Origin of the sequence: Mycolicibacterium agri, from assembly GCF_002553505.1 — a bacterium.
Taxonomy (GTDB): Bacteria; Actinomycetota; Actinomycetes; order Mycobacteriales; family Mycobacteriaceae; genus Mycobacterium; species Mycobacterium agri.
Genome location: NZ_PDCP01000008.1, coordinates 1 through 57,671, shown reverse-complemented (window position 1 = coordinate 57,671; position 57,671 = coordinate 1). Strand labels below are relative to the sequence as shown.

At 65.6% G+C, this 57,671-nt stretch carries 40 protein-coding genes; 25 read left to right on the top strand and 15 right to left on the bottom strand.

The window, feature by feature from the left end:
* The first annotated feature begins 107 nt into the window (after positions 1-107).
* Genes recC through CQY20_RS06355 form a run of 5 tightly spaced genes read left to right on the top strand, consistent with a single transcriptional unit; the run spans position 108 to position 11,901 of the window.
* On the top strand, positions 108-3,449 hold the full coding sequence (gene recC / locus CQY20_RS06375; RefSeq protein WP_097939132.1) for an exodeoxyribonuclease V subunit gamma: 3,342 nt from the start codon (positions 108-110) through the stop codon (positions 3,447-3,449).
* The gene (gene recB, locus CQY20_RS06370) at positions 3,449-6,736 is read left to right on the top strand and encodes an exodeoxyribonuclease V subunit beta (protein WP_097939253.1); all 3,288 of its coding nucleotides are present in this window, start codon (positions 3,449-3,451) and stop codon (positions 6,734-6,736) included. Before recC ends, recB begins: the two co-directional genes overlap by 1 nt.
* A complete protein-coding gene (gene recD / locus CQY20_RS06365; protein WP_097939130.1) occupies positions 6,733-8,430 on the top strand; it encodes an exodeoxyribonuclease V subunit alpha in 1,698 nt (565 codons plus the stop codon). Before recB ends, recD begins: the two co-directional genes overlap by 4 nt.
* Positions 8,431-8,484: 54 nt before the next feature.
* Positions 8,485-9,495, top strand: a complete 1,011-nt coding sequence (locus CQY20_RS06360; protein WP_234816125.1) for an FUSC family protein — start codon at positions 8,485-8,487, stop codon at positions 9,493-9,495.
* A 60-nt stretch (positions 9,496-9,555) separates the two neighbouring features.
* A complete protein-coding gene (locus CQY20_RS06355; RefSeq protein WP_097939249.1) occupies positions 9,556-11,901 on the top strand; it encodes an AAA family ATPase in 2,346 nt (781 codons plus the stop codon).
* Positions 11,902-12,216: 315 nt separating this feature from the next.
* Here the strand turns inward: CQY20_RS06355 and CQY20_RS06350 are convergent, their stop codons facing one another.
* Complete coding sequence (locus CQY20_RS06350) at positions 12,217-13,143, bottom strand: LysR family transcriptional regulator (protein WP_097939128.1); 927 nt, start codon at positions 13,141-13,143, stop codon at positions 12,217-12,219.
* Positions 13,144-13,195: 52 nt separating this feature from the next.
* On the bottom strand, positions 13,196-14,746 hold the full coding sequence (locus CQY20_RS06345; RefSeq protein WP_097939126.1) for an APC family permease: 1,551 nt from the start codon (positions 14,744-14,746) through the stop codon (positions 13,196-13,198).
* Positions 14,747-15,017: 271 nt separating this feature from the next.
* Between CQY20_RS06345 and CQY20_RS06340 the strand changes: the two genes are divergently transcribed.
* Entirely contained in the window at positions 15,018-17,138 is a 2,121-nt protein-coding gene (locus CQY20_RS06340; RefSeq protein WP_097939247.1) for an oxidoreductase, read from the top strand.
* A gap of 30 nt (positions 17,139-17,168) precedes the next feature.
* The gene (locus CQY20_RS06335) at positions 17,169-18,662 is read left to right on the top strand and encodes an aldehyde dehydrogenase (protein WP_097939124.1); all 1,494 of its coding nucleotides are present in this window, start codon (positions 17,169-17,171) and stop codon (positions 18,660-18,662) included.
* Positions 18,663-18,666: 4 nt separating this feature from the next.
* On the opposite strand, the gene CQY20_RS06330 is transcribed toward CQY20_RS06335, so the two are convergent.
* From CQY20_RS06330 to CQY20_RS06305, 6 genes are all read right to left on the bottom strand, one after another.
* Positions 18,667-20,058, bottom strand: coding sequence for an aspartate ammonia-lyase (locus CQY20_RS06330; protein WP_097939245.1), 1,392 nt, complete (start codon positions 20,056-20,058; stop codon positions 18,667-18,669).
* 20 nt (positions 20,059-20,078) lie between these two features.
* A complete protein-coding gene (locus CQY20_RS06325) occupies positions 20,079-21,233 on the bottom strand; it encodes a M20 family metallopeptidase (protein ID WP_097939122.1) in 1,155 nt (384 codons plus the stop codon).
* Positions 21,230-21,904 (bottom strand): DUF1028 domain-containing protein, encoded by a 675-nt coding sequence (locus CQY20_RS06320; protein WP_097939120.1) that lies wholly within the window; start codon positions 21,902-21,904, stop codon positions 21,230-21,232. Before CQY20_RS06320 ends, CQY20_RS06325 begins: the two co-directional genes overlap by 4 nt.
* The gene (locus tag CQY20_RS06315; protein WP_097939118.1) at positions 21,901-22,329 is read right to left on the bottom strand and encodes a RidA family protein; all 429 of its coding nucleotides are present in this window, start codon (positions 22,327-22,329) and stop codon (positions 21,901-21,903) included. Before CQY20_RS06315 ends, CQY20_RS06320 begins: the two co-directional genes overlap by 4 nt.
* A 6-nt stretch (positions 22,330-22,335) precedes the next feature.
* The gene (locus CQY20_RS06310) at positions 22,336-23,601 is read right to left on the bottom strand and encodes a flavin-containing monooxygenase (RefSeq protein WP_097939116.1); all 1,266 of its coding nucleotides are present in this window, start codon (positions 23,599-23,601) and stop codon (positions 22,336-22,338) included.
* 195 nt (positions 23,602-23,796) lie between these two features.
* Positions 23,797-25,053, bottom strand: a complete 1,257-nt coding sequence (locus tag CQY20_RS06305; RefSeq protein ID WP_097939243.1) for a L,D-transpeptidase — start codon at positions 25,051-25,053, stop codon at positions 23,797-23,799.
* 192 nt (positions 25,054-25,245) lie between these two features.
* Here CQY20_RS06305 and CQY20_RS06300 point away from each other — a divergent pair, with 192 nt between their 5' ends.
* Entirely contained in the window at positions 25,246-25,698 is a 453-nt protein-coding gene (locus CQY20_RS06300) for an MOSC domain-containing protein (RefSeq protein WP_097939114.1), read from the top strand.
* Between the two features lie 78 nt (positions 25,699-25,776).
* Here the strand turns inward: CQY20_RS06300 and CQY20_RS06295 are convergent, their stop codons facing one another.
* Positions 25,777-26,430 carry a DUF1942 domain-containing protein gene (locus tag CQY20_RS06295; RefSeq protein ID WP_097939112.1) on the bottom strand — a complete coding sequence of 218 codons (654 nt, stop codon included), beginning with the start codon at positions 26,428-26,430 and terminating at the stop codon, positions 25,777-25,779.
* A 94-nt stretch (positions 26,431-26,524) separates the two neighbouring features.
* On the opposite strand from CQY20_RS06295, the gene CQY20_RS06290 reads away from it, so the two are divergent.
* The 5 genes from CQY20_RS06290 to CQY20_RS06270 all read left to right on the top strand — a co-directional run bounded on the left by CQY20_RS06290 (position 26,525) and on the right by CQY20_RS06270 (position 33,537).
* Positions 26,525-27,538, top strand: coding sequence for a TIGR03617 family F420-dependent LLM class oxidoreductase (locus CQY20_RS06290; RefSeq protein WP_097939110.1), 1,014 nt, complete (start codon positions 26,525-26,527; stop codon positions 27,536-27,538).
* 15 nt (positions 27,539-27,553) lie between these two features.
* On the top strand, positions 27,554-29,062 hold the full coding sequence (locus CQY20_RS06285; RefSeq protein ID WP_097939108.1) for a serine hydrolase domain-containing protein: 1,509 nt from the start codon (positions 27,554-27,556) through the stop codon (positions 29,060-29,062).
* A 267-nt stretch (positions 29,063-29,329) separates the two neighbouring features.
* The gene (locus CQY20_RS06280; RefSeq protein ID WP_174814683.1) at positions 29,330-29,776 is read left to right on the top strand and encodes an MmpS family transport accessory protein; all 447 of its coding nucleotides are present in this window, start codon (positions 29,330-29,332) and stop codon (positions 29,774-29,776) included.
* Complete coding sequence (locus tag CQY20_RS06275) at positions 29,773-32,646, top strand: MMPL/RND family transporter (protein WP_097939106.1); 2,874 nt, start codon at positions 29,773-29,775, stop codon at positions 32,644-32,646. The genes CQY20_RS06280 and CQY20_RS06275 overlap by 4 nt, the downstream gene beginning before the upstream one ends.
* 204 nt (positions 32,647-32,850) lie before the next feature.
* Positions 32,851-33,537, top strand: a complete 687-nt coding sequence (locus CQY20_RS06270; protein WP_097939104.1) for a sensor domain-containing protein — start codon at positions 32,851-32,853, stop codon at positions 33,535-33,537.
* Between the two features lie 193 nt (positions 33,538-33,730).
* Here CQY20_RS06270 and CQY20_RS35400 read toward each other — a convergent pair whose 3' ends face one another.
* A complete protein-coding gene (locus tag CQY20_RS35400; protein ID WP_165789241.1) occupies positions 33,731-34,720 on the bottom strand; it encodes a hypothetical protein in 990 nt (329 codons plus the stop codon).
* Between the two features lie 134 nt (positions 34,721-34,854).
* On the opposite strand from CQY20_RS35400, the gene CQY20_RS06260 reads away from it, so the two are divergent.
* The 4 genes from CQY20_RS06260 to CQY20_RS06245 all read left to right on the top strand — a co-directional run bounded on the left by CQY20_RS06260 (position 34,855) and on the right by CQY20_RS06245 (position 37,654).
* Complete coding sequence (locus CQY20_RS06260) at positions 34,855-35,172, top strand: hypothetical protein (RefSeq protein ID WP_097939102.1); 318 nt, start codon at positions 34,855-34,857, stop codon at positions 35,170-35,172.
* Complete coding sequence (locus CQY20_RS06255) at positions 35,153-35,476, top strand: hypothetical protein (protein ID WP_133119029.1); 324 nt, start codon at positions 35,153-35,155, stop codon at positions 35,474-35,476. The genes CQY20_RS06260 and CQY20_RS06255 overlap by 20 nt, the downstream gene beginning before the upstream one ends.
* Positions 35,477-35,586: 110 nt before the next feature.
* On the top strand, positions 35,587-37,191 hold the full coding sequence (locus CQY20_RS06250; protein WP_097939237.1) for an MFS transporter: 1,605 nt from the start codon (positions 35,587-35,589) through the stop codon (positions 37,189-37,191).
* A gap of 64 nt (positions 37,192-37,255) precedes the next feature.
* Complete coding sequence (locus tag CQY20_RS06245) at positions 37,256-37,654, top strand: hypothetical protein (protein WP_097939098.1); 399 nt, start codon at positions 37,256-37,258, stop codon at positions 37,652-37,654.
* Positions 37,655-37,685: 31 nt separating this feature from the next.
* On the opposite strand, the gene CQY20_RS34435 is transcribed toward CQY20_RS06245, so the two are convergent.
* The gene (locus CQY20_RS34435; protein ID WP_133119028.1) at positions 37,686-39,020 is read right to left on the bottom strand and encodes a hypothetical protein; all 1,335 of its coding nucleotides are present in this window, start codon (positions 39,018-39,020) and stop codon (positions 37,686-37,688) included.
* A gap of 261 nt (positions 39,021-39,281) precedes the next feature.
* On the opposite strand from CQY20_RS34435, the gene CQY20_RS06240 reads away from it, so the two are divergent.
* Positions 39,282-39,542, top strand: a complete 261-nt coding sequence (locus CQY20_RS06240) for a hypothetical protein (protein ID WP_234816124.1) — start codon at positions 39,282-39,284, stop codon at positions 39,540-39,542.
* A gap of 34 nt (positions 39,543-39,576) precedes the next feature.
* On the opposite strand, the gene CQY20_RS34430 is transcribed toward CQY20_RS06240, so the two are convergent.
* The 3 genes from CQY20_RS34430 to CQY20_RS06225 all read right to left on the bottom strand — a co-directional run bounded on the left by CQY20_RS34430 (position 39,577) and on the right by CQY20_RS06225 (position 43,848).
* Positions 39,577-40,707 carry a hypothetical protein gene (locus CQY20_RS34430; RefSeq protein WP_133119027.1) on the bottom strand — a complete coding sequence of 377 codons (1,131 nt, stop codon included), beginning with the start codon at positions 40,705-40,707 and terminating at the stop codon, positions 39,577-39,579.
* Between the two features lie 146 nt (positions 40,708-40,853).
* On the bottom strand, positions 40,854-42,077 hold the full coding sequence (locus tag CQY20_RS06230; RefSeq protein WP_097939094.1) for an oxygenase MpaB family protein: 1,224 nt from the start codon (positions 42,075-42,077) through the stop codon (positions 40,854-40,856).
* A gap of 112 nt (positions 42,078-42,189) precedes the next feature.
* A complete protein-coding gene (locus tag CQY20_RS06225) occupies positions 42,190-43,848 on the bottom strand; it encodes a nuclease-related domain-containing DEAD/DEAH box helicase (RefSeq protein WP_097939235.1) in 1,659 nt (552 codons plus the stop codon).
* A gap of 170 nt (positions 43,849-44,018) precedes the next feature.
* Here CQY20_RS06225 and CQY20_RS06220 point away from each other — a divergent pair, with 170 nt between their 5' ends.
* From CQY20_RS06220 to CQY20_RS06205, 4 genes are all read left to right on the top strand, one after another.
* Complete coding sequence (locus CQY20_RS06220; RefSeq protein WP_097939092.1) at positions 44,019-44,360, top strand: DUF732 domain-containing protein; 342 nt, start codon at positions 44,019-44,021, stop codon at positions 44,358-44,360.
* A 13-nt stretch (positions 44,361-44,373) separates the two neighbouring features.
* A complete protein-coding gene (locus CQY20_RS06215; RefSeq protein ID WP_097939090.1) occupies positions 44,374-44,661 on the top strand; it encodes a hypothetical protein in 288 nt (95 codons plus the stop codon).
* 117 nt (positions 44,662-44,778) lie between these two features.
* On the top strand, positions 44,779-46,692 hold the full coding sequence (gene asnB, locus CQY20_RS06210; RefSeq protein WP_097939088.1) for an asparagine synthase (glutamine-hydrolyzing): 1,914 nt from the start codon (positions 44,779-44,781) through the stop codon (positions 46,690-46,692).
* Between the two features lie 100 nt (positions 46,693-46,792).
* Positions 46,793-47,308: a DUF6328 family protein gene (locus CQY20_RS06205; RefSeq protein WP_097939086.1), complete on the top strand. Its 516-nt coding sequence runs from the start codon at positions 46,793-46,795 to the stop codon at positions 47,306-47,308.
* Positions 47,309-47,500: 192 nt separating this feature from the next.
* Here CQY20_RS06205 and CQY20_RS06200 read toward each other — a convergent pair whose 3' ends face one another.
* A complete protein-coding gene (locus tag CQY20_RS06200) occupies positions 47,501-48,046 on the bottom strand; it encodes a TetR/AcrR family transcriptional regulator (protein ID WP_097939084.1) in 546 nt (181 codons plus the stop codon).
* A gap of 113 nt (positions 48,047-48,159) precedes the next feature.
* Here CQY20_RS06200 and CQY20_RS06195 point away from each other — a divergent pair, with 113 nt between their 5' ends.
* The 3 genes from CQY20_RS06195 (at position 48,160) to CQY20_RS06185 (ending at position 57,370) form a co-directional block, all read left to right on the top strand.
* Entirely contained in the window at positions 48,160-48,537 is a 378-nt protein-coding gene (locus CQY20_RS06195; RefSeq protein ID WP_234816123.1) for a hypothetical protein, read from the top strand.
* A gap of 285 nt (positions 48,538-48,822) precedes the next feature.
* Positions 48,823-50,931, top strand: coding sequence for a hypothetical protein (locus tag CQY20_RS06190; protein ID WP_097939080.1), 2,109 nt, complete (start codon positions 48,823-48,825; stop codon positions 50,929-50,931).
* A 961-nt stretch (positions 50,932-51,892) separates the two neighbouring features.
* On the top strand, positions 51,893-57,370 hold the full coding sequence (locus CQY20_RS06185; protein ID WP_097939078.1) for a DEAD/DEAH box helicase: 5,478 nt from the start codon (positions 51,893-51,895) through the stop codon (positions 57,368-57,370).
* Positions 57,371-57,671 lie beyond the last annotated feature (301 nt).

Sequence of the window (57,671 nt, the reverse complement as noted above, 5' to 3'; positions counted from 1 at the left end):
GGGTATTCGCCGGCCGGCCAGGTCCGGGGGCCGGCCGAACGACGCGCCCGAGCAAACTTCCCCCGATCGCCTCACCGTGTCAGAGCGAGGCCGTAGTCTGGCCCGCGATGGCGCTTCATCTCCACCGTGCCGAACGCACTGACCTCCTCGCTGACGGCCTCGGCGCTCTGCTCTCGAATCCGCTGGACGATCCGTTCGCCGAAGAGCTCGTCATCGTCCCGGCCAAGGGCGTCGAGCGCTGGTTGAGCCAGCGGCTGTCCCACATCCTCGGCCGCGGGACGGGGCAGGACGGCATCTGCGCGGGCATCGCGTTCCGCAACCCGCGCTCGCTCATCGCCGAGATCACCGGCACCGCCGGCTCAGGCTCCATTGGCGGCTCGGCCGGCTCAGGCTCCATTGGCGGCTCGGCCAGCTCAGGCTCCATTGGCGGCTCGGCCGGCTCAGGCTCCATTGGCGGCTCGGCCGCCGGTGACCCCTGGCATCCCGACACGCTCGTCTGGCCGCTGCTCGACGTCATCGACGCCAGCTGCGACGACGACTGGTGCAAACCCTTGGCCACCCATCTCGGGCACTTCGAATCCGGCGAGGAGCGCGAGCTGCGGATGGGCAGGCGCTACGCCGTGGCGCGGCGGCTCGCCGGCCTGTTCGCGTCCTACGCGCGGCAGCGGCCGCAGCTGCTCATCGACTGGGAGAACGGCGACGACGCCGGCATCGACGCCGACCTCTCCTGGCAGCCGCACCTGTGGCGCGCGCTGCTCGATCGCGTGGATGCCGACCCGCCCCACATCCAGCACGCGAAAACACTTGCCACCCTGCAGGAATCGCCCACCGACCTTCCTGAGCGCCTGTCGCTGTTCGGCTACACCCGGCTGCCCTGCACCGAGATCGAACTGCTGCACGCGCTGTCCACCCATCACGACCTTCACCTGTGGCTGCCGCATCCCAGCGACATCCTGTGGCGGCAGCTCAACGGCGTGCACGGCCAGATTCCCCGTCGCGAGGACACCAGCCACCGCGAGGTCGGTCACCCGCTGCTGGCCACCCTGGGCCGCGACCTGCGCGAACTGCAGCGCGGCCTGCCGCCCGACCCGCAGACCGACGAATACCTCGGCGGCAACGACCGGCCCGACACACTCCTCGGCTGGCTGCAGTCCGACATCACCGCCAACGCCGTGCGGCCCGAAGGCCGCACGCTGCGCTCCGACGACCGCTCGGTGCAGGTGCATAGCTGCCACGGCCCGGCCCGCCAAATCGACGTGCTGCGTGAGGTTCTGCTCGGCCTGCTCGCCGACGACGAGACGCTCGAACCCCGCGACATCCTCGTCATGTGCCCCGACATCGAGACCTACGCGCCGCTGATCGTCGCCGGCTTCGGCCTCGGCGACATGATCAACGGTGTGCACCCGGCGCACAAGCTGCGGGTGCGGCTGGCCGACCGGTCGCTGGTGCAGACCAATCCGCTGCTGCGGGTCGCATCGCAGCTGCTGTCCCTCGCCGGCGGCCGCGCGACCTCCAGCGAAGTGCTCGACCTCGCGCACGCCGGGCCGGTGCGGGCCTGCTTCGGTTTCACCGACGACAGCCTCGAAGACATCACCCGCTGGGTGCGCCAGGCCAACATCCGCTGGGGCTTCGACCGCGAGCACCGCAAACCCTACGGCGTCGACTTCGTGCAGAACACATGGTGTTTCGGCATCGACCGCGTGCTCGCGGGTGTGGCGATGTCCGACGACTCGCACGCCTGGATCCAAACCACCCTGCCGCTCGACGACGTCAGCAGCAACCGCGTCGAGCTCGCCGGCCAACTCGCCGAATTCGTGTACCGCCTTCACCACGTCGTCGGATCACTCACCGGCGCAAAGCCGTTGCGCGAATGGCTCACCGCTCTGGAGAACGGCGTCAACCTGCTGGCCCGGGTCGACGACGATGACGCCTGGCAGATCAGCCAGTTGCAGCGCGAGTTCGGCGACGTGCTCGCCGACGCGGGCCCGCGTGCCGAAACACTGATGCGGCTGCCCGACATTCGCGCGCTGCTCGACCGGCATCTGGCCGGACGGCCCACCCGCGCCAACTTCCGCACCGGAACGCTGACGGTGTGCACCATGGTGCCGATGCGTTCGGTGCCGCATCGGGTGGTGTGCCTCGTCGGCCTCGACGACGGCGTCTTCCCCCGCCTCGGTGTGGTCGACGGCGACGATGTGCTGGCACGCAACCCGATGACCGGCGAACGCGACATCCGTTCCGAGGACCGGCAATTGCTGCTCGACGCGATCGGCGCCGCGACCGAGAAGCTGATCATCACCTACACCGGCGCCAACGAATACTCCGGCCAGGAACGCCCGCCCGCCGTGCCGCTGGCCGAGCTTCTCGACGCGCTCGACCGCACCACGGAACACAGGGTGCGCGACCGCATCGTCGTCAAACATCCGTTGCAGCCCTTTGACACTCGCAACGTCATACCCGGCGAGCTGGTCCCCGGCACCGCGTTCACGTTCGACTCGACGGTGCTCAACGCCGCCGAGGCCCGCTGCGGTGACCGCGCCGAGCGGCCACCGTTCATCTCCGGTCCGCTGCCCGCGCCACCACCCGACGACGTGGTGCTCGCCGACCTCGCCTCGTTCTTCCGCGACCCCGTGAAGGGCTTCTTCCGGGCGCTCGAGTACACGCTGCCGTGGGAGGTCGACGGCGTCGAGGACGCGATGCCCGTCGACATCAACGCGCTCGAGGAGTGGACGGTCGGCGACCGGATGCTCGACGACATGCTCCGCGGCATGGCGCCCGATCAGGCGCGCGAGGCCGAATGGCGCCGTGGCACACTGCCGCCGGGCCGGCTGGGCTGGCGTCGCGCCACCGAAATCCGCGACCAGTCAACGCTGCTGGCCGAAGCGGCCCGGGCCTACCGCACCGTCGACCCCGGCGCCGTCGACGTCGACATCGACCTGGACGGGCGCCGAGTGTCGGGGACGGTCTCGCCGGTGTTCGGCCAGCGGCTGGTCTCGGTGACATACTCCAAGCTCGACGGCCGCCACATGCTGCAGTCGTGGATTTTTTTGCTGGCGTTGGCCGCCCACGATCCGTCTCGGGACTGGGCCGCGGTGTGCATCGGCCGCGCCAAGCGGGGCACCATGCCCGCCAAGGAGACACTGCGCGCCCCTTCACATGCAAAGGACCTGCTGGCCGATTTGGTCGCGCTGTATGACGAGGGCCGCCGCCAACCGCTGCCCCTGCCCGTCAAGACCTCGTATGCGTGGGCGTACGCCCGCCACACCCACGGTGACCCGGAACGGTCGGCGCTTTACAAGTGGAAGTCGGACCGCTATCCCGGTGAGGACGCCGAGCCCGCGCACGAGCGGGCGTGGGGCAGGGGCGCATGGCTGAGCGTCCTGATCGACGCCGGACTCGACGAGTACGCGGCCCGGCTGTGGCTGCCGATGCTGAGGGCGATGGACTGATGGACGAGTTCGATCTGCTGGGTCCGCTGCCCGCGCCGCGGTCGACGATCGTGCTGGAGGCCAGCGCGGGCACCGGTAAGACGTTCAATCTCGCGGGGCTGGTGACGCGCTACATCGCCGAGACCGACGCGACGCTGGACCAGATGCTGCTCATCACGTTCGGGCGGGCGGCCACCCAGGAACTGCGCGACCGGGTGCGCCGCCAAATCGTCGAAGCCGTCGCCGCGTTCAGCGATCCGGACTCCGCAGGCGACAACCAGGTGATCCGGCATCTGCTCGACGGCAGCGAGGAGCAGCGCCGGGAACGCGAACGCCGGCTGCGTGACGCGTTGGCGTCGTTCGACGCCGCGACCATCGCCACCACGCACCAGTTCTGCCAGATGGTGCTCAAGTCGCTCGGGGTGGCAGGTGACACCGACTCCGGTGTGACGCTGGTGGAAAGCCTCGACGAGCTGGTCGCCGAGATCGTCGACGACCTGTACCTGCGGCACTTCGGCAACGAGCGCGACGACCCCCTGCTCAGCCACGCCGACGCGCTGCGGCTGGCCCGCGAAGTCGTCAACCACCCGGCGACCGAACTGCGACCGAAGGAACCCGAGCCGGACTCCCGCGCCGCGGTATGTGTCAGGTTCGCCAAAAACGTTCTGGATGAGCTGGAAACGCGCAAGCGGCGCCGCTGCATCCTCGGCTACGACGACCTGCTGACCCGGCTGGCCGACGCGCTCAAGGCCGACGATTCGCCTGCGCAACTGCGGATGCATCGGCGGTGGCCGATCGTGATGGTCGACGAGTTCCAAGACACCGACCCCGTGCAGTGGCAGGTCATCAACCGAGCGTTCAACGGCCGCTCGACGCTGATCCTCATCGGCGATCCCAAGCAGGCCATCTACGCGTTCCGCGGCGGCGACATCGTCACCTATCTCAAGGCCGCCGAAACCGCAGGCGTGCGAATGACTCTCGGCAAGAATTGGCGCAGCGACGGCGCGCTGGTGCAGCGGCTGCAGACGGTGCTCGGCGGCGCGCAGCTCGGCGACAAGCGCATCATCGTGCACCCCGTCGAAGCGCAACATCCCGGTTCACGCTTGAAAGGCGCCCCGTGCGATGAGCCGTTCCGGCTGCGGGTGGTGCGTCGACAAACGTTGGGCCGCAGCGGAACCAAGGTGGTGCCGATCTCCGATCTGCGGAGTCACATCCCGCGGGATCTGGCCACCGACATCGGTGAACTGCTCACCAGCGACGCCACGTTCGACGGCAAGCCGGTGGAGGCCGGCCATATCGGGGTGATCGTCGAGAGCCACAAGGATGCCCGCGCCTGTTATGACGCGTTGTGCGAGGCCGGGATCCCCGCGGTGTACACCGGCGACTCCGACATCTTCAACTCCGACGCCGCCGAGGACTGGCTGTGCCTGCTCGAGGCGTTCGACCAGCCGCACCGGCCCGGCATGGTGCGCGCGGCGGCGGCCACGATGTTCTTCGGCAAGACCGCCGAGGATCTGCTGGCCGGCGGCGACAAGCTGACCGACGACATCGCCGAGACGCTGCGCGAGTGGGCGGGCCATGCCCGCGAACGCGGTGTTGCCGCGATCTTCGAGGCCGCGCAGCTGGCCGGGATGGGCGACCGGGTGTTGTCGTGGCAGGGCGGCGAGCGGCAGATGACCGACCTCGCTCACATGACGCAGCTGCTGCAGGAGGCCGCCCACCGCGAGCACTTCAGCCTGCCCGCCCTGCGCGACTGGTTGCGCGCGCAACGCGAAGAGCGAAGCGGCGCAACGGAACGCTCGCGGCGGCTCGACCACGACGCGGCCGCCGTGCAGATCATGACGGTGTGGGTGGCCAAGGGGTTGCAGTTCCCGGTGGTGTATCTGCCGTTCGCGTTCAACCGCAATGTGCAGACCCGCGACCTGGTGTTGTTTCACGACGGCGACCAGCGCTGCCTGCACGTCGGCGGAGACGACAGCCCCGACTTCCGCGAGGTCGCCCGGCAGGGTCGCGCCGAGGACGCCAGCGACGACAGCAGGCTGACGTATGTCGCGATGACGCGCGCGCAGTCGCAGGTGGTCGCGTGGTGGGCGCCGTCGTATGACGAGCCCAACGGCGGGCTGTCTCGGCTCCTGCGGGGACGGCGGCCGGGCGAGACGGAGGTGCCGCCGCGCTGCTCGCCCGACAAGATCTCCGACGACGACGCGATGGCGCGGTTCCGCGAGTGGGAGGCCGCGGGCGGTCTCGTCGTCGAGGAGTCTGTGCCGCGGCAGGTGCCGAAGCTGCCCGCCGAAGCGCCGCGGACCGGTCTGGCCGCACGCCACTTCCACCGGACGATCGACACGGCGTGGCGGCGCACCTCCTACAGCGGACTGCTCCGCGCCGCGGAGACGACGCCGGTCAGCAGCGAGCCCGAAGTCGTCGAACTCGACGACGAAGCGGTCGAAATCCCCGTGACCGCAACGGCCGTCGGCGCCGACGTGCCGTCCCCGATGGCCGACCTGCCCACCGGCGCGAAGTTCGGCTCGCTGGTGCATGCGGTGCTGGAGACGGCCGACCCGTTCGCGCCCGACCTCTCAACGGAGTTGGAGGCCGCCGTCCGCGAGCACGCGGTGTGGTGGCCCGTCGACGTGCCCGCCGCCGAACTGGCCGCGGCGATGGTGCCGATGCACGACACGCCGCTCGGCCCGCTGGCCGACGGCCTCACACTGCGACAGATCGGCCTCAAGGACCGCGTTCGGGAGATGGACTTCGAATTCCCGTTGGCCGGAGGCGATCTGCGCGCCGCCGCCCCGGAGATCCGCCTTTCGCACGTCGGCGAACTGCTGCGCAGCCATCTGCCCGCCGATGACGCGCTGGCCGGTTACGCCGACCGGTTGACCGGCGCGGCGCTGGGCCCGCAGCCGCTAAAGGGCTATCTGTCCGGATCGGTGGACGTGGTCCTGCGCATCGGTGACCGCTACGTCGTCGTCGACTACAAAACCAACTGGCTCGGCGACCCGGCACAGCCGCTCACGGCGGCCGACTACGCCAAGCCGCGGCTGGTCGAGGCGATGCTGCACTCGGACTATCCCTTGCAGGCCCTGCTGTACAGCGTCGTGCTGCACCGCTTCCTGCGGTGGCGGCTGCGCGGCTATCAACCCGATGAGCATCTCGGTGGCGTGATGTACCTCTTCCTACGCGGCATGTGTGGACCGCAGACACCGGTCATCGACGGGCATCCGGCCGGGGTGTTCAGCTGGCAGCCGCCGGCATCGCTGATCACCGCGCTATCGGACCTGCTCGACGTGGGGCGGGCAGCGGCATGACCACACTGGACTGGCGCCACCCGCTCGGCGTGACCGGACTGTTGCAGGAGTTCACCGACGCCGAGGTGCTCGAGTCGTCGGATGTCCGTGTTGCGCAACGCCTTACCGCGCTTTCCGGTGACTCCGACGAACGTGTGGCGCTGGCGGTGGCGGTGGCCGTTCGGGCGCTGCGCAACGGGTCGGTGTGTGTGGATCTGCGATCGGTCGAACAACAGGTCGGTGTCGAGGGCCTGCCGTGGCCGGACGTCGACGACTGGCTGGCCGCGGTGAACGCGAGCCCGTTGGCGTCGACACCGCCCGCGCTGCACACCGACGGCGACCTGGTGTATCTCGACCGGTACTGGCTTGAAGAGCAGCAGGTCTGCGACGACGTGCGGCGCATGGTGGCGACCGCGCCCGAGCAAGTGTCACCGGACATCGATCGGCTGTTCCCGGCGGGATTCGAGGAGCAGCGCGCCGCCGCGAAAGTGGCCCTGTCGCAGGGGTTGACGGTGCTGACGGGCGGCCCCGGCACCGGAAAGACGACGACGGTGGCGCGGCTGCTGGCGTTGCTCGCGGGCGGCACTCGGCTGCGGATCGCGCTAGCGGCGCCGACGGGCAAGGCGGCGGCACGGCTGCAGGAGGCCGTGCACGCCGAGATCGCCAAGCTCGACGAGGCGGATCAACGCGCGCTGGCCGAACTGCACGCGATGACGCTGCACCGGCTGCTCGGAAGCCGACCCGACACGTCGGCGCGCTTCCGGCACAACCGCGGCAACCGGCTGCCGCACGACGTCATCGTCGTCGACGAGACGTCGATGGTGTCGTTGACGATGATGGCGCGGCTGCTGGAGGCGGTGCGCCCGGACGCGCGGCTGATCCTGGTCGGCGACCCCGACCAGCTGGCGTCGGTGGAAGCCGGTGCGGTGCTGGCCGACCTCGTCGACGGGCTCGACGAGTCGAAGCTCGTGGCCCTGAAGACGCCGCACCGCTTCGGCGAGTCGATCGGCGCGCTGGCGGCAGCCATCCGGGAGGGCGACCCCGACCGCACCATCGAGGTGCTGCGCGCAGGCGGCGAGCACATCGAGTGGATCGACACCGACGCACCGCAAGAGTATCTGCGCAAACTCGTTGTGCCACAAGCACGCCGGCTTCGTGATGCGGCGATCCTCGGCGACGCCGACGAGGCCCTGCGCACGCTGGACGAGCACCGGCTGCTGTGCGCGCACCGCCGCGGCCCCTACGGCGTGCGGTTCTGGAATCACCAGGTCGAGCGGTGGCTGGCGGAGGACACGGGCGAGCCGACGTGGTCGGCGTGGTATCCCGGCAGGCCGGTGCTGGTCACCGCGAACGACTACGGGCTCGGCCTCTACAACGGCGACACCGGCGTCACCGTCCGCCGCGATGGCGTGCTGCGCACGGTGATCGCGGGGTCGGAGCGCCAGGAGTTCGCGACCAGCAGGCTGACCGACGTCGACACCATGCATGCGATGACGATCCACAAGAGCCAGGGCAGCCAGGCCGACGAGGTGACGGTGCTGCTGCCGCAGGAGGACTCGCGGTTGCTGTCGCGAGAACTGCTCTACACCGGCGTCACTCGCGCCAAGACCCGCATCCGGGTGATCGGCCCGGAGGCGTCGGTGCGCTCGGCCGTACAGAAGCGGGTGGTGCGCGCGAGCGGCCTGGCGCGCCGTTTGCGGCCCGCAGCAGGCTGAAAATGCGGTAACGTCGCATCGACCACTACCCGCACCGGAGATCTCAACGAAGCCGTGAGCACCGACCGCGTCGACGCAGCTGTGGAGTCGTCGACGCTGAAACAAGTGCTTGGCATTCTGCTGGTCGTCATTCCGCTGTTCGTGCCCGAGGTGGTCGTCGACGCCACACCGCTGCGGCCCGCCGCGGCGATGGTGATCGCGGGCGTGCTTCCGGTGATCACCGCGTGGATGTTCGCCCCGCAGTTCGCGCTGGCCGCAATACCGTTGGCGGGCTTGACAAATGGGATTTCGGTGCTGGTATTCGGTCACACCGCGCTTGCGACGGTGTTCGCCGTCGTCGTCGCGGGTCTGCTCGGGCTGTCCGCGCGGTGGGGACTGCACACCGCGGGGATCTTCCTTGCGGTGCAACCCATGATCACCATCATCGCGGGCCATCCCATCCTGACGTTCGGCACCGAAACCCCGGGCCGCGCCGCCCACGCGCTCATCTGTGCGGCGCTGGCGATGGGCGGCGGGCTGTGGACGGTGGCGATCGGCGCGGTGCTGCTGCGCAACGAATCCACCGGGCTGCCGGATCAGGTGCCGTGGCCGATCGTCGGGTTCTACGCCACCGCGCTGATGGCCATGCTCGGCGCAGGAACGCTGATCGCGTCGACGTGGTTATTGGGCAGCGCCGCCGGCTTGGTGCTGGCCACGATCGTCATCGTCACGCGGCCGACGTACGACGAGTCGCGGACGATGATCGCCGAGCGCACGATCGGGACGCTGATCGGCGGCTTCGTCGCGGCGGCGGTGGCCGCGATCGTCGTCAACGTCTCGGCGCTGGTCCTGATCGGCACTGCGGCCATGGTCGTGGCGGCGGTGCTGCAGCTGATGCATGCCCGCTATGCGTGGTTCGTCACGTTCGTGACCGCCGCGATCGTCCTGTTCAACGCCCCGCACGGGAACGTCTTCCACGTCGACGTGGAGCGGGTGGTGTGGACCGTCGTCGGCGTCGTCACGGTCGCCGCGGTGATCGCGATCGCCGAGAGCGTCTTCGGCCGCTACTCCGACCGCGAGGCGTAGCCCTGTGGATGGCCGCCGGCCGCGCGCGCGGCGGCAGTAACGTGGGTTGGCGTGGTGCAGGTGACCGACGGGCTGGTCCTCACCGACGAGTTCCGCCACGCGCTCGAGCTGCTGGACGCCGGCAGGAATGTGTTCCTGACCGGCAAGGCGGGCACGGGCAAGTCGACGCTGATCAGGCTGTTCATGGCCGACACCGACCGCCGGGTGGTGGTCGCAGCGCCGACGGGCATCGCGGCGCTCAACGTCGACGGCTACACCATTCACCGGCTGTTCGGGTTCCGGCCGACGACCACGCTCGCCGATGTCCGCGGCGGCCAGTACCGCCCGGGCCGCTTCGCCAAGACGCTGGCGTCGCTGGAGACGTTGATCATCGACGAGGCATCGATGGTGCGCGCCGACGTGTTCGACATGGTGGCCGCGGCGCTGACGCGGTTCGGGCCGCAGCCCGGCGAGCCGTTCGGCGGTGTGCAGATCGTCCTGGTGGGCGACCTCTACCAGCTGCCGCCAGTCGTCAGCGAGGGCGAGGCTGACTTCTTCTCGACGACGTATGAGACGCCGTACTTCTTCTCCGCGCACAGTTTCCGCCGCGAGGACTTCCCCACCGTCGCGTTGACGACGGTTTTCCGTCAGCTCGGCGATGATCGAATGACCGCGATTCTCAACGAGATTCGCGAGGGCGTGCTGTTGGGCCACGCTCAGGAGCAGTTGAACGCCCGCGCCGACAAGGAATTCGTGCCGCCCGACGACGAGTTCTGGCTGACGCTGGCGCCGACCAACCGGCTGGTGACGGCGCGCAACCGCCAGCAGCTCGAGCGGTTGCCCGGCGACGAGCTGGTGCACAACGCGCGCGTCTACGGCGACCTGTCGCTGTTCGACCCGCCCGTCGAGGAAATGCTGCGGTTCAAGATCGGCGCGCAGGTGATGATGCTGAACAACGACCAGGGCAACCGCTGGGTCAACGGCACGCTGGGCCGCGTCATCGGCGTCGACTACGACCGCTACGGCGCCGTCGTCGAAGTCGAATTCGCCGACGGTTCCTGCGCCGACGTCACGCCCTACACCTGGGAAGCGACGCGGCCGGTCGTCAGCGGCGGGTCGTTGACGCGTGAAGTGATCGGCTCCTACACGCAGCTGCCGTTCAAGCTGGCGTGGGCCATCACCATCCACAAGGCGCAGGGGCAGACGCTGGATCGGCTGGTGGTCGACCTGACCGGCGGCATGTTCTCGACGGGCCAGCTGTATGTGGCGTTGAGCCGCTGTACCTCGCTGTCCGGTCTGGTGCTGAAAAGGCCTGTGCTGCCGAAGGATTTGAAGACCGACAGGCGCATCGCGCGGTTTCTGCGGACGTCGACCGGCGATACGGGCGCGCGTCGCTACTGCGCGATCGGGATGCTGACCGTCGGCGACGAGGGCCGGATGTCGCGGCCACGGCCCATCGAACTGGCCGTCGCGTTCGACGACGGCACCGCGGTGTCGACGCTGATCAACCCGCAGCGAGATCTGGCCGATGCGCGAAATGCGTTCGGCATCAGCGTGTCCGACGTGTTGTTGGCGCCGACGCTGCGCGAGGCGTGGGCGGTGATCGCGCCGATGCTGGCTGGCTGCACACCTGTGGGTGTCGGGGTGGACGAGACGTTGGGGCTGATCGACTTCGAGCTCAAACGGCTCGGCTATGTGACGGCGATGCCGCTGGGCGTCGAACTGCGCGGAAAGCGGGTGTCGGGCCGCACGGCGCTGGAGCGGGCGCAGTCGGCACTGGCCACACACCGCGGCGCCGACTCCGAGGAGGGATCGTCGGCCTTCGAGGAACCCGAACCGGCGGAATCGCTTTCGGGTCTGCTGGTCAGCCGCGACCACTCGGTGCCGACACCCAAAGCCGATCATTTGCCCGGGCTTTCGGCGCTGCTGCGGATCAGCCGCGACGTCGGTGCGGTGGTGCTGGGGCGCGCGGCGTCATCGATCGAAAGCGCTTCGGATACGCCGTGGGACGCCGCGGCGCGCCAGTCGGTGGCCGATCAACTGCGGGCGGCCGCGTCGCGGGCCCAACTGCCCGCGGAGGTGGTGGCGCGACTGCAGGAGGCGTCGAAACTGCTGGGTGTCGAGATCGCGCCCGAATCGGTGTATGCGGAGCGCGACGACATCGCCGACGTCCTGGTGCCCGGTGCGCGAATCTGTTTCACCGGCACCGCGCAGGACAGCGCGGGCCGCGTCATCGAACGCTGGGAGATGGAAAACCTCGCGGCCTCGATGGGCCTCAAGCCTGTCGCGTCGGTGACCAAGACGCGCTGTGAAGTGCTGGTCACCGCCGAGGCAGGCAGCCAGTCGGGCAAGGCCCGCAAGGCGCTGGAGTACGGCAAGGCGGTGTTCACCGCCGACGAGTTCCTCGCCTGGGCGGCAAGCCGGTAGATCCCCGCTGATACCTCGCCCGACGTGGCTGACTACCCCTCGCCCAACGTGGCTGACTACCCCTCGCCCAACGTGACTGATTTCCCCTCGCCCAACGTGAAACCTCTGCGAAAATCCGGCCGGATTTTCGCAAAATCTGCACGCTCGGCCGCTACTCGGGCGGGGTGTACCGCGGCTACTCGGGCGGGGTGTGCCGCGGCTACTCGGGCGGGGTGTGCGGCGGCTAATCGCCCAACGTGAAACCTCTGCGAAAATCCGGCCGGATTTTCGCGAAATCTGCACGTTCGGCGGTTACTCGGGCGGGTTGTGCCGCGGCTACTCGGGCGGGGTGTGCATCGAGGCGAAGATCGCTCGGGCCGCAAGCGTGACGGCACGCGCGCGGGCGGTCATCCGCACCGCTGCCGAGCGCGCCAGCACGATCGGCAGGCCGGGCGCATCACCCTTGATAGGAACCACGGCCACCTTTCCACCGTCGTAAGTGCCGTCGGAGGCCGGCCGCTGGTTGAGGATCGAATACCCGTGCCCGCGTGCGACCAGCCCGCGCACGGTCTCGTAACTGGCCGAGCGATAGCGGATCTTCGGCGTCACTCCCGCGGCCAGCAGCATGTTCTCGAAGTAGTCGCGGCTCTCCGGCAGGTCCAGCAGCACCATCGGCTCGTCGGCCAACTGCGTCAGCTCCACGCCGCCGGAGTCGGCCAGCGGGTGGTCGCGGGCCAGCGCCACGTACGGCGGTGCGACAGCGAGCATTTCGGTTTCGATGCCGCCACCAAGGCCGAGATCGTAGGTCAGCGCCACCTCCGCGGAGCCGTTGCGCAAAGCGGCCCGCATGGCATGCGCCTCGGTTTCGATGACGTCGACCTGCAAGTCGGGGTGTTGCTTGCCGAGTTCGGCGATGAGCCGCGGCAGCACGAACGGGCCGAGGGTGACGAAGCAGGCCAGCCGCACCCGCCCGCGAATCCGGTCGACATGACCGCTGGCCACGTCGAGCACCTCGTCGAGGTGATCGAGCAGCCTGCGGGTGTCTCGCAGCATCTCTTCGCCCGCCGCAGTGAGCGCGAGCCCGCGGGCCCGGTGCCGGATGAACAACTGCGTGCCGATCTGATGCTCGAGCTGCGACACCGCCGCCGAGACCGCCGACTGAGCGATGTGTAGCTCCTCGGCGGCCTTCGTCATGCTCAAATGCGTAGCGGCGGTGACGAAGTAGCGCAGTTGGATCAGCGTGACGTCGGGCTGTCGTGGCATCGTGTCGCTCCTCGACCGTCAGCCGCGACAAGCCCGCACGTCACCACGGCACTCACACCGCGGGTTCGGTGGGTTTCTCAGCGGCGCTGAACAACTCCGGGCCCGCGCCGACGCGTTCGAGGCGTAGAGCCTTGCCACGGAGGTACCCGACGCCACCGAGCACGCCCAGTACCGCCAATGTGCCAAGGGTGAACACTTCGAACACCGTCTGACTGACTCCCCATATCTCGTCGAAGTCGTACTCCAAACCCAGCAGGCGTTCAAGCGTACCCGGGAAGATCGCGACCCAACTGCCCAGCAGGATCCACGCGAAGCACAGCACGCCGAGGATGCGATATCCGTTATCGCTCACCGGGACTCGGAACGGGCGCGCCACATCGGGGTACTTGGTGCGCAGCCGGACCGCCGCAGGGATCGCGATCAAGTAGCTCAGCAGGAATGTCGAGATGCAGATGCTGAGCACCACGCCGAACACGGCGCTGGCCGACCCGCTGACCTGCATCGCGGCCAGCATGAACACCGTGCCCACCACACCGGACAGCAGGTTGACCCGCACCGGCGTACCCAGCTGCGGGTGGAAGCGCCCGAAGAACCCGCCGTAGAAGGCGCCGTCGGCGGCGGCCATGGCCTGCATCCGGTCGCTGATGATCATCCACGCCGAGCCCTGCGTCATGAGGACGACGACGAACACGATGCCGGTCAGCACGAGCATCGCCGGCGCCGCCTGGCCGTAGACGGTGAACACCTCGGCCACCGCTTCCATCAGCCCGCTGATGCCGCTGATCTCATCGGCCGGGATGACCACCAGGATGGCGGCGATCGGCAGCAGGTAGGCGCTGACGGCGATGGCCGCTGAGCGGGCGATGGCGATCGGGACGTCACGGGCGGGATGCTTCATCTCGCCTGCCGCGCTGTTGCTTGACTCGAAGCCCAGATACGAGAACAGCAGCAGCGGGGTGACGCCGAGCAGACCCGCCACCGTCGGCGAGAAGTCGCCCGCGGTCAGGCCCGCGAAACCGTGCTGGGCCGCGTAGATCCCTGTGGTGACCAGGAAAATCGCCAGGAACGCGATCTTGATGATGGCGCCGAGGTTCGGAATCCACTTGCCGTGCCGGAGGCTGATGATCGCCGCGATCACGGTCAGCCAGATGAACACCAACTTAAACGCGTAGTCGGCGAAGCTCCCGTGCTCGAACGGCGTCACGTAGGTGCTCCATGTCTCGGCGGCGATGAAGGCCATCGAGCCGCCGACCCACACCGGCTGCGTCACCCACGTCAGGAGCGCCGCGATGGCCGCGACCGGGCGACCGAAGGCGCGTCGCACCCATACGTAGACGCCGCCCTCTCCGGTGAAGGTGCTGCCGACCTCGGCGAAGATCAGCGCGTAGGGCACCAGGAAGAACACCGCGAGCACTAGCGCCCAAGTGAAGGTCTCCCCGCCGAAGCTCGAGACCTGGCCGAGCACCTCGACCGACACGACCGCGGCGACGATCAGGAAGATGATGTCGAAGCGGCCGAGCGTCTTCTTCAGGTGCTGCGTCTCGCGGGCGGCCTGCGCGGTCTGCTCTTCGTCGGTTACTGCGAAGGGTTTGTCGGTATTCACGATCCTGACTCCCGAGATGTGGATGTAGCACTGCGTTTCGCGGCCGGGAGCGGTGCTCGGCGAGCAAAATCCAAGCCGTGTGCCATATCACATTGGCCGACCGCCTGGAATCTGTAAAGCATGCTTTTCTGTCGATTGACATCAGAAAATCAGATGCAGCTTGCATCAGAATCCCTGATCCAAATCAACGGAAACATCTAGTTGACTGTGGTTAGTGGCGGCGCGAACGATACGAGTGCGGTTGCGTGCACTGAAGAACGAGGGGAGCCCCATGCGAGACCCGCGATACGACATCTTGTTCGAGCCGGTCAAGATCGGCCCGGTCACCGCTCGCAACCGGTTCTTCCAGGTTCCGCACTGCAACGGCATGGGCTATCGCGACCCCTCCAGCCAGGCCTACATGCGCCAGGTCAAGGCCGAGGGCGGCTGGGCGGTGGTGTGCACGGAACAGGTGGAGATCCACCCGACGTCCGACATCGGCCCGTTCATCGAACTGCGGCTGTGGGACGACCAGGACATGCCCGCCCTGGCGAAGATCGCCGAGAAGATCCACGAGGGCGGCGCGCTGGCCGGTATCGAGCTGGCCCACAACGGGCTGAACAGCCCGAACCTGATCAGCCGCGAAACCCCTTTGGCGCCACAGCATTTGCCGGTCGTGTCGTGGCATCTCGATCCGGTGCAGGCGCGTGCGATGACCAAATCCGACATCGCCGATCTGCGGCACTGGCATCTGGAGGCGGTGCGCCGCTCGCTGGCGACGGGCTACGACATCGTCTACGTGTACGCCGGGCACTGCCTCGGCGGCCTGCACCACTTCCTGTCGCGGCGCTACAACAACCGCACCGACGAGTACGGCGGCACCCTGGAGAACCGCGCGCGGCTGCTGCGCGAAATCCTCGAGGACACCGTCGAAGCCGTCGACGGAAGGGCGGCCGTCGCCTGCCGCATCACAATCGACGAGCTTCTCGGCGACGAGGGCATCAACCGCGCCGAGATCGAGGATGTCATCGGCATGCTCGGCGAGATCCCCGACCTGTGGGACTTCGTCCTTGGCAGCTGGGAGGACGACTCGGTCACGTCGCGCTTCGGCCCGGAGGCCGGTCAGGAACCGTACGCCCGCGGCCTCAAGCAGCTGACCACCAAACCCGTTGTCGGCGTCGGCCGTTTCACGTCGCCGGACATGATGGTGCATCAGATCAAGAGCGGTGTCCTCGACCTGATCGGAGCGGCCCGTCCGTCGATCGCCGACCCGTTCCTGCCGAAGAAGATCGAGACGGGTCAGCTGGAAGACATCCGCGAGTGCATCGGCTGCAACATCTGCGTGTCAGGCGACTTCACCATGTCGCCGATCCGCTGCACCCAAAACCCCACGATGGGCGAGGAATTCCGCCGCGGTTGGCATCCCGAGCGCATCCGGCCCAAAAGGTCCGACTCGCACGTCCTCGTGGTCGGGGCGGGGCCGGCGGGCTTGGAGGCGGCGCGCTCGCTGGGCAATCGCGGCTACACCGTCAGCCTCGCAGAAGCGACCCGCGTGCTGGGCGGTCGCGTCGAACGCGAGTCGAAGCTGCCGGGGCTCTCGGCGTGGATCAGGGTGGTCGACTATCGGGTGCAGCAGATCCGCAAGCTCGACAACATCGAGGTCTTCATGCAGAGCGAGATGACCGTCGACGACATCATGGAGAACGACTTCGACCATGTGCTGCTCGCGACCGGATCGCATTGGCGCCGAGACGGTGTCGGCCGCTGGCACACCCACCCGCTCCCGATCGCGCCCGACGCGGAAGTGCTGACGCCCGACGATCTGATGGCCGGCGTCCGGCCGCAGGGCCGACGCGTCGCGATCTACGACGACGACCACTACTACATGGGCGGGGTGTTGTCGGAACTGCTCGCCGCCGAGGGCTTCGACGTCACGCTGATCACCCCGGCCGCGCACGTGTCGCAGTGGACCATCCATACGCTCGAAGTCGAGCGGATTCGCAAGCGGATCATCCGCGCCGGCGTCGACGTCAAGACCAACGCCGCGGTCACCGCGATCACCGGCGACACCGTTACCACCGCGTGTGTCTTCACCGGCGACGAATCCGAAATGCAGGCCGACGCGGTCGTTCTCGTCACCGCGCGGCTGCCGGAGAACCAGCTGCTCGACGCGCTGCAGGCGCGCGAGTCGGACTGGGCAGCGGCCGGCCTCAAGAGTGTCCAAGCGGCGGGTGATGCCTGGGCACCGGCGACGATCGCGGCCGCCGTGTGGGCCGGGCACCGCTACGCCGAGGAGCTCGACGAGCCTGCCGACGACCGTCCGGTGCCGTTCCGGCGCGAGGTCACCGAGCTCAGCACCGAGGCGGGGGTGCTGCTCCCGATCACCCCGGTCGAATCGGTGAACAGCCGCTAGCCACAACCCTTTCACGATGCAGGAGCAACGATGGTAGCCACCGCCGAACCCACCACCCTCGCGGACTGGACGGATCTCGCCGAGCGGGTGACACCCAGGACGGGCGTCTTCATCGACGGCCAGTTCCGCGACGCACAGTCCGGCGAAACGTTCGACTCGGTCAACCCGGCCACCGGTGAACTGTTGGCGCGGGTGGCGTCGGCCCAGGCCGACGACGTCGACGCCGCCGTGGCCGCCGCGCGAAAGTCGTTCGAGTCAGGCGCGTGGTCCAAAGCGTCTCCGGCGGAACGCAAACGGACACTGCAACGCCTGTCCGAGCTCATCCTTGCGCATCGCGCGGAATTGGCCCTGCTGGATTCGATGGACATGGGCAAGCTGGTCACCGAGGCCTACAACGTCGACGTCCCCTCCGCCGCCGACCTTTTCGCGTTCTACGGCGAGGCCGTCGACAAGATCAACGGCGAGATCGCGCCGACCGAGCCGGGCAACCTCGCGCTGGTCAGCCGCGAGCCGCTGGGTGTCGTCGGCGCGGTGACGCCGTGGAACTTCCCGCTCGACCTCGCCGTGTGGAAGGTCGCGCCTGCACTGGCCGCAGGCAACAGCGTCGTATTGAAACCCGCCGAGCAGGCGCCGCTTTCGTCGCTGCGGCTCGGTGAACTGGCCGTGGAGGCGGGGCTTCCGCCCGGCGTGCTGAACGTGGTGCCCGGCCTCGGCCCTTCGGCCGGTGCGCCCTTGGGGCTGCATCCCGACGTCGACGTGCTGGCGTTCACCGGCTCCACCGAGACCGGCAAGAAGTTTCTGCGATACGCCGCCGACTCGAACCTCAAGCAGGTGTGGCTGGAGTGCGGCGGCAAGAGCCCCAACGTGGTGTTCGCCGACGCCGACCTCGAGCAGGCGGCCGAGATGGCGATCTTCGGGGCGTTCTACAACCAGGGCGCGGTATGTTCGGCCAATTCGCGGCTGCTCGTTGAGCAATCCATCGCCGACGACTTTGTCGCGGATCTGGTTCGCCGGGCGCAGGAGATGCGGCTGGGCAACCCGCTGGATCCGTCCGCAGGCATGGGCGCGATCGTCGACGAGTCGCACACCTCCTCGGTGCTGGGCTTCATCGAACGCGCCGACGGCGAGATCCTGACCGGCGGCCGCCGCCGGCAGGTCGACGGCCGCGGCTGCTACATCGAGCCCACCGTCGTCTCCGGTTTGGCGCCGACGGCCGAGCTGGTCACCGAAGAGGTCTTCGGGCCCGTGCTGGCGGTCCAGACCTTCCGCGACGACGACGAAGCGATCGCGATGGCCAACAACACGATCTACGGCCTGGCCGCGTCGGTGTGGACGAACAACCTGCGGCGGGCCCACACCGTCGCCGCCGCGCTGCGGGCAGGCACCGTGTCGGTCAACACCGTCGACGCGCTGAGCGCCCAGACCCCGTTCGGCGGCTTCAAGCAGAGCGGATTCGGCCGCGACCTGTCGCTGCACGCGCTGGACAAGTACACCGGCCTGAAGACGACCTGGATCCGCTTCTAGGCCGCTATTCGGTGCGGCCGCACAGGTTTTCGGGGCTGAACACCCGGGCCAACACCGCGTCGTCGACCAAAGCCGAGCGGCGCACCAGTTCCGGCACCGGCACTCCGGTGGCGATGGCCTCGGCGGCCAGCGCGGTGGCGGCTTCGTACCCGAGCAGCGGGTTGAGCGCGGTGGCGATGCCCGCCGATCCGAGAGCCGCGTCCCGCATGCGTTGCGGATTGGCGGTGATCCCGTCGATGCAGCGGTCGCCGAGCACCGTGACGGCGGCGGTGAGATGGCTGATCGACGACAGCAGCGCGCGGGCGATGATGGGCTCAAACGCGTTGAGCTGCAACTGCCCTGCTTCGGCGGCCATGGTGACGGTCAAGTCGTTGCCGATCACCTCGAAGGCGACCTGGTTGACGACTTCACAGATGACGGGGTTCACCTTGCCCGGCATGATGCTGGAGCCGGCCTGCACCGGCGGCAGGTTGATCTCGTTGAACCCCGCACCCGGTCCCGACGACAGCAGCCGCAGGTCGTTGCAGATCTTCGAGAGCTTGACCGCGGCTCGCTTGGTGACGCCCGACAGCTGGACGAAGGCGCCGACGTCCGAGGTGGCCTCGACGAGGTTGCCCGCGGTGGTCAACGGCAGCCCGGTGATTCGGCGCAGGAAGCCGCAGACCAGCTCGGCGTACTCCGGGTGGGTGTTGAGCCCTGTGCCGATCGCGGTGCCGCCGAGGTTGATCTCGGCGATCAGCATCGACGCCTCGCGCAGCCGGTCGGCGTCCTCGCCGACGGTGACGGCGAACGCGCCGAACTCCTGGCCCAGCGTCATCGGCACCGCGTCCTGTAGCTGGGTGCGCCCGAGCTTGAGCATGCCCGCGAACTCGTGCGATTTGGCGGTGAGCCGCTCGACGAGTCCCCGCAGCGCGTGCTCCAGGCTGCGCGACGCGGTGCCCAGCGCGATCTTCACCGCGGTCGGGTAGACGTCGTTGGTGCTCTGCCCGCGGTTGACGTGTTCGAGCGGGTGAATGACGTGGTAGTCGCCGCGCCGGTGGCCCAGGATCTCCAGGGCGCGGTTGGCGATCACCTCGTTGGCGTTCATGTTCGTCGACGTGCCTGCGCCGCCTTGGATTTCGTCGACGACGAACTGGTCGTGCAGGGCGCCACCGCGGATTTCGACGCAGGCCGCGATGATCGCCTCGGCAATGTCGTCGTCGAGTTGCCCGAGTTGCCGGTTGGCTTCGGCGGCGGCCTGTTTGACGGAGGCCAGCGCGACGATGAGGTCGGTGTGACGCGAGATCGCGACGCCGCTGATCGGAAAGTTGTCGACGGCGCGCGCGGTGTGCACACCGTAATACGCGTCGGCGGGAACCTCCCTGTCCCCCAGCAGGTCGTGCTCGGTGCGGGTCATGAAATCGGACACGCGACTACCTAACCGTTCAGCAGGCGGCGCCGGATGTCGGCGTCGGTGGCGGCGTCGACGACGGTGCCTGCCAGCGCGACGGCGCCGTGCGCGATCGCCGTTTCCGCGGCCGGGGTGATGGTGGCGGCGGCGAACTCGGGCTGGTGGTTGACCGCGGGCAGCGAGTCGATGCCGATGTAGGGATGGATCGCGGGCAACACCTGCGACACGTTGCCCATGTCGGTGGAAGCCCGCGCCATCATGGTGTCGGGGCCGGACGCGAACTGCCTGCCGACGGCGGTGGCCCGCCGCTCGTAGGACGCGAGCAGGTCCTCATCGGTGCGAAACTCCGCGTACGGCTTGGACTCCGGCGTGACGGACAGTTCGGCGCCGGTCGCGAGGGCACCGGCTTCGAAGCAGCGCATGACGCGGGGTTCCACGGCCGCGAGTTCGGCGAGTGTCTCGGCGCGCACATACCAGCGCCCCTCGGTGCGTTCGGCGATGGCGTTGGGCGCCTCACCGCCGCGGGTGACCATGCCGTGTACGCGCACCGAGGACAGCAACTGTTGACGCAGCAGGCCGATCGCGACCTGCGCGATGGTGAACGCGTCGGCCGCGTTGATGCCGCGCTCCGGATAGGCGGCGGCGTGGGCGGCCTTGCCGGTGTACTCGATGTGGCTGTGCGACACCGCATACGGCCGCGCGCGAGCCACGTCGACGGGCCCGGGATGAATCATGGCGGCGGCGTGTTGACCGTCGAACCCGTTGCGGTCGAGCAGTTCGATCTTGCCGCCGCCGCCTTCCTCGGCCGGGGTGCCGATGACGGTGACCGTCACGCCGAGGTCGTCGGCGACGGGCGCCAGCGCCATGGCCGCACCGACCGTGATCGCCGAGATCAGGTTGTGTCCGCAGGCGTGGCCGAGGCCGGGCAGCGCGTCGTATTCGGCGCACAGCGCCATGTGCAGGTCTCCGCTGCCGGCCCGTGCGAGAAAGGCGGTCTCCAGCCCGCAGTAGCGCTCGGTGACGTCGAAGCCGTTGTCCGACAACACTCCTGCGACTCGACGCGCGGACCGCACCTCCTCCCACGCCGTCTCGGGGTCGTCGAAGAGTTCACGCGACAGTTGGACAAGGAGCGGGTGTGCCGCGGCGACGCGGTCGGCCACCACGGTGTCGATGTCGGTCATAGGTCCCCTGGTACTCCGTAACTGGGCGCGCGGGTCGGGTCGATGCCGCGGATCCGGTAGTCGTCCTTCTGCGGCTTCCACAACCGCCACAGCTCGACGAGGTCCGACACCGGGCTGTCGCTGTAGTCGACCCGCAGGTCGGTCACTGGCCAGGAAACATCCTCCACCACAAGCAGTCCCGCCGAGTGCACCGGGCCCTGCTCACCGCCGGCGGCCAACGCCGCCTGCAGGCCTTCGAGCAATCGCTCCTCGAAAACCGTCGAAGCACTGCCGGCGTAGCCGCTCAGCATCGCAGCGATCACACCCTCGTCGGCAAGCAGATTGCCACCGGCCGCCGCCTGGTCGCCTTCGGCGTGGATGTGTACGCCGAGGCTCTGCGAGCCCGAGTGCGCCGCGGTGTTGCCGCGGCTGTCGACGACGAGCACCTGCCGATAGCCGGGGTGTTGCTCCTGCGCCAGCGCGGCCTTCAGTGCGGCGGCTGCGTCGGAACCGGCTGCAAGCGAATCGAGTACGTATTCACCCAGTGCCGGGTTGGTGACGTTCTGTGAGGCGACGACGCCGACACCCGCCCGCGCGCGGGCGCAGCGCGATGCGACCGCGGGACTGGACGAGCAGACGACGATGCCGAGTGTGCCGGTGGCGGGCTCCCGCGCGACGAGTGTGAACGTCATCGGCCGCCCTCCCCGCTGATCACCGCGGTGGCGTCGATCTCCACAAGCCACTCAGGGCGGGCGAGCGCTTGCACGACCAGGCCCGTCGACACCGGATAGACGCCCTTGAGCCAACGGCCCATCACCTGGTAAACCGGTTCGCGGTACCGGATGTCGGTGAGGTAGACGACGACCTTGACGATGTCGCGCAGCGAGCTGCCCGCCTCCTCGAGAAGCATCGCGATGTTGCTCATCGCCTTCTCAGCCTGCGCGGCGACGTCGCCGATGCCGACCGACTCGCGGGTGTCGAGATCCTGGCCGATCTGTCCGCGCAAGTAGACAACTCCCCCGGCGACGACGGCTTGGCACAGGTCGTTGTCGAGGTTCTGTTCGGGATAGGTCTGCTTGGTGTTGAAAGGCCGGATTCGCTTGTGCGTCGGTGTCATCGGGCTCTACTTCGTGATCGGCTGGCTCGCGGGTTGGTAGGACAGGTAACTGCGTTGGATGGCGATCTGGTCAGCCAGATACTTGGCGTCATGCCAGACCCCCCAGATGAAACTTGAGCCGCGGCGCGACTGCCACGGCAACCCAAGGAAATACACGCCGGGCTCGGACGACACGCCGCGCTGATGTTTCGGCCTGCCGGTCTCGTCGACGGCGTCGACCTGCAACCAGCCGAAGTCGAACGAGAACCCGATCGCCCAGATGATCGAGGTGACACCGGCGGCACGCAGATCCAGTTCGAGGATCGGGTTGGTGATGCAGTCCGGGTCGGGCCCGAGGATGCGGGCTTCGGGTTCCTCGGGCAGATCCAACCCGTTGCGGGCGACGTAGGCGTCGGCTTCGTCGAGCATGGACAGATAGTTCGCATCGCCCTTGGCGACGTTGTCGCGCAGGTCATCTGCGAAGTGCATGACGCCGTCGTCGTAGCCACCCGCCAGACCAAGCAGCGTGATCCCGTCGGCCGCAAGGGATCGGAAGTCGACGGTGTGTCCGCCGTGCGCGCCGCTGACGGCGATGGTCACGTGCTCGGCGCCGCGCGGCGGTGCCGACGCGTCCCACTTGCCGAGAACGCCCAGCCACCAACAGAAGTCGCGACCGCGGTAGCGCCGCGGCGGCCGGTCATGCGGCCCGACCGCCAGATACACCTGCCGCCCCGACTGCTGCAGTTCGTCGGCGATCTGCACACCCGACGAACCCGCGCCGATGACCAGCACCGCGCCGTCGGGCAACTGCTGCGGGTTGCGGTAGGCGCTGGAGTGCAATTGGTGGATGCCTGCACTCTGCGGCACCACCGGCGGAATGATCGGCTTCTGAAACGCGCCCGTCGCGGCCACGACATAGCGGGCGTCGATCACACCGTCGGACGTCTCGGCGCGAAATCCCGCACGGCCGTTGTGTCGTCGCACCGAGAACACCTCGACACCGGTGCGGATCGGCGCGTCGATCTTCTCGGCGTAGGAGACGAGGTAGTCGGCCACCTGGTCCTTGGTGGCGAATCCGTCGGGCTCGATGTTGAACTCCTGGCCGGGGAAACGGTCATGCCACGCAGGGCCGTTGGCCACCAACGAATCCCAGCGCCAACTCCGCCAGCGCTCGGCGATGCGGTCGCGCTCCACCACGAGATGCGAAACGCCGTGCAGGGAGAGATGCTCGCTCATCGCGATCCCGGCTTGACCCGCGCCGACGACGAGAACCTCGGTCTCTTGGTTCGGCATCCGACCCTCCACTGCGCTCGATCAATTACCTCGCTTCCATGATTCAGCCGCAAACCGCATCTGTACAGCGCATATATTCGATGTAGTTCATCACGAAAACTGATCCGAGCGCCCAGCGTGAAACCTCTGCGGAAATCCGCGCGGATTTTCGCAAATCCTGCACGTTCGAGGCGGAACGTCAGTTGTGCCGGAACGTCAGTTGTTCAGCGCGCTGCCTTTACGCCACTCGTCCCACGGCACGCTCCAGTCGCCGCCCTGAGAAAGTGTCAGCGGCGGGCCGCCGGTGTTGCGCACCTCGACGATGTCGCCCGGCACGGCGAAGTCGAAGAACCACTTCGCGTTTTCGCCGCTGAGGTTCAAACAGCCGTGGGACACGTTGGTGTTGCCCTGCGCCCAGATCGTGGCGTCTAGCTGATGCAGGTAGATGCCGTCGATGCTGATGCGCGTCGCGTACGGAACGGTGGTGCGATAGCCGCCAGCGCCGGTGAGCCCGTAGGTGGTGGAGTCCATGACGACCGGGTTGGCCTTGTCGAGCACGGTGTAGACGCCCGGCGGCGTCCAGAAGTGCAGCGTGGTGCCGCCGATGGTCTGGGTGCCGCCCTTGCCCATCGACGTCGGCATCGAGCGCACCAGCTTGCCGTTGTCGTAGACGTCGACGTGCTTGGTGGTGTCGTCGGCGATCGCGACGTGCGCGTTGCCGATCTTGAACGACACGCGCTTGTCCTCTTCGCCGTACAGGCCGTCGCCGAGGCGGGCGCCGTAGATGTCGGCCGACACGGTGACCTTGGTGCCCGGCGCGTAGTACTTCTCCGGCCGCCAGTGCGCGGTCTGGTCATCGACCCAGTTCCACGCGCCGACGACAGGCGGGTCGGTGGTGACGCGTAGCCGCTTCTCGGCGGTGACGCGGTCGGTGATCTTCGAGTCGAAGCGCGCGACGACGACGGTGCCGATGCCGTACGTGCCGCCGTCCTGGATCGGGGCGCCGCCGATGGTGTTGAGGTAGACCGACGCCTGGTAGTCCGGCGACACCGTGGTGAAGCTCGACGTCTGGCGCGTCGGCATGCCGCGGGGCCCGCGCGCGTGGATGGTCATCGTGTAGGTGCGGCCGTAGCCGAGCTGTGCCGCTGGGCGCCACCCCTTCTTGTTGCGGCTCAAGACGCCGGGGATCTCCTTGCCGGCGTCGTTGACCATCGTCACCTTCTCCAGGGTCCCGGAGAACGCCGCGACGGATATGCCGCTGGCCGGGTTGACGTCCTCACTGCCCGGGCGCGGCGAGATCTTCAGCGTCGCGGGTTTGGGCGCCGGCGGCGAAGGCAGGGTGTGCGCGGCCGTCGCGACTTGGCACGGCGCGGGGCATCCGGTGTTGATCGCCGCGACGTCTCCGGCGAGCAGCACCGAGGCCGCCACCGCCACGACGAGGGCGGCGACGCGGACGCGACGAGACCAGAACAACTGCACTCCAAAGTGGGGTCGGCGTGTGCCGGGATTATTCGATCGTTACCCGATCGGGACTAATCATAAGCAGGACGGGCAAATCGTTGTCGCCCCCGATGCCCGTTGTCTTTATTCGTAATTCACTCGTTGCGCGGTGTTATCCCGGACACCCCGACAGCGGCGCGGGCCGACCGTCCGTAGACTTTGCTCGTGAAAGTCGCCGCCATCCATGTCGCCAAAGCACGCAAGCTGCCGACGCGCGAGGTGCCGTCCGTCGTCGCGGAGGCCGGCGCGGGACTCGTCGGCGACCGCTACCACGGCACGCGGCATCGACACGTCACCATTCAGTCGCAGCAGCAGCTCGATGAGGCCGCCGCCGAACTCGGCTACGCCTTCGATGCCGGGTCGACGCGGCGCAACATCACCGTCGACGAGGGCGAGATCCCGACCAAGCCCGGCACCCGGCTGTGGATCGGCGACGTCGAGCTCGAGGTGGTGCGGCTGGCGGCGCCGTGCCGACTGCTCGACGACTGGATCGGCCCCGGCGCCATGGCAGCCATGCACGGGCGCGGCGGGTCGACGTGCCGACTGCTGTCGTCGGGAACGATCAGCGTCGGCGACGTCGTCGAGATCGAGCCTCGGGAGACGCGGCTCGCGGGCTAGCCGCTAGCCGCCTTTGGACCCGCCGCCGGGCGCCAGTTCGGCACGGACGACGGCCTCCGGCTCCTCCGGCTACGTCGGTTACCCCTCTTCTTCCTCTTCGACCGCCACGTCGGCGTTGCCGCTGGAGTCCGCCTCGTCGCCGGCGCCCTCGTCCTCAGCCGGGGCCTCCTCGGCGGGAGCCTCCTCCGCGGGGGCTTCCTCCGCGGGGGCTTCCTCTGCCGGAGCTTCCTCTTCGGTGGCTTCCTCTTCCTCGGAAGCGGGCTCTTCGGTCGACGGTTCGGTCCAGCTGAACGACTCGCCGGGGCCGTTGAAGACGACGGTCGTCGGGGGTTCGCCGACGGCGTCGAAGTACACCTTGCCGGTCGTGTGGCCGCCCGGCAGCAGGGCCATTTCGCTGAGGCCCTGCGGGACCCAGAAGCCGACGAGGGCGGGGTAGTTCTGGCCGCTCGCGGTCTGCGCGCTGAACGCCCCCACCGCCGGGGTGACGATGCCGTTGACCGCGTCGGCGCGCACCGTGGCTTCGTACAGCTGGCCGGTGACCGGGTGCGGGATGGCGTCGCCGCTCGGGAAGAACCGCGTGACCGTGTAGCCGATCTGTCCGCCGTTGGGGTCGTTGACCGTCTGCTGCAGGCCGAACACTTGCGCGTCGGCCGCAGATGCCTGGCCGACGGCGCCGAAGCTGAACATGACGGCTGCGACCGAGGCCGCAGCGGCTAGCTTTTTGATTTCCACCTTGACTCGCCCCTTTGGGTTGACCTGGTGTGGACACCGGAAGAGTACTAGTCATGATCAGCGTCGGGAACCGCTTGCGGCGTACTGTTCGGGCGTGCACGTCGACGTGATGACGGTCCCGCAACGCCTGGCCGAAATCGGTGCTCTGGCCCGCCGGACGCAGGCAGCCGGGTTCTCCGGTTTGCTGTTCACCGAGACCGGCCGCACCCCGTACATGAACGCCGCAGTTGCATCGCAGGCGGCGCCCGGGCTGGAGCTGTTGACCGGGGTTGCGGTGGCATTTCCGCGCAGCCCGTTCGTGACGGCGGCGACGGCATGGGAGCTGCAGGAGGCCACCGGCGGCAAGTTCCGGTTGGGCCTGGGCACCCAGGTACGCACGCATGTGGTGCGCCGCTACGGCACCACGTTCGAGCGGCCGGGTCCCCGGCTGCGCGACTACGTGCGCGCGGTCAAGGCCTGCTTCGCGGCGTTCCGGCACGGTCGGCTGGATCACCATGGCGAGTTCTACGAGCTCGACTTCATCACCCCGCAGTGGAGCGCCGGACCGATCGATGCGCCCGACCCCGCGATCGACGTGGCGGCGGTCAACCCGTGGATGCTGCGCATGGCCGGCGAGGTCGCCGACGGCGTACATGTGCATCCGCTCGGCGAGCCGGGATATCTGGCGCGCCACGTCGTGCCGAACATCGCCGAGGGCGCGCAGAAAGCGGGCCGCTCGCCGAACGACGTCGCGGTCATCGTGCCGGTGATGACGATCGTCGGCGACAGCGACCAGGAACGGGATGCCCAGCGGGAGAACGTGCGGGCCAGCCTGAGCTTCTACGGCAGCACACCGAACTACGCGTTCATTTGGGACGAGGCCGGGTTCGAGGGCACGACGGCCCGGCTGCGGGAGAAGCAGAAGGCAGGCGATTTCGCGGGCATGGTGGCGCAGATCTCCGACGAGCATGTCGCGGCCTTCGCGGTGGAGTCCACGTGGGATGGGTTGGCCGACGCGCTGATTGCGCGATACGGCGACATCGCGACGCGCATCGTGTTGTACAACGCGGTGGGCGATCCGGAGCACTTCGAGCGGTACGGCGAGATCGCGCGCCAGCTGACAGCCTGATGTCCTGAAGCCCTGATGTCCGAGAAACGTTTCCTGCGAAGGGTTTTGGCGGCCGCTGTCGTGCTGGTATTTGCGGCATGCGCGAAGGTGCCAGAGCCGCACCCGACGGCCAGCGCTCCTCCACCGCCGCCACCGCCGCCAGTGCAGAGTGTCACGCCGACGCCTCCGCCGCGGCCGGCCGCGCCGCCCGGATTCGCGGCGGTGTCGAAGCTGGTGACCGACGCGATTGCGGCACAGCACCTTCCGGGTGCCGTGCTGTCGGTCGGCCACGACGGCCAGGTGATCTTCCAGCAGGCCTACGGGGTACGCAAACTTGCCGGCGAGCCCGGCCTGGACGGGTCGCCCGCGCCCGCGGAGCCGATGACGGAGGACACGATCTTCGATCTGGCGTCGCTGACGAAGGTCCTCGGCACGGCGGTCGCCGTCATGCAGTCCTATGAGCAGGGCAAGGTGGCGTTCGACGATCCCGTGCAGAAGTACCTGCCGAGCTTCAACTCGGACAACGACCCGCAGCGCGCCAAGGTGACGGTGCGCATGCTGCTGACGCACACGTCCGGCGAGCCCGGCGACGTCGAACTCAAAGATCCGTGGGGTTTGCAGGAGTCCGACAAGGCCGAAGGCGTTCATCGGGCGCTGACGACGCCGCTGGTGTCCGGCCCCGGCGAGGTGTTCCGGTACTCGGACATCAACTTCATCTTGCTCGGAGCGATGGTCGAACAACTCACGGGTATGACGCTGGACGACTATGTGCAACGCAATGTCTTTGCCCCGCTTGGCATGACGGAGACCCGCTTTCTTCCGCCCGCCAAGGCGTGCGGTCCGCACACGATGCGGGGCGCGGCGCTCGCGTGGAAGCCGGGCCCGCCCGTCGCATGCCCGCCGGGGACGTGGCCGACCAGCCTGCTGCCACGGATAGCGCCGACCGCGCGCGACGAGGAAGGCCGGACCGAGCCCGAGATGAATCCCGACCTCGACCACTTGCTGCGCGGCACGGTGCACGACACGACGGCCCGCCGCATGGGTGGGGTGGCCGGGCATGCCGGGGTGTTCTCGACGGCCCATGATGTCGGCGTCTTCGCGCAGGCGCTGCTGGACCGCCTGGCTGGCCGTCCGAGCGAATTCCCCTTGGCGCGTGCGACTTTGGAGTTAATGACGACGCCGCAGCAGCCCGGGCACAACGATCGTCAGGTCCGGGCGGCCAACGATGCGACACGAGCCGCCGTCGCAACTCGACCGAACCGACGGGATCCGTTGCTGGCACCGCGATATCCGGCGATCCCCGGCCAGAATCTGCGGGGCTTCGGCTGGGACATCGACACCGGCCAGTCGACGCCGCGCGGTGTCGTGTTTCCGATCGGCAGCTTCGGCCACACCGGTTTCACGGGCACATCGCTGTGGATCGACCCCGCGTCCGACACCTACGTGGTGTTGCTGACGAATTCGATCCACACCAGGGGCAGCCCACCGATGTCGCACCTGCGCGGCGAGGTGGCCACCGAAACAGCCCGCGCACTAGGGCTTTGACCCGCACTCGCGAGACGGAACCTACACAGGCGCCTACTCGCACTTCTCCTGCGAGGACTCCGTCTCGCGGGGAGAAGAATTTATTGACGGAAATGCCAACCCGGTTCGTTGTGTTGCAACCGCCGGCTAGCCGCGAAAAACCGCAGTCTCGGGTTGTGCGGTCCCGCCTCGTACCGTAACGTCAACCTAGTTGATATTGACCAGTCGTTGAAATAACGTCGCACCTTAGCGTCCGCCACCGGTCGCCGCTTGTCGAAAGGGATAGGGATGCAGCGGTTTTCCATCGGTCGCCGATTGGCGCGGCGGTGGATGCTGCTGGTGGCAGTGTTCGTGGTCGCGGTCGCAGGGTTCGCTGTGTATCGCTTGAATGGAATTTTCGGATCGCAGGACGTGGTGTCGACGCCGAGCGGTGCGGCCGACGAGATCGTGCCGTTCAACCCGAAGCACGTCGTCATGGAGGTGTTCGGCCCGCCGGGAACGATCGCGACCATCACCTACACCGACGTGGACGCCCAGCCGCAACGGGTGGACGACGCGACGCTGCCGTGGAAGTACGACACGACCACCACCCAGCCCGCCGTCTTCGTCAACGTCTCCGCGCAGGGAAACAGTGACTCGCTGTCCTGCCGGATCACGATCGACGACGTCGTCAAGGACGAAAGAACGGTCAACACGTTGAACGCCTTCACCTACTGCCTGGACAAGTCCGGATGAGCCACCACGTAATCGAGCCGACCGAACACTCGGCGACAAAAACCGACCGATTCGCCACATGGGTCCGGCGGCTCTGCTTGCCCATCGTGCTGTTCTGGGTCGCCGTCGCCGCATTGACCAACGTGTTTGTGCCGCAGCTCGAGACCGTCGGCGAAGAACAGAATGTCGCGTTGAGCTCGCCGGATTCCCCGTCGCTGCAGGCGTTTCAACGCATCGGCGAAGTATTTCAGGAGTTCGACTCCGACAGTGCGGCGATGGTGGTGCTCGAAGGTGAGCAGCCGCTGGCCGACGAGGCGCACGCCTACTACGACGAACTCGTCAAGAAATTCACCGCGGACACCGCACACGTCGAGCACGTGCAGGACTTCTGGGGCGATCCGCTCACCGCCGCAGGCTCGCAGAGCCCTGACGGCAAGGCCGCCTACGTCCAGGTGTTTCTCCGGGGCAACCAGGGTGAGGCGTTGTCGCTGGAGTCGGTCGACGCGCTGCGCCAGATCATCGACGACACCCCGGCGCCGCCGGGCGTCCATGCCTATGTGGCCGGTTCGGCGGCCCAGATCGCTGACCAGTTCGAGGTCGGCAACGAGGGCACGCTGCTGGTCACCGTGCTGACCGTCGTGGTGATCGCGGTGATGCTGCTCATCGTGTACCGCTCGCCGGTCACGATGCTTCTGGCGCTGATCACGGTCCTGGTCGAGATGGCCGCGGCGCGTGGCATCGTCGCGTTTCTTTCACACGCCGGACTCATCGGGCTGTCGACGTATGCGACGAACTTGCTCACGCTGTTGGTGATCGCGGCGGGCACCGACTACGTCATCTTCCTTCTCGGCCGCTATCACGAGCGGCGCAACGACGGCTTCGACCGACTGGCGGCCTATCACGACATGTTCCGAGGGACGGCGCACGTCATCCTCGGTTCGGGCCTGACGATCGCGGGCGCGGTGTTCTGCCTGAGGTTCACCCGGCTGCCCTACTTCCAGACGCTGGGCATTCCGGCGGCGATCGGCGTGCTGGTCACGCTGTTCGCGTCGTTGACCCTGACGCCGGCGGTGATCATCATCGGCAGCCGGTTCGGGCTGCTGGAGCCCAAACGCCGGACAGCCAAGCGGGGTTGGCGGCGAATCGGCACCGCGATCGTGCGGTGGCCGGGGCCGATCCTGGTCGCGACGCTGGCGCTGGCCTTCGTCGGGTTGGCGGCGCTGGCCGGTTACAAGACGAGCTACGACATCAGCCCGTACATGCCCGCCGATGCCCCGTCGAACGTGGGATACGCCGCCGCGGAACGGCATTTCTCGAAGGCGCGGCTGAATCCGGAACTGCTGATGATCGAGGCCGACCACGATCTACGCAATCCCACCGACATGATCCTGCTGGAGCGGGTCGCCAAGGCGGTGTTCCACACGCCCGGCATCGCACAGGTGCAGTCCATCACGCGGCCGTTGGGAACGCCGTTGGACCACACCTCGATTCCGTTCCAGATCAGCGCGAACAGTGCCAGCCAGATCAACAACCTGCCCTATCAGCAGGACCGCGCCGCCGACATGCTCAAGCAGGTCGGTGAGATCAACAAGACGATCAACATTCTCAAGCAGCAGTATGCGCTGCAGCAGCAGTCCGCCGATGTCACGCACGAGCAGAGCGAGGCGTTCAAGCGGACGGTGGAAGTGGCGCAGGATCTGCGCGACAAGATCGCCAACTTCGACGACTTCTTCCGGCCACTGCGCAACTATTTCTATTGGGAGCCACACTGTTACGACATCCCGATGTGCGCGGCGCTACGGTCGTTGTTCGATGCGCTTGACGGCATCAACGAGCTGACCGACCAACTGGCCAGCGTCTCGGGCAGCATCGCCAAGCTCGACGACCTGCAGCCGAAGTTGGTGGCGTTGATTCCGCCGCAGATCGCCTCGCAGGAGACCAACCGCGATCTGACGATGACGAACTACGCCACCACGCAGGGCATCAATGATCAGTCGTCGAAGGCGCTGGAGAACTCCACCGCGCTGGGGCAGGCGTATGACGCGTCGAAGACCGACGACTCGTTCTATCTGCCGCCGGAGGCGTTCACCAACCCGGAGTTCATCCGCGGGCTGAAACTGTTCTTGTCACCGGACGGCAAGGCGGCCCGCATGATCATCACCCACGATGTGGATCCGGCTACGCCGGAAGGCATTTCACACGTCGAGCAGATCAGGCACGCCGCGAAGGAGGCGGTCAAGGGCACACCGCTGGCGGGGTCGAACATCTACATCGGCGGCACGGCGGCGACGTACAAGGACATCGCCGACATGGCGCGTTACGACCTGCTCATCGCCGCGATCTCGGCGCTGAGCCTGATCCTGCTGATCATGATGTTCATCACCCGCAGCCTGGTCGCGGCGCTGGTGATCGTGGGCACGGTCGCGCTGTCGCTGGGGGTGTCGTTCGGGCTGTCGGTGTTGGTGTGGCAGCACCTGCTCGGCATCGACTTGTACTGGGTGATCCTGCCGTTGGCGCTGATCCTGCTGCTGGCCGTGGGGTCCGACTACAACCTGCTGCTGGTCTCCCGGTTCAAGGAGGAGATCCACGCCGGCATCAACACCGGCATCATCCGGGCGATCGCGGGCAGCGGATCGGTGGTGACCGCTGCGGGGCTGGTGTTCGCGTTCACGATGGCGTCGTTCGTCTTCAGCGACCTGATCGCGCTCGGCCAGATCGGCACCACGATCGCGCTGGGGTTGCTGTTCGACACGCTGGTCGTGCGCGCCTTCATGACGCCGTCGCTCGCCGCGTTGCTGGGGCGGTGGTTCTGGTGGCCGGTACGGGTGCGCCAGCGGCCCGTGCCGCAGAAGTTCGGTGACGAGAACACCCGCCAGCTCGCCCTGTTCTGAACCGCTAAGCGACTGGTTTCAGCAGGTCTGAGCGGGTCTGCGCTGGTCAAGGCGTTACCAAAAAGGGCGGTTCATCGTTATCGGGAAACGCACCTCATTTCGCTGATACGACGGCGGAATTGCTGCAACATTTCCTCATGAGCTGCGATTGGGGGTCGCACAAGGGCTGACCAGATTGGGCACGACTGGCATGGGGAGGAACGCATGCGCCAGCCAGCTACCGCATTGGCGGTTGCGGTCATCTGCGCCTCGCTCGTCGGGTGCGCAAGCAGGGTAAGCCACGCCGAGCCGTCGACGACCGCGCCGAAGCTGATTCCGCGCCCGCTTGTCGAGCGGGAGCTGCCGGGGTTGCTGCTCAAACCCGAGCAGGTCGACGCCCTGATGGGCACGACGGGGATGGCGGTCACGCAAGAGCAGAGCACGATGTCCGACAACAGCGCCACCATGGCGCCGCCGGAGTGCCTGGCCATCGACGGCGCGGCGGAGGCCCCGGTCTACGCCGACAGCGGCTACTGGGCCGAACGCGATCAGAGCATGAACAACGGCGACAACTTCACGCACTACTTGAAGCAGGCGGTCGTAATGTATCCGACCATGGAGAAGGCCGGCGCCTTCTTCGACGCGGCCGCCGAGCGCTGGCCGGCCTGCCACGAGTACACCCACACGCAGAGCGGGACAAAGTGGTCCGTTGGACAGATCTCCAACGTTGATCGTGTGCTGAGCACAATTGCGACGCAGCACGACGCCGATTCGCCCGGCTGGGCCTGCGGGCACGCGCTGGCGCATCAGAACAACATCATCATCGACGTGAACACCTGCAGCGCCAACCCGGCCGACTCCGCCGTGAAGATCGCGCGGCAGCTCGCGGCCAATGTGGAAGCGAAGTGGTGACGGCGGCTCGTTTCCCCCGCGAGACGGACTCCACGCAGGGCCTCACTCGCACATCCGCTGCCTAGATTCCGTCTCGGCGAAGGGACGACGGGGTCTAGCGCGCTCGCCTCGCGAGACGGAATCCACGCAGGGCCTCACTCGCACATCCGCTGCCTAGATTCCGTTTCGGCGAGGAACTGGGCCGCGAGACCCGCTAGGCCGATTTCGCGTGCGCCGATCGGACCTGGTCACACGCGCTGAGGACGCGCGACCACTCGGCCTGCGTTGGGCGCACGCCGCGATCCGCGAGGGCGTCCGCGCTGACCACGAATCCCGGGGTGATGGGCGCGAGCATTCCGGCGAGTTCGGCGATGCGGCCCGCCGGGCTGTCCTCGAAGCTCTCGAAGATGCGCTTGGTAAGCCACCTCTCCGCGGTGTCGATGCCCGCGATCACGTCCAGCTCCGGCACGCGGAGGGCACCGCCACACCGGCTGACGTGTTCCTCGAACCCGTCCTCCCAGACCTCGATCTGCCATCCCGGCCACAGCTCGGGCAGTGCGCGGAATACGCCCATCGTGTCGGCGGTTTGCCAGGCGCCCAATGTCTTTCGGTGCATGTCGATGTGAGCACCGCCTTCGGGGATCATGCCGAGCCTGATGCGGCCGACCCCCTTGCCTGGCAGCTTGTTCAGAAGTGCCGGCCCGTGCCAGGCCAGGCTGAGGTGCCACTTCAGCGGCCAGAAGCGCAGGGCATCGTCGGCCTCAACCACAGAAATCAAGTGGCACAGATTGTTTCGCCGTCGGACGAGCTTGAGCTCAGGCTGTCGACCCCACTTGACCGGCGGCAGGTCGGCTCCGACGTACCCCGCGAGTTCCTCGGTTCCGTCGTACGCCCAACAGATCTCGTAGCCGGGCCACACGATAGGAAGCACATCCATCAGCGCGCGGCGCTCGTTCATCGTCATCATCAGCGGCTCGCCGAAGAACAGCACCCGCTGACGATCGAGATCCACCACGGCGCCGCCGTCGGCCCACAGCGGATCGCACCAGTCAGTCTTCTTGCAGCGGCGCAACGAGGCGGCGTAGCGCAGCGCCAGCTCCGGTCCGCCGATGAGCGCGTCGAGCATGCGGCAGCCGCCCCAGTGCGAGTAATACAGCTGCCAGTCCTGATCCTCGACGACGACGAAATTCGCCCTGTTGCCCATGTCCCCCAGATCTCCGATGACGCGGCCGGCTCGCGCGTCGTTGAATCGAGTGTCGGCCGTGCGACAGTGAGACGGGCCGGCGCAGCCCCAGCCTGTGGATAACCAAGCATTTCAGCGATGACCGAGGCGCAGACATGAAGTCGTGGCGCGAGCACCCCCGAAAAACCCCGGCCACATGGTCGACACCGCTGCTCTTTCAGGTGGTCTGCGGTGTGTTCCTCGCCGCGATGCTCGTGCTCGGCAAGATGGGGCTCCGCGACAACGACACGGCCGCGGAGGGACACAAGGTCCTCACGGCGGCTGTCGTCGCAGCCGTCGTCTGTGTTCTGGTGTCAGTGCCGTTCCTGGTTTCTCGGGGCCGCCCCGCACTGCGCGGCGTCGGCGTCGGCCTCGCCACATCTGCAGTCATTTTCCTGATCGGAGCGGCACCCTATGTCTACTGGCTCTACTGACATCCACCGCGAACCGGTTGCGTCGCAACCGCGTTACGGCCCGGCGGTTTTCGTCGCGATGGCGGTCAATGTGTTGGTGCTGGAATTGCTCACCTGTGTGCTGATGCTGACCGCGTGGTTCTTCCTGCCGCTGATCGCGCTGCCCGTGATCAGCGTCGACGTTCTGGTCGCATGGGCGCTGACTCGTCGCGGCGGCATCGCGGCCCAGATCGGTCGTGGAATGGCAATCGGCTGCCTCGCGCCGGTGCTGACCATGGTGCTCTTCATCCCCGGCTGGATCATCCACAAGAACTTCTCGTACTGACGGCGCGGCGGTCCTTGGTGTCAGCGAGGCCAGACCTGGGAATGCTCATTCCGCCCGCGCGGGCATGCACATAGATTGACCCGGGTAGGTCGACATCGGAAGTGGAGGCCATGACGACGGCGAAGACGGCGAAGCAGACGACGTCGACGTGGGCCCCGCTTCGCTCGCCGATCTTCCGTGCGCTGTGGATCGCGCAGTTCGTCTCCAATCTGGGCACCTGGATGCAGACGGTCGGCGCGCAGTGGATGCTCGTGGGCGATCCGCGGGCCGCGGTGCTGGTGCCGCTGGTGCAGACGGCCACCACGCTGCCGGTGATGCTGCTGGCGTTGCCGTCGGGGGTCATCGCGGATCTGGTCGATCGGCGCCGGCTGCTCATCGCGACGCAGGGCGCGATGGCGGCGGCGGTGGCGCTGCTCGCGACGCTGACGGGCGCCGGGCTGACCACGCCGACGGTGCTGTTACTGCTGCTGTTCCTCATCGGCTGCGGGCAGGCGTTGACCGCGCCTGCGTGGCAGGCGATCCAGCCGGATATCGTTCCCGCCGAACAGATCCCGGCCGCGGCCGCGTTGGGCAGCATGAGCATGAACGGTGCGCGGGCGATCGGTCCGGCGATCGCCGGAGTGCTGGTGTCGCTGGCCGGGCCGACGGTGGTGTTCGCACTGAACGCGGTGTCGTTCGTCGGCATCGTGATCGTGCTTCTCATGTGGCGCAAACCCGCTCTCGAGAGCAACTTCCCGTCCGAGCGGGCGCTGGCGGCGCTGAGCAGCGGTGGCCGCTACATCCGCCGCTCCCCCATCGTGCGGCGCATCCTGCTGCGCACGGCGTTGTTCATCGCGCCGGGCAGCGCGCTGTGGGGGCTGATGCCGGTGATCGCGAAACAGCAACTGGGACTGTCATCGGTGGGCTATGGACTCATGCTCGGCGCGCTGGGAGTCGGCGCGGTGAGCGGCGCGCTTGTGTTGTCGCGGTTGCGGTCACGCTTCGGCGAGAACCCGTTGCTCATCGTCGCCGCGTTGGGCTTCGCGGCGTCGACGACGGTGCTGGCGCTGGTGCCCATCTTCGGGGTGGTGCTGGTCGGCCTGCTGGTGGGCGGTGCGTCGTGGCTGTTGTGTCTGTCGACGCTCAATGCGTCGATGCAGCTGAGCCTGCCAGGGTGGGTGCGAGCCCGCGGGCTGTCGGTGTATCAGCTGATCTTCATGGGCGGTCAGGCGCTGGGCTCGGTGTTGTGGGGCGTGCTGGCGGGCGCGACGACGAGTGTGTACAGCCTCCTGGTCAGCGCGGGAATGCTGGCGTTCTGCGCGCTGTCGATCCTGTGGTGGCCGCTGCATGCGCGCACTGGGCGGCTGGACCTGACGCCGTCGACGCACTGGCCGGAGCCGAACCTGGTGTTCGAGCCGGAACCGGTCGACGGACCGGTGCTGGTGATCACCACCTACAAGATCGACCCGAAGGACGAGGAGGCGTTCCTGAAGGCGATCGCCGTGATGGGGCGGTCGCGGCAACGCACGGGCGCGGCTCGGTGGCGGTTGTACCGCAGCGTCGAGCAGGAGAACACCTTCGTCGAGACATTCATGGTCCGATCGTGGGGCGAGCATCTTCACCAGCACTACACGCGGCTGACCGGTAATGACCTTTTGATCGAGCGGGCCGTCGAGCAGTTCGTCGACCACGAGCCGGTGTCACACCATCTGATCGCGGTGCGCGATCTGCGCTGAAGCCGTCTTGTTGCGTCGGAAAATTCGTGAAGATGGCTGCACGTTTCGGCGATAGGTTTGACGGATGGGCGACGACGTAGCGGCTCCCGACTATGACGATGTGAAGCAATTGCTGCTGATCGAAGGGCTGCAGGACTGGATTCACCTGTCCGAGATCCACTCCAACTTCGGATTCATAAATCACACTTCCAAACGCCCCATCGCCGAAATCCAACAACTCACTCTGAGGCTGATCCGCGAACTCGTCAGCGAGGGCCTATTCGTGTTAGGTGTGCCGCAGAAGAGCGCGCCGGGCGGTTTCAGGAAGTGGGACACGCCGCTGGATGAGGCGATGGCGATGATCGAGCGCAAGTACGTGACGAACTTCGAGGACCGGTGGGGGTGGGTGACGTGCGCGTGGCTCGCCCTCACTGAGAAAGGAAAGACGTTGGCGCAGGAGCGTTATCACGCTGACGATCCATGACTCGATTTGCCGTCGGGTAGCTGCGGTGTAGTTATGGAGTGATCGCGCCGCGTGGATTAGCCACCGTCCCTAGAAGCCCGCCGATGACAGCGACTCCGCCGACAATGACGCCCCCGACTGCCTGGCCCGCGTCGAGGAGACCCTCACCGACCTCGGGACGTCGCCAGGTGTCATCCGAGGCGGACGGCGGCGGGTCTGGTACGTCCGGCAGAGATACGCCGGGCAGGATCGTCGGTGCCTGGATCGGTGGGTGAACAAGTGGCGTAGACGGATCCTGCAACCACGGCGGCAGCCCATTCGGCTCGAAGATCCCGGTAGGAGGCAACGCCGCCGGCGGGTGAGTCAGCTGCGGTGGAAGAACTTGGACCGACGGAATGCCAGTGGGCGGAGGAAGTTGTGGAGGGTCGCCGATGATGGGCGGAAAGTACGGCTCATATGGGGTGTGCGTCTTGGTGTAGTCGTTCGGATACCAGACGTCGATGGTGTCTCCCCACTTATCGCTTTGGCGGAATCCGATCCGCGTGCCATCTGGAAGTACACGCACTGGGCCCTCATAATCCTGTGGGGGTGCCTCATCGGCAGCATTCCGAGTGAGGTAGTCCCATAGACGTCTCGTCGAACCTTCGTCCCAGATTTCTTTGACCCTCGAACTGGTTCCGACGCCGTTTGTACCTCTTTTCCCGCCATTAGGTAGCGGGTCGAGAACTCTCCTGACGTCTTCAGCGGATTCGACCGGCGGCATCCGTCCAGGCGTGGGGTCTGGCGGAGGTGGTTGCGGCGGACCATCTTTCAGGATGCGGTTGTCGACGGCGTAAATCGCTCCGTCGTGCTCGTGGTCGGACTCGGCCGAATCTGTGAAGGTGAGGGTGCCGACCCCCTCTGCAGCTGAGGTTATTCGACCGGCGACTTGTTGGTCGAGTTCAAGCAATTCCTCGATATGGTCGCGCAACTGGCGACCGAGTTCTCGCGCTTCCGCTTCAGCCGCCGCTATCTCGTGTGCACCAGCGCGATACGTTGTGAGTGAGAAGTCCTCACCTACGGTGAAACCGGCTGCTTCTGCGGCAGCGACGACGGCGAGTACTCGTTGCCGCGCTGCCCAGAGTTCTTCAGCGGCGGCGCGAGCGATGGAGGACGCGTTGTAGAGCTCGTCAGCGACAACGCGCACCCGACTCCGATCCGCGTGAGCCCGATCTTGAGCAGCGCTCGCGGCCGCTCCCTCCCATGGCGTACCGCCCGGCGAATGCGTCAGCCGCTCGATTTGCGTGAAGGCGTCGTTCCACCGGTCAGCCGTTCGAGACCAATGAAGCGCTGCCTCCGTAAGGTATTCGCTGTCCCAGCAGCGGACCTGGGACAGCGTCAGACCCATGGCGCTGCAGGGTGCTTGCAACTCACACCCCGAGTCTAAGAGCCCCAAACAGTCACCTATACACAAATTTTTACCGTTGGAAAGCTGTTACCAGGCACCTCCGTCGAGGAGGTAGCGTCGTGGAGTGGACAGCGATATGGGTGCTTCCGAGCATGATGTTGTGTGAAGGAAGCGCTACTGATCGAAGGGTTGCGGGACTGGATTCGTCTCGGAGAGATCCACAGCGCGTTCCTATTCGAGAACCACACTCGCAAGCGATCGGTGTCCGAGGCGCAGCAGCTGACGTTGAACATGATCCGCGAGGTCGTCAGCGAAGGCTTGTTTGATCTCGGCGAGATCGTCGACCGAAGCCATTCCGGATTCAGGGCATGGGATCTCACTCTCGATGAGGCGATGGCCAAGATCGAGAAACAATACGTCGCGAACTACGACGATCGCTGGGGCTGGACGGCTTGCGCATGGCTACAGCTCACCGAGAAGGGGCGTGTCCTGGCGCTGAGGCTGTATCATGCCGACGATTAGCAGAGCGCGACCGCGACGTTGCCGCCCTTATCTGTCAACTGGCGGTTGCCAAGACCTCCCTTCGGTAGTATCGGGCGTTCTTGTCGATGAACGCGATCGCCTCCGTCGTGAACTCTTCTGGGGTCCCGCTTCGCGCGTGCGCGAACGGAATGAAGGCACGCAAGAGATCGGGAAGCTCTAGGACACACTGCAATACGAATTCACCGGCCCAATAGGACGATCCGTCCATCAGTTGGTCGATTCGCGTCGTGCTCCAGCGCAACGGGTCACCGTTACCGGAGTCCACCAGCTCGTGCAACATCATTCGGCACTCGTAATCGTCGAAAGGTGCTCCTCCTGGAGTGGTGAAGAACGCGTCGAACAGCTCATTGAGCTTGGCCCAATCCCACTCGGGGCGTTGGTACTTCTGCCCGCCTTCGGGTAGGTGGCTCACGAGCCATCGGACCAGTGGCAGAGTTTCCGGCCATCGATCCGATTTGCGCGGAAGCATTGGCTGATCGAGCCCGTGTCGAATCCATGCCCCCGCGTCTGCCAAACTCATGTCGACGAAATTGAAGTGTGAATTGTGTTCGATCGCAGACGCAACGAGCTCGTCGATCGATTCTGACGTGAAGTCGATCTTGCCTATCTCGAACATCGTGTTGTGGTCGAATCTGACCATGCAGGTCATGTCGTAGCGGCCCGCGATCTGTGTACCGATCAACACCTCCTCGATGTCTCCGAGTACATGCGTCGCTCTGACTACCCGGCGGATTCGGATGTCGGGCAGACGTGCGATCCACTTCGGCAGTGGGTGTTGACGTGCTGAAACCTCTCTCCTGCAGTTCACCTGCCACTCTGGGTGATCAACGATAAGTTCGGCCAGCACGGCGAGGAGCGCGGTAATCTCGCGACACTTATGCCCTATCAAGCCGGCGAGGAAATCGTCGAGATCCGGCGGCTCTCGCGGTCCCGGCTCGAGCAGTGCTAGTCGGCCAGGCGTCAGGGCCGAGACCAGATAGCTGGCTGCGGCGAGCAGACTGAGCGGATGCCCTCTGGCTAGGGCGCCCCGGATCAGACTGTCGAGGAAACCATCGTCGTCACGCGGCTTGCGTTCGTAAGCCGCCATTCGGCTGGCGTCGCGCCGTGCTTGTTTCATTCGGCGCCGCTTGCGTTTGTCGCTCACGCGCGCACGCTACGACCGACCACCGACATTTCGGTCCGCCCGACGTCGAAGCCGCTACACAGGCGGATACGATCGCTCGCAACCTTGACTGGAGCGTGCGCCCACTGCGACTGACAAGCCGCGCGGGAACTGGCCGCAGCGACGGCTCAGGCAACCTGGCTGACGTGCGCGGCCGACTCACCGATGGTGGCCTCGGCCTGGTCACCGATCATGGTGCGCAACAACTTCTGATGCTCACGCTGGCCCCGCTGATCGGCGCGCTCGAGCCCGCCGGGCAAGGTCAGCGCGGCAACGCTGCGGGCAAGGTTCACCGGCAGCCGCAGCAGCGGATACCACGGCAACGCGTAGGACGGCAGGCCCAGCGCCTTCACCGTTCGAGGCCCCAAGAATGCGCTGGTGATCGAGAGGTGTTGTGCGCGTGCGAGTCTGCGCCGCAGGCCCGGCAGCGAGTCATAGTGCCAAGCCAGCGGATCCTCGACCATGGGTGCGGCCAACTGCTTGCTGGACTCGTCGGGCTCAGCCAGCGCCGACAACGTGTGCGCCAGAACGCGGACGCTGTCGCGGAAACTCCTTGGCAGCCACCGGTCTTCGACACCGATCAGCCAGCCGACGTAGCGGGTGAGATGCGCGACCGCGCGGTACTCCGACGGTGAGAGCACCACGCCCATGCCCGCGGCGCCCACCGCAGGCGCGACCAGGGCGCCGACCAACGTCGCGGCCATGTCGGTCTGGTTGACGGGCAGGCCCCACTCGTCGGCGCGCCAGTCCGGCATCGCCGACACGTGCCTGCGGACGAACGAATGGATCAACCGCACGCGGATGGTCGACCGGTACCCGACACCGAGCCTTTCGAGCCCGCCTTCTGCGATGACGTCCATGGCCCACTGCATGGTTTCGGCGAAGCGCTTGTTGGAGCCCTTCTCCAGCGCACCGGTACGCAGCAAGGTCTTGTTGAAGCCGGAGAACTGATAGCCCCCCAGCAGGGACACGTCGCGGGCGACGTACATGCCGTCGGCGCCACCGCGGCGCAGCGCCCGCTGGCCCTTGCGCACGGTGTCCATGTCGACCCAGTCGGGCAGCTTCTCGTAGGTGTCGAAGAACTCCCGCAGCGGTTCGGGAGCGTCGGGGACGGTGCCGATGCCGTCGCGGAGTGCCCGTTCGAACAGCGGACGCGTTCGCTCCATGCCGGCGTCCGCCATCCACGCGACCAGGCGATCCATGGGCTCATCACCCACGGTGAGGCGTTCCCCGAGGACCCGCCACTCCTGCGGCGTCGGGTTGCGAATCGCCAGCGCCGTCGCCATGGCCCGTACGCCGGCTGGGATCGGCCGGGGACGGTCCGGGTGGCGCGCCGGGATGGCCACACTCATCGCCGCCCTCCTTCAACTTTTGACAACGTCTGTAGTCAAAAGGCTAGGCCGCGGCGTGAGTGCCTGTCAACGCAGGTGCGTCGACGGCCCGAAGCACCGCCCGAGGTACCGCTTACTCCCCCGGCAGACTCAGCCGTCGCGCAAGGTCCGGGCCACCCACCTGACGGATGAACTCCGGCTCACCGCAGACGACCAATTGATCGCGGGCTCTCGACAATCCGACATACAGGCGCTCGCGCGAGCGGTCGAACTGGCTGGCCTCGTTGACGACAAGCACGACGGCGCGGCGCTCAAGGCCTTTGAAGCCGAGCACGTGGCCGTAGAACACCTGGTCGGTGTCCCAGAAGGTGTCCCAGTACGCCTTGTGGCCTTCCTTCTGCCGCTCGGCCTGCTCCGGATGCCGGCTGCCGGTGGTCAGCAGCGCGAGATCCTCAGGGCGCCAACCCGCTTCGAGCAGTGCCTCGATCTGGTCGTCGCCGACGCTCAGCGCATCGTCGCGGCTGCAGGCGACGAACGACACCGCAGGCCCCTCCCCGCCGAGGAACCGCATCGGATGATCGACCAGCGGCTGAAAGGCGTTGGCGATCTGCCGGGTGTTGCGCAGGTTGTGGTCGAGGATCAGCGGCACCAGCGGCACCGGCGGCGAGCCGTACCGGTTGAACACGCGCTGGCCCTCGTCGGTGAACACGTACAGCCCGCCCTCGTCGGGGTCCTTCAACGCGATCAGCATGGGTTCCCACCACGAGTCGGCGAAGTCTTGCGCCTCGTCGACGACGATGGAGTCGAAGCGGTGTCCGATCTCGAGTTCCATTGCCAGCTCAGCCATTTGCCGCGGCAGGTCATGTTCCCAGAACTGGACGGTCTCCTCGGTGCGCAGCGCTTCGTCGGGACCCTCCGGCGCGCCCCACTGCATGCCGAGGGCGTGGAATTCGCCGACGTAGGCGGGTTGTTGACGGCGCGGCCAGGTCGCGGTCACGCGTTCCAGGTACGACGCGAGCCCGTGCGAGTAGCAGACCAGCGCGACGCGCTGCCCGCGTTGCGCCAACCGCCGCGCCTGTTCCATCGCCAGAAATGTCTTGCCGCTGCCCGCGCCGCCACGGACCTCGATGCGGTTGAGCAGTCGGATGGCGTCGAGGATCACGCCCTGGTGTTCGGTCAGTGTGTCGGCGGCATCCTCGTTGGCCAGCGCCCGGGCGACGACGTCGCGCTGCGGTAATCCCCTGCCGCTGAGCGCCGTCCTGATCTGCTCGATGCCGGTCGTCGTCAACAGTGGCCGATCGAGCTCCTGACCGAGCAACACGTCGCGCAGCTTGGCCACCATGGAAGGAAGGTCGTTGCGATCGATGACTTTCCACCGGGGACAGTCCGCCAGCGCGAAGCCGTCGGGCAGTTCGGTATTGGGTAGCACGACGACGTGGTCCCAGCGCAGCCTGCCCTGGGTCCAGCGCGGGTCCTTCTCGACGTAGTCCCTCAGGGCGTAGCAGGCTTCGCGCGCCTGCCGGACGGGCTCGATGGTGTGCTCACGCCCGCCGCGCTTCTGCCGCCAGCCGTGACCGTCGTGCCACACCTCGCCGCCCTTGACCTCGAGGCAGACGATGCCCGCGCCCTCGATCGCGACGACGAAGTCGACCTCGTGGTCCTTGAGATGGTCGGTGACGCGCTGGCCGGCGACGACGAGGTCGTGCGGTTGACGCTGCTCGATCAGCGCCTCGTAGACGCGGCGCTCGGCGCGATTGGCCAACCGGGGCGTATCCGAAGGGGCGATGGTCACCGACACACCGGCTCTCTGGTGTCGCTCAACGACGGCATTTCGGCCCCCCTCCGGATGCATTCAAACCGATGGTAGCCGCAGCTTAGCTACGTCAACTGACGTCGGCGTCATCAACTTGTCGGTGGTCGGGTTTACCGTTTGCCTCGACGCACGAATCTAGGGGGGAGATCATGCGTAGAAGTGGGGTTATTGCCAGCGTGCTCGCGGTGTGCGGGGCGGTGGCGTTGTCGGTTCCGGCCCAGGCTGACGAGTTGGACTTCATTAGCCAGCTCGACAGCGCCGGGGTGTATTACGAGTCGATCATCGACATGATCGACATCGGCAAGCAGGTCTGTCACGAGCTGCGCAGCGACGTGACGCCGCCGGTGGTGCTCGGCAAGCTGCAGAACAGCGGGTTCGCGGCGGCCGAGTCGGCGATCGTGTTGATGGCGGCGGTGGACAACATGTGCCCCGACACCAAGGCGACGGTCGTCGAGTGGGCACGCGCCAACGGCTACACCGGCCCGGCGTAAGGCGGGCGCGACGATGCACACGCACACGTTCAGCGTGATCGATCTGATCAATCTCGTTGCCGCCGAGCATGACTGGGATCTGTGGTTTGACTCCGGCCCGGGCGATACGCGAGAGCTGATCTTCTGTCGGCCGAATCGGTTCGGTGGCGACCTCGAGGTCGACATCGTTCTCGACTTCACCGGTCGGGTCGAGCTCTCGGAGTACCGCCGCGGCGGCGAGCTGCTCCGCCGCAATGCCGTGGACAGGCGGATCTCGGCCGCCGACGTCCACGTCATGACGCTCGAGCTGTTCAAGCAGTAGCCGCTGCAATCGCGCTTGACTGATCCCAGATGTTGGCGTCCGGCGAGGAGCGACCCCGCTTCCCGTGCCAGCACTTGGACAGGTTGGTACGCGACGATGACGTCGGAGGAGCCAACGATGTGTGGAATTTTCGCCGCGATGACGCGCGACGGCCTGCCCGGTGACCGCTGCGATCAGCTCAAGCTGCTGGAGCATCGCGGACCCGACGGCACCGGCACGTGGACGTCGCGGGACGGCAAGTGGACGCTCGGGCACACGCGGTTGTCGATCATCGGCCTGCGCAACGGCAGTCAGCCGATGACCAGTCCGGATGGCGCGGTGCATGTGGTGGTCAACGGCGAGTTCTACGGCTACCGCGAGATCCGTGAACGGTTGCGGTCGAGTGGCTATCGGTTCTCCACCGACAGCGACAGCGAGATCGCGCTGCACCTGTATGACCAGCGGGGGATGCAGGCGGCGACACAGTTGCGCGGCGAGTTCGCGGTGGTGATCGCCGACGAACGCCAGCGGGCCATGTTCGCGATCCGCGACCGCTTCGGGGTCAAGCCGCTCTACTACACGGTGGTCAACGGCGAGGTGTTCTTCGCGTCGGAGATCAAGGCGCTGCTGGCGTTGGGTGTGCCGGCGGCGTGGGATCTCGAGGGCGCGATCGGCGGTATGGGCAGGTCGCACGAGATCACGGAGTTCGCCGGGATCAGCACGGTGCCGCCGGGGTGCTACGCGATCGCCCGCGATGGTCAGGTGCGCATCCATCCGTATTGGGATTGGAAGATGCCGACGGCCGAGCAGATGGCCGTGGACACGCGCAACGAGGCGGAGGTCGTCGCCGAGTTTCGGGAGGCGCTGCGGGATGCGGTGCGGCAGAGGCTGGTTGCCGATGTGGAGGTGGCGTCGTATCTGAGTGGCGGTATCGACTCGTGCGCGGTGCTGGGGCTGGCGCAGCAGGAGATGGACCGGCCGATTCGGGCGTTCACGTTGACGTTCGACAACGCGCTGTATGACGAGGCGAGCATCGCGGAGGCGCAGGCCAAGCACGTCGGCGCGACGTTTCACCCGATTCCGATCACGGGACGCGAGATCGCCGAGTCGTTCGCCGACGCGGTGTGGCATTCCGAGACGCAGATGTTCAACGGCCATGGGGTGGCGAAGTTTCTGCTGAGCCGCGCGGTGCGCAACGCGGGCATCAAGGTGGTGTTCACCGGCGAGGGGTCCGACGAAATGCTGGGCGGTTACCCGTATTTCCGGGTCGACGCACTGAACAACGACCCTTCATTGAGATTAGGGCAACGGTCGGCGCTGCTGGACGAGATGTTGGGCGCCAATGCGGCGACGCGGGCGTTGATGATGCCGGAGCAGGTGGACAGCGCCGAGATGCGGGCGGTGCAGCGGAGGTTGGGCTGGTTGCCAGCGACGCTGAATGTGGCTGCGAATCAGGCGAAGAGCGTGGCGCCGTTGTTCCGTGATGATCTGCCGGCGTCGGTGCGGGAGTTTCAGCCGCTGGTGTCGGCGTTGGATCGGTTGCCGCTTTCCCAGCGGATCGCGGGCCGCGACCGGTTGAATCAGATGCTGTATGTGAACGCCAAGACGGTGATGCCGAACTTCATCCTGAACTTCCTGGCGGATCGGATGGAGATGGCGCATTCGATCGAGGGCCGGGTGCCGTTCCTGGATCACCATGTCGCGGACGCGGCGGCGCGGGTGCCGGTGAGCATGAAGGTCAAGGGAATTCGGGAGAAGCACGTGCTGCGGGAAGCCACCAAAGACGTGTTGATCCCCGAGGTGTACGACCGGCAGAAGCACCCGTTTTCGACGCCGCCGACGCGCGATGCGAACGATCCGATGATCGAGTTCTACCGGGATACGTTCGCGTCGCAGGCGGCGAAGGATCAGCCGATCTATGACATGGCGAAGGTGTCGACGGCGCTGGATAAACTGCTCGACTACCCACCCGATCAGCGCATCGCGGTGGAAGGCAACCTGCAGCGGGTGGCCAGCGTCGTGGTGATGCAAGAGCTGTTCGACATGGCGTGAGGTCTTCGGGTTCGGAATCCCGCGATTCGAGGTTTCGACGGCCCTGCAGGCGGGTACGGGCGCGGTGCCGAGCGAGCGCTCGGGAGAGTGACGGTGCGACATGGACGTTGACCATCCCGAACGCGATCAACGGTGGGACGTTCAGGCGCGCGGTGAGACGGAAACGCAACGGCTGGACCGCAATTGGAACAACCTGCTACAGGAACTGCGTGTCACACAGACCGGTGTGCAGCTGCTTACCGGGTTCCTTCTGACGCTGCCGTTTCAGCAGCGCTTCGACCGCTTGGACGGGCTGATGCGGGCGGTCTACATCGCGACGGTGGCGTGCTCGCTGGCGGCGACGATCGCGTTGGTCGCGCCGGTGGCGATGCATCGATTTCTATTCCGGCAGCGCAAGCTCAGGGTCTTGGTGTCGGCGAGTCACCGCCTGGCCATCGGCGGACTCGCGCTGCTGGGCCTGGCGTTGGTCGGTGTGACGGTCGTCGTGGTTGGCATGGTGTACGGCGAGGGAACCGCATTCATTGCGGGCGGGATCGCCTTGATCGGCTTCGTAGTCGTGTGGCTGGTGTTGCCGTTGGTCTTGCGGGGCCGCGATCGCGCCGAAGACTCGGTCTGACGCGGCCAGCGTCTAAGACCATCAGCCGCGGGAGCTGACGGCGCACGCCGCCGCGGGCCGCATCCGCGTCGAGACCACGCGTTACAGCCTCGAGGAACGCAGCGGGCGTGGCGGGCGCAGACTGAGGGGCCGCGCGTGAAGATCGGTGTCGAGCCGTCAGCGTGCTCGACTAGTCATTCGGGGCTTCGAGGATCAGGCCTGCACGATCGGCCAGAAGAGGTGGAACAACCGCACTTCCCACCCGGCCGCGACGCGCCCCGTGCGGGTGCGCTCGGCGATGAGCGCGCCGACGATGGCGTCGACGAGGGTCGCGGCGTCGACGTCGGCGCGAAACGACCCGTCGGCTTTGGCAGCGTCGATCACTGATTCCAGATCGGCTCGCTGCCGGGCAAGAATGCGGCGGAAGGCCTTGCTGAACTCGGGGTCTTCTTCGGTGAGCAGGGCCGCCAGGCCGCCGAACCCAATGCCGACTTCGATGATCTTGACGGATTCTTGAATGAGCCAGCGCAGGCGGTCGGGCGCCTCGGCGTCGGCTGCCAGCGGTTCGGGCGTGGTGACTCGCGATAACGCTGCGGACAGCATGTCGCGCCGGTTGCGGTGCCGTCGGTAGATGGTGGTCTTGGCGATGCCCGAGCGCTTTGCGACCGCCTCGACCGTCGCCGATTTGGGGCCTTTGGTGCGCAGTAGCGCCAAGGTGGCGTCAGCGATGCCGTCATCGACCTCCGGACGCTGGGGCATGCGTCGTCCTTTCCGGCGGGAATATGCGGCCGGGCAGATACGCTACACTAGGCGTAGCGCTACGCTACACGTAGCGTTTTGTTATATGACGGCGAGTTTTCGAGGTGATAGGCATGCGGGTAAGGCGTGATGAATTGATGACGTATGTGGCGTATCTGATGCTATTGCTGACGTTCGTCGCGCTCGGGATGTTCGTGTACGCCCTGGCGGCGGAGAGCCCGCTGACAGGTGTCTTCGGCGCCGGCATCGTCGTGCTGATGATTGCGGCGGCTGTGGGGTTCCGGATCGGCGCTCGCGTGCGGGCCCAGTCCAACGACAGCGGCATCGACATTCCCAGCGAGAACATCTGGGCGCGGCCGCTGCGGCGCGAGCAGATCGACCGTTATCTGCAGAACTACCGCGCCGTGCGCGAGAACCACGAGCAGCTGTTGCAGGCCGTCGCCGTTCCCGGCGGCGACACGACGAAGCTGATGGAGCGGCGCGCCGCGTGATCATCGCAGCGAGCCCCACCGCTCGGCCAGCGCGTAGAGTCCTCCGCCGACGGTTGGCTGTGCCGATGACAGATGTGGCTCCGCGGCGCCGCGATACGGTGGCGCCCGGCCTTATCTGCGAAGCAGCGGGCAGCTAGTACATCGAAGCAGGATGCCGACTTCTGCGACAAGTTGTTCTGCGGTGAGGCAACTTTTGGCGGGGTCTACCTTGTCAGTCTCCATAAGGAAACAATCTTCCCCAGAGCGCCAGCGAGCGTCTGTGCGATTTGCTAGCCTGCGGTCGCGATGGACGCGACAGACGTAGCTGAATCGGCGACAGTGCCCGATACGCTTGATGAGTGGCAGACGCTGCTGGAGCGCGCATTCTTCGCTCGTCGGGATACGTCTGCTCCTTTCATTTTCGACCTCGAAGTGTCCGACGAAGTTAGGCAATGGACGGGCGAACTGAATCTGAGCGCCAAGCTCGGCCAGATTGTCGCAGCGAATGTCGACCTCAATAGCGCCAACGATGTGTTCCGGCCGTTGAAGGAAGCATGGCGGCAATGGTCGGCTGGTAGCCGGACCTCCGTTCCGCCAAATCTCGCGGTCCTGGCGCTGAGCGTAGCTGCTGCCAGCCAAATGCATCGCGACGCTACCGCAATTAGCCAGGCCTATTACTACCGCTTAGCTCAACTGTTAGCTCCGCAAATGTCACACGACGACTTGATGGTGCTTCGCGGGCGACTTGACGAGAGTTTCGGTGTAGTGGCGCAGTGGTGGCGCGAACTGAGTGACTGGGTGGATGCCAACCCGCAGGTCGGCTTCAATACCATCCGGGGACACCAAAGCCTCACTCGAATTGGCTATCCGATATCACAAGCCATCATCCGGCGCTCCGACCGCATGAGGTTAACGCGCTTCTTCGAAAAATTGGATCTCAAGAATCTCGGTGTCCCGGACAAGGCGACGCTTCTATCGCACTTTGAAATTTGGTCGGCCACCCCGCGAGACCTGTCCGCCACCTTGCTAGCAGCGCTGGCAGACCAATCGCGTCGTCTGGTGCTCGCGTCCTACCTCCACCGGCTTGCGAGCGAGTGGGACGGAGTAGTACTCACACCCGAGGGCGCCACCCAGTTAGACATTCGGTTCGTCATCGATTTCGACGACTTCACGTCGAGATGGGCGATCACCAAGCAACCTGGGAAGCCACGGCTGACTGTCGAGATCAACGACAAATCAGTGGAGCTTACTTCTCCAGAATATGGCGCCTATTACCACTGGCATGGACCAATGCCACCTGTCCAAGCTTGGCGTACGACCCCTTCTGTCACAGCCAAAGGTCCAGGAGTCGCTGGCCGTTTCGTCTTTCCACCGCTGCAACCAATGCGTGCACATCCTGATGTGGGGTGGATATCCGTCGACAATGTCGAGCCGTACACCCCGCACGTCCTCTTGGTCGCACCGGGGTGGCGGTCCCAGATTGAGAGGGTACTTAATGCCGCGGCACGCACGGGCTGGCGTCTTGTGGAACAGAAGCCCGGCGCTCAACTAGTTGTCGGCCGCCTCATTTACATAAGGGTGGAGATCGAGGACGTCGGCGCCTTTAAGAGCGCATTGACCAAAATCGATCCGTCACTCGCGCGAGCCCTGAGATCATCTGCGAGCTTGCGTCCCCGTTTAGTTAATGGGTTGCAGATCTTCACGAATTTGGGATCAAGGCACTACGTCCAAGGAGGTGAACCGGACCTCTTACTCCCCGCCGGGGATACCCCTAGAACGGTTCCTGCATCGCTCGATGGAACGCCGCAGGCACACCCCTTCCAAGCAACGGGCTTCCCTATTCCATTGCGCCGTATCGGCCCCCTCGAAGTAGGTACGCATGTGCTCGATGTTGACGGCGAGAAGATTACCTTCGACATCCACACGCCCAACGAAACGCAAGCAGGCCCATCCAGCACGCTCGGATGGGTGTGCGCCAGTCAGACAAATGAGATCGCTATGGTTGCAATGAACTCCGTTGGCTTGACAGCCATATCAGGAGCGGTCGTAGACGGCAACGTTCGGGAACCGCATCTCCTTCGCCGGGTCGGCCGACAATACTCTGTAGTAGATCGGCGTGGTATGGCCAAAGCCATCGCTCCGCCGCCACCCAACCCTCTGTTCGAGCAGGTAGGAATACCAGATTCACCCGTGTGGGAGTACACGGCACCAGCGGACGCCATATGGCTCTTTGAAGAACGCGTCAACGGAGAGATCTCGGCGCATCGCCTCGGCTATGCTGAGCCGCTTTTCGGCGCCCTTGACTCAGATTCACAGCGCATCTGGGCTCGCGTTTCAGAACAGATGCGCGGTACGAACCCATTGCTGGACATCTTTCTGCGGGCATGGGATAGGTGCAAGCAACATGCTCGGTGAGCTGCTTGGAGAATGGATGCGCCTAGCTAGACAAGGATCGATATCTCAGTACCGGCAGAAAGCCATCTGGCTCGCAGGCACGGCAGACCTCCGACTAGATAAAGGGGAGCCGGGTCGATGGCTTCGCGACCTTTCTGACCGAGGCTACCTCGAACTTGACTGGCAGCAGGGGCGATGGACTTCCAGTCCTCTGGTCGTGACGAAACTGCCGAACTCGGATGGTCTTGCGATAATTGCTGGCTTCGTCCGCCCCGGTTCACTCGAAGCTTTGAACGATGTGGATGTCGATATACACGTTGTGAACTGCACGCCCTCTCGTGATCGCACTCTCGCCCGCCCTGCGGTGATGTTTCTCCAGTACGCCTCAAGTACGAATCTTGAAGACGCGGCCTCTGCGATTGACGCAACCTATGTCCCTTGCAGTGCTTTGCAGTTGGCACCGAGGCTTAGCACCGTCGCACTCGGCCGAGAAAGCGCGCCCCCAAATATGCAGAACGACACAATCGCGTACTACGACGTCGTCCGCCTCCGCTGGTCTCCGCCACCGCCCGGGTTGGCCAAGCCGGGCTTATATCGATACGAGGGCAACGGACATCAAAACTTCCTCTGGTACGAGGGTGACAGTTGGCGGCATTGCGACATGTCTGCTGGCATTTGGACGGCGCTTGCCCGCTCGGGTACCAACGCCATCCGATGGCGTCCGTACCTGGGTCACGATCCAGAGACTGGGCAAGGAACACTATTCACTGACCTTGGTGCGCCTCTCCCACCACTGCACCGCAGATGCTTAGTTCTGTGTAGCGGAAAGAGCCCTGTGATCAGTTTATCCGCGGGTACAGCACGATACGACAACGTGCCACGCGAGATTGCGGACGTAATGTGGCGAACGCTCGGTCAGCGAAGTCGCATCGTCACACCCGGTCAATCGCCCACGCTTACTTAATGAGTGCAACCGAGAGACATGATGTCGCCTGATCAGAAGCCGGATCTCGCCACTAGTTTCGACCGACTACGTGACGCGTTCTTCCGCTACTACAACACACCTTTCGGCCTCGCTAGCGAGGAGCTTCAACGAGAGCGCCAAGCTCTCCTCGACCGCGACAACGGCATTTACCGTATGCCGCTTCTCGAGCTGCGGCCCGAATACAAGACCACCGGTCGAAGTCTGGCTGAGTCCGCGGTTGCGGCTGGCTTGAGTACTGAGATTGCAGAATTCGCCGCTGCGGGGTTGATTCCGGCCGACCGACAGCTCTACACCCATCAGGAGCTCTCCCTGATACGTGCCGCGAAAGGTGACCGAAACATAGTCATCACTGCGGGCACAGGATCAGGGAAGACGGAATCGTTCCTCCTTCCCATTCTCGCTTCGCTCCTAGAGGAGTCGAAGCGGTGGAGCGGACAGCGTGGATCTGCCGTGGATTGGTGGACCGGAGAAGGAGATTTCGTCTCGCAACGCAGCGGTGAGAGCGGCCGGACTGCAGCGGTCCGCGCAATGATTCTTTACCCGATGAACGCACTCGTAGACGACCAACTAATCCGACTCAGAAGAGCGCTCGATAGCGATGAAGCTCGCGCGTGGCTCAACGTGAACCGGCTGGGACACCGCTTCTATTTCGGGCGGTACACGGGTGCCACACCTGTTACAGGCAACCCTAGCGACTCCCGTGCCGTAGCCGATCTCCGGCGCTATTTGCGTGCAACCGATCAACGCTCGCGACGGGCTCAACAGATCGGTGGGGAAACTCAGTACTTCGTGCCGCGCCTTGATGGTGCAGAGATGCGTAGCCGCTGGGACATGAGCGACGCACCTCCGGACGTCGTTATCACGAACTACAGCATGTTAAATGTCATGCTCCTGCGATCCCGGGATCGACAGTTCTTCGACAAGACGCGAGCATGGCTCGACGAGCACCCCTCCAACAGGTTTACGCTCGTCATTGACGAACTCCATACTTATCGGGGCACCGCTGGCACAGAAGTTGCTTTACTCATTCGGAACCTGCGGAACCGCCTAGGACTAATCGATCAGCCGGAGAAGTTGCGTGTATTGGCGGCGTCCGCGAGCCTCGACCCTCTACGGGACCGCGCATACATCGAGCAATTCTTCGGTTTGCCCGAGGCGAGCTTCGATTTTCTTCCAGGTGAACATGTACAGCCGCAAAACGCGAATCCCGATATCAGCGATGCGGCCGCCCTATTGGCCGGTGCGCGCGACGGAGCGTCAGCGCTTTTGGCAGCAGAATCAGTTGGTGCGCAACAAGCTTTGCACGCAGCATTTTTCGAGGGAAATGTGAACGGGGCACCGAAGGCAATGACCCAGGACGAGCTAGCCAAAATGCTATTCCCGAAGACCGACACCCATGTCGCTTCGGACGCTCTGTCTAGCCTCCTCCGCGCCCTGCCACACAGTAAAGGCCGTGTTGGCTGGCCACGACTGCGCGCTCACCTCTTTTTCAGAAATGTACCTGGGATATGGGCTTGTACAGATCCGCGCCGACATTCCGACCTGGCTGATGAAACCGGAACGCGGTCAGTCGGACCACTTTTCGACGAGCCTGTCACGAGATGCCCGTGTGGAGCTAGGGTACTGGAGCTTCTCTACTGCCAGAACTGCGGCGACGTCATGCTCGGCGGATTCGTCCAAGCCGGAGCAACCCAGCAAGAAAGCCTTAGCGCCATGATGCTCGCCGACGTCCCAGAATTATCAAAGCTTCCAGACCAGGTTTCTCTGGAACGTACTGCGAACAACTATATTGTCTATTGGCCCCGTACTAGTCGACCCGAGCTAGACGACCTCGACTGGAATGCCGACGGTGGAAACGTCAGGTACGAATTCCGACGTAGCATCCTGAATCCAGGAAACGGCGGGGTGACGAACGCGCGGCAAGGAAAGCCTCATAGTGGCTGGACTTTCCACGCACGGTCCAGGATCGACAGGAACGGGAAACCGAAGCGCGACCCGAAGTCACTGTCGCCGTTTCCTACTCAATGTCCAAACTGCGGAGACGATTGGGAGATCAAGTACGGAAAGGGCGGAAGGCGGCTTCCTCATACTGATCCGGCGCGGCAACGCAGTCCTATACGAGGAATGCGGACTGGTTTCGAAAAAATCAATCAGGTTCTTGTTACAGAGCTTATGTCTCAACTTCCCGAGACTGAACGCAAGGCTATCGTCTTTACGGATAGCCGACAGGATGCAGCGAAACTCGCAGCAGGCATGGGGTTACGGCACTATCAAGACCTACTGCGGACACTGCTCTACGATCGCCTCGCGGAGACTGAGGACTGGCCCACTCTACTTGATCGCGCAAGCAAATTGGTGCGGGACGGTGACAAGTCGGAGGCAAATAAGAGGGCGAGAGACCGCCTCCGTGCCCGGGACAATGGCGTATACAGTCGGCTAACCGATCTTTGGCGTGGAGAGGAAGACGAGGCCTATCCCGGAGAGATGCTTCAGCTCGAGAACCAGCTGTCCGCGCCCCAGACCCTCAAGCTGCTCGCCGACGATGTCGGCCAAAAAGCGCTTGAGCTCGGAGTCAATCCTGGTGGCACTCATGCATCGCTTCAAACGCATTACGACAAATCCAAGGGGCGGCGTATTGGGTGGTCGACTCTACTGAATTGGGACCTCCCGCCTATATCTACACGCGGTGGACTAGATGAAACCGAGAAGCAATGGTGGAGGGATATACAAGAAAATCTACACAAAGAGGTAATCGAGGGTCTCTTCTCCGGTGCAGGGCGTGATTTCGAGTCAATCGGGCTGGGATGGCTTGCGTTGACGACGGATTCGCGGGATCTTGCCGAGGAGCCAACGTCAGTAGTAGCGTTGTCGCGGACGAGCCTTCGTGTGCTGGGAGACGCTCGCCGATTCTTCGGCATTCGTGACCCTCGCGATAAGCCCCCTGTCAAGCTGAAGCTGTACTGGGAATCCGTCGCCAAAGAACACGATCTGGAAGTCAGCTACGTTCAAGAGACCGTAATGGCCTATTGGGGGGACGCGGTTCGCGATTATTTGATCTCTCCTAATCACGTTACTTTGAGACGCCCAGGCGAGTACAGCTGGATTTGCGAGAGTTGTCGTCGGCAACATCTGCACCACGGTACCGGCATCTGTACTCGATGCCGGCGGCGATTGCCCGCTGATCCGGCACACGTGAAGGTCAGTCAAGATTATTACTCTTGGAAAGCGACAACTGGACAAGGCCGATTCCGTCTTTCAGTCGCGGAACTGACAGGTCAAACTGACCGAGTTGACGCTCAGTCGCGCCAATCTCGCTTTCAGGACGTCTTTCTGGAAGGCGATGAGAACAGTCGTGCTGACGGTCTCGACCTCCTGTCCGTCACCACCACGATGGAGGCCGGCGTCGACATCGGTTCTCTGGAAGTCGTGGTTTTGGGCAATATGCCCCCAACCCGATTCAACTACCAACAACGAGTTGGTCGAGCAGGCCGACGCACCTCGCCGCTAGCTACAGCTCTGACTGTCTGCCGAGGACGCTCGCATGACGAATATTATTTCGCCCGCCCGTCATTGATAACCAACGAGCCGACACCACAGCCGTACCTTGCCCTCAACCGCAAGGAAATTTTCAGGCGGACGCTAAGTGCCGAAGCGTTGAGATTGGCCTTTGACGAGATCGGCCCGAACGCAGTTGCGTCAGGACTATTGACAGACCTTACGAACAATTCTCATGGCCAATTTGGCCTGGCCACCGAATGGGGGGCAGTTTCCGGTGCGGTTCAGACCTGGATCGATAACAACGCGGACCGGCTGAACAGTGTCGCGAGTGCTCTGACTTCCTTTGCACCTAAAGATATTTCAGAGTATCAATGGACTCATTGGCTGAGAACTACTCTGGTCTCCAAAGTCACTGACTGCGCAAATGCCGCTATCGGACACCCGGACCTAAGTCAAAGGCTTGCAGAAGCCGGCATACTTCCGATGTTCGGTTTCCCTTCAAAAATAAGGTACCTGTACCTCAACCGACCGAACCAATCGTACCCGTGGCCGCCACGGGGCGCTATCGATCGCGACCTCTCGATGGCGGTCTCTGCCTTTGCTCCGCTCAGCGAGGTCGTTAAAGACGGCAAGGTCTATCCTGTCGTCGGAGTGGCAGCGTTCCGGCCGACCAGGCCAGTTCAGTCAGAGGAAGATCCCCTCGGTCCACTACGTCATGTTGCGGTGTGCCGCTCATGTTCATACCTACACGAAGCACTCGACGGCACGGGCGGCGATGAAAACGAATCGTGCCCTCAGTGCAGCAGACCTCCCGGTGTCTACCAGTGGATACCACTCCGTCAGCCGCTCGGCTTCCGCGCCGGCACTCCTGAGGACTTTGACGGAAATTTTGCTTGGACCGCGCGTGCAATGGCTGCTCGCGCACTCACTGATCTGTCGAAGCTCGATGAGGTCCGTCACGGAGGCACCCTAGCGCTAAGCGGTCCCGGAAAAAGATTCGTGATTAACGACAATGGCGGCCGCTTACACCGTTTCCAGGTCAACGTTCCCACGCAGCGGACGGACTGGGCCGGATATGTGTCCGTCGAAGCAATTGAGAACGGCCTACTACCGAAGACAGCCGGATCAGGCGACGTTATCTCTGTCGCACTCGGTTCGGTTCAACCCACTGACTTCTTGTTCGTGGGGACCGAGAAACCGGTGCGACCAGAATCAGGTATCCGCCTAAGCCTTGACTCACTAGGAATACAACCCTCTGGTGCCGGTGAGACGGGAGAGGGGAGACGGGCCGCTTGGTATTCCCTTGCGTTCCTTCTCCGGACAGCCGCGGCGACGTACCTCGACGTCCAGTCACTCGAACTAACGGCCGGCATCTACAGCGGCGTGCTACGCGAAACCCCCACAACGATGGCTTTTCTCGCTGACACTCTCGAAAACGGCGCAGGTTTCAGCACTCACCTGGGGAAGCCCGGCATTTTTGAGGAATTCGTCGAAACGGGGGTCTCCAAGTATCTGGAATCGCTGAGCGCGCCTGATCACGCAAACGAATGCACCGCATCCTGCTACCGTTGCCTGCGCGATTACGGGAATATGGCTTACCACGCCCTACTCGATTGGCGACTCGCAGGGGATCTCTTAAAGGTTTTGATCGAGGGCACTTTAATCCCAGATGCCACCCGTGAGCGAGAATCGATTGACCGCTGGGCGGAAGCCTATAGCGCGGAGGTTGTCGACGATCTTGACTGTGCGGCAGCGACTTTCGAATCCCCCATGCATGGGAAATCGGCTGTGATCGCTAAGCACCCACTTGAAGCGACAGAAAAGGCACTCATTGCTCCGCGACTTGCCGACAGCATGGCGGCGCTCGAATGCAGATATCCAGGTGTGCCAGTCGTCTTCACCGACACATTCGTTTTAGATCGCGACCCCGCACATGTGCTTCAGCTCTTCGACGAAGCCCAGAGCAACCAGTCGTGACAGTACGCGCAGGCAGCGATGTCAGCGCGGTGTGGCTCTCAGCCACGTCGGCGGTTAGACTGCTCGCCTGTCCGGCCGCCGTATCACGTCTACCGCAGGGAAGTCGCCCTTCGCCGGAGCAGTCGGTGCCTAATAATGCTGGGTCCCTTGCACATCTCGCGGTTCAGCGATGGGTTGAATGCGGCGGTTGGCGCCCTCAATCTACTTCCCTATCACTCGTCGAGCCTGACTTCGGACACCATTGGCCGGTTTTTGAATCAGTAATGCGCTGACCTGCGGCTTCGCTGGGCTTAGTGCCCCG

Coding starts and splice junctions, on each gene's coding strand:
- recC (WP_097939132.1), top strand. CDS start 108: ATGGCGCTTCATCTCCACCGTGCCGAACGCACTGACCTCCTCGCTGAC.
- recB (WP_097939253.1), top strand. CDS start 3,449: ATGGACGAGTTCGATCTGCTGGGTCCGCTGCCCGCGCCGCGGTCGACG.
- recD (WP_097939130.1), top strand. CDS start 6,733: ATGACCACACTGGACTGGCGCCACCCGCTCGGCGTGACCGGACTGTTG.
- CQY20_RS06350 (WP_097939128.1), bottom strand. CDS start 13,143: ATGCCACGACAGCCCGACGTCACGCTGATCCAACTGCGCTACTTCGTC.
- CQY20_RS06340 (WP_097939247.1), top strand. CDS start 15,018: ATGCGAGACCCGCGATACGACATCTTGTTCGAGCCGGTCAAGATCGGC.
- CQY20_RS06335 (WP_097939124.1), top strand. CDS start 17,169: ATGGTAGCCACCGCCGAACCCACCACCCTCGCGGACTGGACGGATCTC.
- CQY20_RS06330 (WP_097939245.1), bottom strand. CDS start 20,058: ATGACCCGCACCGAGCACGACCTGCTGGGGGACAGGGAGGTTCCCGCC.
- CQY20_RS06325 (WP_097939122.1), bottom strand. CDS start 21,233: ATGACCGACATCGACACCGTGGTGGCCGACCGCGTCGCCGCGGCACAC.
- CQY20_RS06320 (WP_097939120.1), bottom strand. CDS start 21,904: ATGACGTTCACACTCGTCGCGCGGGAGCCCGCCACCGGCACACTCGGC.
- CQY20_RS06315 (WP_097939118.1), bottom strand. CDS start 22,329: ATGACACCGACGCACAAGCGAATCCGGCCTTTCAACACCAAGCAGACC.
- CQY20_RS06310 (WP_097939116.1), bottom strand. CDS start 23,601: ATGCCGAACCAAGAGACCGAGGTTCTCGTCGTCGGCGCGGGTCAAGCC.
- CQY20_RS06285 (WP_097939108.1), top strand. CDS start 27,554: ATGTCCGAGAAACGTTTCCTGCGAAGGGTTTTGGCGGCCGCTGTCGTG.
- CQY20_RS06280 (WP_174814683.1), top strand. CDS start 29,330: ATGCAGCGGTTTTCCATCGGTCGCCGATTGGCGCGGCGGTGGATGCTG.
- CQY20_RS06275 (WP_097939106.1), top strand. CDS start 29,773: ATGAGCCACCACGTAATCGAGCCGACCGAACACTCGGCGACAAAAACC.
- CQY20_RS06270 (WP_097939104.1), top strand. CDS start 32,851: ATGCGCCAGCCAGCTACCGCATTGGCGGTTGCGGTCATCTGCGCCTCG.
- CQY20_RS35400 (WP_165789241.1), bottom strand. CDS start 34,720: ATGGGCAACAGGGCGAATTTCGTCGTCGTCGAGGATCAGGACTGGCAG.
- CQY20_RS06260 (WP_097939102.1), top strand. CDS start 34,855: ATGAAGTCGTGGCGCGAGCACCCCCGAAAAACCCCGGCCACATGGTCG.
- CQY20_RS06255 (WP_133119029.1), top strand. CDS start 35,153: ATGTCTACTGGCTCTACTGACATCCACCGCGAACCGGTTGCGTCGCAA.
- CQY20_RS06250 (WP_097939237.1), top strand. CDS start 35,587: ATGACGACGGCGAAGACGGCGAAGCAGACGACGTCGACGTGGGCCCCG.
- CQY20_RS06245 (WP_097939098.1), top strand. CDS start 37,256: ATGGGCGACGACGTAGCGGCTCCCGACTATGACGATGTGAAGCAATTG.
- CQY20_RS34435 (WP_133119028.1), bottom strand. CDS start 39,020: ATGGGTCTGACGCTGTCCCAGGTCCGCTGCTGGGACAGCGAATACCTT.
- CQY20_RS06230 (WP_097939094.1), bottom strand. CDS start 42,077: ATGAGTGTGGCCATCCCGGCGCGCCACCCGGACCGTCCCCGGCCGATC.
- CQY20_RS06220 (WP_097939092.1), top strand. CDS start 44,019: ATGCGTAGAAGTGGGGTTATTGCCAGCGTGCTCGCGGTGTGCGGGGCG.
- CQY20_RS06215 (WP_097939090.1), top strand. CDS start 44,374: ATGCACACGCACACGTTCAGCGTGATCGATCTGATCAATCTCGTTGCC.
- asnB (WP_097939088.1), top strand. CDS start 44,779: ATGTGTGGAATTTTCGCCGCGATGACGCGCGACGGCCTGCCCGGTGAC.
- CQY20_RS06205 (WP_097939086.1), top strand. CDS start 46,793: ATGGACGTTGACCATCCCGAACGCGATCAACGGTGGGACGTTCAGGCG.
- CQY20_RS06200 (WP_097939084.1), bottom strand. CDS start 48,046: ATGCCCCAGCGTCCGGAGGTCGATGACGGCATCGCTGACGCCACCTTG.
- CQY20_RS06195 (WP_234816123.1), top strand. CDS start 48,160: ATGCGGGTAAGGCGTGATGAATTGATGACGTATGTGGCGTATCTGATG.
- CQY20_RS06190 (WP_097939080.1), top strand. CDS start 48,823: ATGGACGCGACAGACGTAGCTGAATCGGCGACAGTGCCCGATACGCTT.
- CQY20_RS06185 (WP_097939078.1), top strand. CDS start 51,893: ATGATGTCGCCTGATCAGAAGCCGGATCTCGCCACTAGTTTCGACCGA.